The sequence below is a fragment of the Roseibium sp. AWQ4_254 genome, assembly GCF_056161025.1.
Genome location: NZ_JBSWYH010000001.1, coordinates 57,672 through 115,342 on the forward strand (window position 1 = coordinate 57,672; position 57,671 = coordinate 115,342).

At 60.3% G+C, this 57,671-nt stretch carries 44 protein-coding genes, 1 other RNA gene and 1 pseudogene (2 of these 46 cut by a window edge); 36 read left to right on the forward strand and 10 right to left on the reverse strand.

The window, feature by feature from the left end; all coding sequences use genetic code 11:
* The 22 genes from ACXAIC_RS00255 to ACXAIC_RS00360 form a co-directional block, all read left to right on the forward strand.
* On the forward strand, window positions 1–1,395 hold the end of the coding sequence (locus ACXAIC_RS00255; protein ID WP_475172324.1) for a hypothetical protein. 1,701 nt of this gene lie to the left of the window's left edge; the window shows 1,395 of its 3,096 coding nt (coding positions 1,702–3,096); its start codon lies beyond the left edge, outside the window; it ends in the stop codon at window positions 1,393–1,395.
* A 549-nt stretch (window positions 1,396–1,944) separates the two neighbouring features.
* Window positions 1,945–2,412, forward strand: coding sequence for a division/cell wall cluster transcriptional repressor MraZ (locus tag ACXAIC_RS00260; RefSeq protein WP_475172326.1), 468 nt, complete (start codon window positions 1,945–1,947; stop codon window positions 2,410–2,412).
* Window positions 2,409–3,449 (forward strand): 16S rRNA (cytosine(1402)-N(4))-methyltransferase RsmH, encoded by a 1,041-nt coding sequence (rsmH, locus tag ACXAIC_RS00265; protein ID WP_475172328.1) that lies wholly within the window; start codon window positions 2,409–2,411, stop codon window positions 3,447–3,449. Before ACXAIC_RS00260 ends, rsmH begins: the two co-directional genes overlap by 4 nt.
* Window position 3,450: 1 nt before the next feature.
* The gene (ftsL, locus tag ACXAIC_RS00270; protein WP_475172330.1) at window positions 3,451–3,807 is read left to right on the forward strand and encodes a cell division protein FtsL; all 357 of its coding nucleotides are present in this window, start codon (window positions 3,451–3,453) and stop codon (window positions 3,805–3,807) included.
* A gap of 10 nt (window positions 3,808–3,817) precedes the next feature.
* Window positions 3,818–5,539 carry a peptidoglycan D,D-transpeptidase FtsI family protein gene (locus tag ACXAIC_RS00275; RefSeq protein ID WP_475172333.1) on the forward strand — a complete coding sequence of 574 codons (1,722 nt, stop codon included), beginning with the start codon at window positions 3,818–3,820 and terminating at the stop codon, window positions 5,537–5,539.
* A 113-nt stretch (window positions 5,540–5,652) separates the two neighbouring features.
* Window positions 5,653–7,122 carry a UDP-N-acetylmuramoyl-L-alanyl-D-glutamate--2,6-diaminopimelate ligase gene (locus tag ACXAIC_RS00280; RefSeq protein WP_475172335.1) on the forward strand — a complete coding sequence of 490 codons (1,470 nt, stop codon included), beginning with the start codon at window positions 5,653–5,655 and terminating at the stop codon, window positions 7,120–7,122.
* Window positions 7,119–8,549 carry a UDP-N-acetylmuramoylalanyl-D-glutamyl-2,6-diaminopimelate--D-alanyl-D-alanine ligase gene (locus tag ACXAIC_RS00285; RefSeq protein ID WP_475172337.1) on the forward strand — a complete coding sequence of 477 codons (1,431 nt, stop codon included), beginning with the start codon at window positions 7,119–7,121 and terminating at the stop codon, window positions 8,547–8,549. The genes ACXAIC_RS00280 and ACXAIC_RS00285 overlap by 4 nt, the downstream gene beginning before the upstream one ends.
* Before the next feature lie 10 nt (window positions 8,550–8,559).
* Window positions 8,560–9,645, forward strand: coding sequence for a phospho-N-acetylmuramoyl-pentapeptide-transferase (gene mraY, locus ACXAIC_RS00290; protein WP_475172339.1), 1,086 nt, complete (start codon window positions 8,560–8,562; stop codon window positions 9,643–9,645).
* 6 nt (window positions 9,646–9,651) lie between these two features.
* Window positions 9,652–11,040 carry a UDP-N-acetylmuramoyl-L-alanine--D-glutamate ligase gene (gene murD, locus ACXAIC_RS00295; protein ID WP_475172342.1) on the forward strand — a complete coding sequence of 463 codons (1,389 nt, stop codon included), beginning with the start codon at window positions 9,652–9,654 and terminating at the stop codon, window positions 11,038–11,040.
* Window positions 11,041–12,198 carry a putative lipid II flippase FtsW gene (ftsW, locus tag ACXAIC_RS00300; RefSeq protein WP_475172345.1) on the forward strand — a complete coding sequence of 386 codons (1,158 nt, stop codon included), beginning with the start codon at window positions 11,041–11,043 and terminating at the stop codon, window positions 12,196–12,198. It abuts the gene before it with no gap.
* 25 nt (window positions 12,199–12,223) lie between these two features.
* A complete protein-coding gene (murG, locus tag ACXAIC_RS00305; protein ID WP_475172347.1) occupies window positions 12,224–13,360 on the forward strand; it encodes an undecaprenyldiphospho-muramoylpentapeptide beta-N-acetylglucosaminyltransferase in 1,137 nt (378 codons plus the stop codon).
* Entirely contained in the window at window positions 13,357–14,757 is a 1,401-nt protein-coding gene (gene murC / locus ACXAIC_RS00310; protein WP_475172350.1) for a UDP-N-acetylmuramate--L-alanine ligase, read from the forward strand. The genes murG and murC overlap by 4 nt, the downstream gene beginning before the upstream one ends.
* A gap of 13 nt (window positions 14,758–14,770) precedes the next feature.
* Window positions 14,771–15,742, forward strand: coding sequence for a UDP-N-acetylmuramate dehydrogenase (gene murB, locus ACXAIC_RS00315; RefSeq protein ID WP_475172351.1), 972 nt, complete (start codon window positions 14,771–14,773; stop codon window positions 15,740–15,742).
* A 1-nt stretch (window position 15,743) separates the two neighbouring features.
* Entirely contained in the window at window positions 15,744–16,670 is a 927-nt protein-coding gene (locus tag ACXAIC_RS00320; protein WP_475172996.1) for a D-alanine--D-alanine ligase, read from the forward strand.
* On the forward strand, window positions 16,658–17,572 hold the full coding sequence (locus tag ACXAIC_RS00325; RefSeq protein WP_475172352.1) for a cell division protein FtsQ/DivIB: 915 nt from the start codon (window positions 16,658–16,660) through the stop codon (window positions 17,570–17,572). Before ACXAIC_RS00320 ends, ACXAIC_RS00325 begins: the two co-directional genes overlap by 13 nt.
* Window positions 17,569–18,891 (forward strand): cell division protein FtsA, encoded by a 1,323-nt coding sequence (gene ftsA, locus ACXAIC_RS00330; RefSeq protein ID WP_475172355.1) that lies wholly within the window; start codon window positions 17,569–17,571, stop codon window positions 18,889–18,891. The genes ACXAIC_RS00325 and ftsA overlap by 4 nt, the downstream gene beginning before the upstream one ends.
* Window positions 18,892–19,004: 113 nt before the next feature.
* Complete coding sequence (gene ftsZ / locus ACXAIC_RS00335; RefSeq protein WP_475172997.1) at window positions 19,005–20,795, forward strand: cell division protein FtsZ; 1,791 nt, start codon at window positions 19,005–19,007, stop codon at window positions 20,793–20,795.
* A 246-nt stretch (window positions 20,796–21,041) separates the two neighbouring features.
* A complete protein-coding gene (lpxC, locus tag ACXAIC_RS00340) occupies window positions 21,042–21,986 on the forward strand; it encodes a UDP-3-O-acyl-N-acetylglucosamine deacetylase (RefSeq protein WP_475172356.1) in 945 nt (314 codons plus the stop codon).
* A 256-nt stretch (window positions 21,987–22,242) separates the two neighbouring features.
* The gene (locus tag ACXAIC_RS00345; RefSeq protein WP_475172358.1) at window positions 22,243–23,073 is read left to right on the forward strand and encodes an outer membrane protein assembly factor BamD; all 831 of its coding nucleotides are present in this window, start codon (window positions 22,243–22,245) and stop codon (window positions 23,071–23,073) included.
* 201 nt (window positions 23,074–23,274) lie between these two features.
* Window positions 23,275–24,942 (forward strand): DNA repair protein RecN, encoded by a 1,668-nt coding sequence (gene recN, locus ACXAIC_RS00350; protein WP_475172361.1) that lies wholly within the window; start codon window positions 23,275–23,277, stop codon window positions 24,940–24,942.
* A 7-nt stretch (window positions 24,943–24,949) separates the two neighbouring features.
* Complete coding sequence (gene ligA / locus ACXAIC_RS00355; protein ID WP_475172363.1) at window positions 24,950–27,163, forward strand: NAD-dependent DNA ligase LigA; 2,214 nt, start codon at window positions 24,950–24,952, stop codon at window positions 27,161–27,163.
* A gap of 385 nt (window positions 27,164–27,548) precedes the next feature.
* The gene (locus ACXAIC_RS00360; protein ID WP_475172364.1) at window positions 27,549–29,606 is read left to right on the forward strand and encodes a methyl-accepting chemotaxis protein; all 2,058 of its coding nucleotides are present in this window, start codon (window positions 27,549–27,551) and stop codon (window positions 29,604–29,606) included.
* A 491-nt stretch (window positions 29,607–30,097) separates the two neighbouring features.
* Here ACXAIC_RS00360 and ACXAIC_RS00365 read toward each other — a convergent pair.
* Window positions 30,098–30,232 (reverse strand): annotated as a pseudogene (locus ACXAIC_RS00365) (IS5/IS1182 family transposase); the annotation flags it as partial.
* Window positions 30,233–30,370: 138 nt separating this feature from the next.
* Between ACXAIC_RS00365 and ACXAIC_RS00370 the strand changes: the two are divergent.
* The 3 genes from ACXAIC_RS00370 to ACXAIC_RS00380 all read left to right on the forward strand — a co-directional run bounded on the left by ACXAIC_RS00370 (window position 30,371) and on the right by ACXAIC_RS00380 (window position 36,506).
* Window positions 30,371–31,405, forward strand: coding sequence for an MBL fold metallo-hydrolase (locus ACXAIC_RS00370; protein WP_475172366.1), 1,035 nt, complete (start codon window positions 30,371–30,373; stop codon window positions 31,403–31,405).
* Between the two features lie 152 nt (window positions 31,406–31,557).
* The gene (locus ACXAIC_RS00375; protein WP_475172369.1) at window positions 31,558–33,489 is read left to right on the forward strand and encodes a TonB-dependent receptor domain-containing protein; all 1,932 of its coding nucleotides are present in this window, start codon (window positions 31,558–31,560) and stop codon (window positions 33,487–33,489) included.
* A 581-nt stretch (window positions 33,490–34,070) separates the two neighbouring features.
* Entirely contained in the window at window positions 34,071–36,506 is a 2,436-nt protein-coding gene (locus ACXAIC_RS00380; protein WP_475172371.1) for a UvrD-helicase domain-containing protein, read from the forward strand.
* Between the two features lie 428 nt (window positions 36,507–36,934).
* On the opposite strand, the gene ACXAIC_RS00385 is transcribed toward ACXAIC_RS00380, so the two are convergent.
* Window positions 36,935–37,483, reverse strand: a complete 549-nt coding sequence (locus ACXAIC_RS00385) for a hypothetical protein (protein WP_475172373.1) — start codon at window positions 37,481–37,483, stop codon at window positions 36,935–36,937.
* Window positions 37,484–37,674: 191 nt separating this feature from the next.
* On the opposite strand from ACXAIC_RS00385, the gene ACXAIC_RS00390 reads away from it, so the two are divergent.
* Together ACXAIC_RS00390 and ACXAIC_RS00395 are read left to right on the forward strand one after the other, a co-directional pair.
* Window positions 37,675–38,412 (forward strand): response regulator, encoded by a 738-nt coding sequence (locus ACXAIC_RS00390; protein WP_475172375.1) that lies wholly within the window; start codon window positions 37,675–37,677, stop codon window positions 38,410–38,412.
* Between the two features lie 19 nt (window positions 38,413–38,431).
* Window positions 38,432–39,778 carry a HAMP domain-containing sensor histidine kinase gene (locus ACXAIC_RS00395; protein ID WP_475172378.1) on the forward strand — a complete coding sequence of 449 codons (1,347 nt, stop codon included), beginning with the start codon at window positions 38,432–38,434 and terminating at the stop codon, window positions 39,776–39,778.
* On the opposite strand, the gene ACXAIC_RS00400 is transcribed toward ACXAIC_RS00395, so the two are convergent.
* Window positions 39,773–40,402: a tetratricopeptide repeat protein gene (locus ACXAIC_RS00400; RefSeq protein WP_475172380.1), complete on the reverse strand. Its 630-nt coding sequence runs from the start codon at window positions 40,400–40,402 to the stop codon at window positions 39,773–39,775. The two genes, ACXAIC_RS00395 and ACXAIC_RS00400, sit on opposite strands and share 6 nt — an antisense overlap.
* A 299-nt stretch (window positions 40,403–40,701) precedes the next feature.
* Between ACXAIC_RS00400 and ACXAIC_RS00405 the strand changes: the two genes are divergently transcribed.
* Window positions 40,702–41,592, forward strand: coding sequence for a 50S ribosomal protein L11 methyltransferase (locus ACXAIC_RS00405; RefSeq protein WP_475172381.1), 891 nt, complete (start codon window positions 40,702–40,704; stop codon window positions 41,590–41,592).
* A 160-nt stretch (window positions 41,593–41,752) separates the two neighbouring features.
* On the opposite strand, the gene ACXAIC_RS00410 is transcribed toward ACXAIC_RS00405, so the two are convergent.
* A complete protein-coding gene (locus tag ACXAIC_RS00410) occupies window positions 41,753–41,956 on the reverse strand; it encodes a hypothetical protein (RefSeq protein WP_475172384.1) in 204 nt (67 codons plus the stop codon).
* Window positions 41,957–42,203: 247 nt separating this feature from the next.
* Here ACXAIC_RS00410 and ACXAIC_RS00415 point away from each other — a divergent pair, with 247 nt between their 5' ends.
* Complete coding sequence (locus ACXAIC_RS00415) at window positions 42,204–44,018, forward strand: aminopeptidase P family protein (RefSeq protein ID WP_475172999.1); 1,815 nt, start codon at window positions 42,204–42,206, stop codon at window positions 44,016–44,018.
* 173 nt (window positions 44,019–44,191) lie between these two features.
* On the opposite strand, the gene ACXAIC_RS00420 is transcribed toward ACXAIC_RS00415, so the two are convergent.
* Window positions 44,192–45,835: a chloride channel protein gene (locus ACXAIC_RS00420; protein WP_475172386.1), complete on the reverse strand. Its 1,644-nt coding sequence runs from the start codon at window positions 45,833–45,835 to the stop codon at window positions 44,192–44,194.
* A gap of 231 nt (window positions 45,836–46,066) precedes the next feature.
* Window positions 46,067–46,561 carry a thioesterase family protein gene (locus tag ACXAIC_RS00425; protein ID WP_475172388.1) on the reverse strand — a complete coding sequence of 165 codons (495 nt, stop codon included), beginning with the start codon at window positions 46,559–46,561 and terminating at the stop codon, window positions 46,067–46,069.
* Window positions 46,562–46,729: 168 nt separating this feature from the next.
* Between ACXAIC_RS00425 and ACXAIC_RS00430 the strand changes: the two genes are divergently transcribed.
* Window positions 46,730–48,124, forward strand: coding sequence for an FAD-binding oxidoreductase (locus ACXAIC_RS00430; protein ID WP_475172389.1), 1,395 nt, complete (start codon window positions 46,730–46,732; stop codon window positions 48,122–48,124).
* A gap of 176 nt (window positions 48,125–48,300) precedes the next feature.
* Window positions 48,301–52,089, forward strand: coding sequence for an AsmA family protein (locus ACXAIC_RS00435; RefSeq protein ID WP_475172392.1), 3,789 nt, complete (start codon window positions 48,301–48,303; stop codon window positions 52,087–52,089).
* A gap of 175 nt (window positions 52,090–52,264) precedes the next feature.
* Here ACXAIC_RS00435 and ACXAIC_RS00440 read toward each other — a convergent pair whose 3' ends face one another.
* From ACXAIC_RS00440 to ssrA, 4 genes are all read right to left on the reverse strand, one after another.
* Window positions 52,265–52,477, reverse strand: a complete 213-nt coding sequence (locus ACXAIC_RS00440; protein ID WP_475172394.1) for a ribbon-helix-helix domain-containing protein — start codon at window positions 52,475–52,477, stop codon at window positions 52,265–52,267.
* A gap of 3 nt (window positions 52,478–52,480) precedes the next feature.
* Window positions 52,481–52,690: a DUF4169 family protein gene (locus tag ACXAIC_RS00445; protein WP_475172396.1), complete on the reverse strand. Its 210-nt coding sequence runs from the start codon at window positions 52,688–52,690 to the stop codon at window positions 52,481–52,483.
* Between the two features lie 15 nt (window positions 52,691–52,705).
* Window positions 52,706–53,278, reverse strand: coding sequence for an SspB family protein (locus tag ACXAIC_RS00450; protein ID WP_475172399.1), 573 nt, complete (start codon window positions 53,276–53,278; stop codon window positions 52,706–52,708).
* A 182-nt stretch (window positions 53,279–53,460) separates the two neighbouring features.
* Window positions 53,461–53,831: a transfer-messenger RNA gene (gene ssrA / locus ACXAIC_RS00455) on the reverse strand.
* A 181-nt stretch (window positions 53,832–54,012) separates the two neighbouring features.
* On the opposite strand from ssrA, the gene ACXAIC_RS00460 reads away from it, so the two are divergent.
* The 5 genes from ACXAIC_RS00460 to hflC all read left to right on the forward strand — a co-directional run.
* On the forward strand, window positions 54,013–54,807 hold the full coding sequence (locus tag ACXAIC_RS00460) for a thymidylate synthase (RefSeq protein WP_475173002.1): 795 nt from the start codon (window positions 54,013–54,015) through the stop codon (window positions 54,805–54,807).
* 349 nt (window positions 54,808–55,156) lie between these two features.
* Window positions 55,157–55,675 carry a dihydrofolate reductase gene (locus ACXAIC_RS00465; protein WP_475173003.1) on the forward strand — a complete coding sequence of 173 codons (519 nt, stop codon included), beginning with the start codon at window positions 55,157–55,159 and terminating at the stop codon, window positions 55,673–55,675.
* Between the two features lie 3 nt (window positions 55,676–55,678).
* On the forward strand, window positions 55,679–56,155 hold the full coding sequence (locus ACXAIC_RS00470; protein ID WP_475172402.1) for a GNAT family N-acetyltransferase: 477 nt from the start codon (window positions 55,679–55,681) through the stop codon (window positions 56,153–56,155).
* Between the two features lie 221 nt (window positions 56,156–56,376).
* A complete protein-coding gene (gene hflK / locus ACXAIC_RS00475) occupies window positions 56,377–57,567 on the forward strand; it encodes an FtsH protease activity modulator HflK (RefSeq protein WP_475172404.1) in 1,191 nt (396 codons plus the stop codon).
* 2 nt (window positions 57,568–57,569) lie between these two features.
* Window positions 57,570–57,671, forward strand: the beginning of a protein-coding gene (gene hflC / locus ACXAIC_RS00480) for a protease modulator HflC (RefSeq protein WP_475172406.1). 834 nt of this gene lie beyond the right edge of the window; 102 of the gene's 936 nt are visible here — the first part of the coding sequence; it begins with the start codon at window positions 57,570–57,572; the stop codon falls past the right edge of the window.

Genomic DNA, 57,671 nt, shown 5'->3' on the forward strand with positions numbered 1-57,671 from the left:
ATGGCGGACATGATCCACCTGGAGGCCGGTGTGATTGCCGAGCGGCTGGAATTTGCCTCGGCTGCAGAAACGCTTGAGGGCGATCCGTCCGGTTTGACAATTCGACTGCTGACACCGGCCGGGGGGATAGCCCGCGAAACGGTGCTGGCCGGCGTTGAGGCGTCTGATCTGACAATGAACAATTTCATGGCCTCCGAGCAATCCGCCCTGAACGCGGTGGCAACCTTGCTGGGGCAATCGCTGGAAACGCCAGCAGCCGGAGGCTTTGACGTTACATACGACTCGGACGGATCCAATCCGCCGGTGCCTGTGGGGGCGAGCGACAAGGGCGGGGTTAAATGGGCCGCAGATTTCGGAGCGGATGATATCATCGGCTTCAATCCTCGGGCCGATGAAATCGACTTCGGCAATGCCTCGGTCCACGGTCTGATCCTGACCATGACGCCGGATGGGGAGCCGGTGATTGACAACCCCTGGGGGCCGGATATGCAGATCCTGCAGGGTGTCCAATTGTCCGACTTGTCGATTTGGAATTTCGGTGTGGTCGGCAATGAGCATCTGCGCCAGGATCTTGGTGGCATCCTCTCCTGGGAGGCCGGTATCGGCCCCCGGGCGGCGGATACGGTCTATCTGCGCTCGCATGAGTATGGTGTTTCGCAGGTGATCGACGGCTTTGATCCGGCGGTTCAGAAAATCAGTTTTCTCTATTTCGGCACCCGGGAACGGCTTAGCGTGGAAGACACGCCCGAGGGCATGGTGATCAGCTCGCTGCCAAGTGGCCAGAGCTTTGTCTTTTCAGGGGTCTCAAAGGCGGATCTCATTCCCGGCAATGTCGAGTTTCACCATGATCAGGTGATGGAGGACAATCTGGAGGCGCCATTCGGCTTTGATCAGAATGATGTCGCGCTTGTGTCGCGCGCGGAGCTTCTGACCCCGCAAGCGCCTGCAGGCGAGACGACGGACGGAGGTCAGGTGCGCGACGGGGTTGGAGCGGTGCCGGACCAACCGGAAACGCTGGAAGATCCTGACCAGCCGGACATACCTTCTGTATCTCCTGCGGACGGTGGGGAGATTGTGCTTGGGGAGGGGGGCGATACGGTTCTGGTCACTTGGGACTGGGGCCGCCAATTCGCCGTCAAGGCGTTCAATCCGCAAGAGGATGTGATCCATTTTCGTGGCCTGTCGGCGTCTGATGTGAAGATCCGGGAAGTTGGATCGAACCTGGAGGTGACGGTCGCGAACAATGGCGGGCACAGGTATGTGTTTGAGGGGCTGCAGGCGGAAGATCTGTCGTTGGCCAATCTGACCGCTGCGAAATGGAATCCTGTCGTTACGGAAGTTGGAGGGGTTGCCGAGCAGCTCGAAGCTCTTGGAAATTCCGATGTTCTGACCTGAATTTGAAGCAGTGAAACCGGCCCTTCTAACCCTCCTCCGGCCGGTTTTACCCTGACTATTTTTTCAATGGTCTTAAATTTGAGCAATTGTCCGTCAGCTCATTTTCAGTTGACGCCCTTTGGGCGCGCTACACCTGTCAGTGACGGTTTCAGTTCTCCACAACTCATTCATTTCTCTGATGGAATAGGCAAAAATTGCCGGGTGGGCGTCTGACCCATCTTGAAACCTCCGTAATCCTGCGAATCCGATTCTACAATCGTGTCAAGGCTTCATTAAGCATGTTTCGGTTAGAGTTGTCCGACGGGGTCGTGCGCGATCAAATCAGGCCGGAAACCCGGACTTTCCATTGACCGCCCATATTATCCCATGGTATCCCATAATTACCCAGAAAGGGGAGTTTGGGCCCATTTCCATCGGGGCCAGGACATCTGATCGGCAGTGTCAAGTTCAGCCGGTTTTTGCAAAATGCATGTCCCTGGTTCGATGCGGCCATCTCTTCTCAAAGGGTTTTTCGGGGTTTCGGCGGGCGGTGACTGCCTGAGGGGATAGATGGCCGGCTTTGTTTCTCATTTTACCAACCGGCTGGACGCCAAGGGTCGCGTGTCGATCCCGGCGCCCTTCCGCGCGGTATTGGCGAGAGATGGTTTTGAAGGTCTTTATTGCATCACATCTGCCCATTGCGAGGCCGTCGATGCGGGTGGGAATGAGCTGCTGGCTGAAATCAACAAGCGCTCCGAAGCGTTCTCAAAGCTCTCGCCGGATCATGATGCGCTGGCTGTGGCGTTGTTTGGGGCGAGTGAAAATCCGAAGATCGACGGGGATGGGCGCATGACCATTTCCGACATGATCCGCGAGCACACAGGCATTACCGATCAGCTCACGTTTGTTGGTATGAATTACAAGTTTCAGATCTGGGAGCCGCAGAAGTTCCGCGAGTACCGCGCAGAGGCCCAAAGGCGCGCGCTCGCGATGCTGTCGGGGCAGGTCCCCGCACCTTCACAGGGAGAGCCGGTATGATGGCGCTTGGCGACAGGGATGTTGATCCCGCCGCTGGCGGACCCGGGCGCCATGTTCCGGTTCTCCTGCGTGAGGTTCTGCAGTGGCTCGATCCGAAGCCGGGGGAAGTGATAGTTGATGGCACCTTCGGAGCTGGCGGCTATTCCAGGGCGTTTCTGGAGCGGGGCGCGCAGGTTGTCGGGATTGACAGGGATCCGGATGCAGTTTCCGCAGGGCAGGCCTTGGTGGATGAAAGTGGGGGCCGGTTGACGCTTGTACCCGGCCGGTTTGCGGATCTTGAGCAGCATGCCCGCACTGCCGGGTTTGACGCCGTGGACGGTGTGGTTCTCGATCTGGGTGTCTCATCCATGCAGCTTGATGAGGCCGGGCGGGGCTTTTCGTTCCTGCGGGACGGGCCGCTTGATATGCGTATGGAGCAGGCTGGGCCGTCGGCGGCTGATGTTGTCAATCAAATGCCCGTCCGCGACCTGATCCGTATCATTGGTCTTCTGGGCGAGGAAAAGCGGGCAACCTCCGTTGCTCATGCCATTGATGCGGCCCGTAAGGAAAAACTGTTCACTGGCACGCTGGAACTGGCCTCCCTGATCGAGAAGGTGCTTGGCCGTTCGCCCAAGAAAGCGCAGATCCATCCAGCAACCCGCACGTTTCAGGCGCTGCGGATCTATGTGAACGGCGAGCTGCATCAGGCAGCGGCAGCGCTTGGAGCAGCTGAGCGCATCTTGCGGCCGGGCGGCCGCCTTGTGCTGGTGTCGTTCCATTCCCTGGAAGACCGGATTGTGAAGCGGTTCTTCCAGGACCGCACCCGGACCCGGGGCGGCGGCTCCCGCCATATGCCGGAAGAAGATGTTCCGACAGCGACGTTCGAAGCACTGACGCGCAAGGCCGTAGAGGCGGCCCTTGAGGAAACCGGTGCCAATCCGCGCGCCCGCTCCGCAAAGTTGCGCGCAGGCAAGCGCACGCAGGCGCCGCTACGTGATCTGGATATCCATGCGGCGGGCGTGCCTCGTCTGGCCGCCTTTCATGGATTAGGGGGCTGAAATGGTTCGAACGCTCAACATCCTGTTCATTCTGGCGGTCGTGGTCGGCGCTGCAACGGTCTATGACATGAAGCTGGCTGCCACCAAATCGGCCGAGAAAGTCGCCGATCTGCACAGGCAGATCGAGGAAGAGCGCAATGCGATCCGGCATCTCAAGGCCGAATGGAGCCTTTTGAACAAGCCCGACCGGCTGCAAAACCTGGTGGAGCGCTACAATGACTATCTCCAGCTGGAAACGCTTGATGTGAAGCAGATTGTGAGTCCGGAAGATCTACCGGCCCGCCCGGTAATGCTCGAACCCATCGGCGGCTCCAACCAGATGGGTGGCTATGCCGGCTCGTCGGCGGCAATCCGGTGAGGCGGGCGGCATGACAATCGTAAGCGAACAGACAAGTTTCCTTCAGGTCCGCCAGCGCCATCCAAGATCTGTGCGCGGGGCCGTGTCTTCCAGCGCTGTGCGCTCGCGCGTCTATGTGGCCATGCTGGCCTTTGCCTGTGTTTATGCGGCCATTGGAGGCCGGCTGGTCATGCTGGCGGAGATGGAGCAGGCGCCGTCACATGCCTGGAGATCGGCGCAGGATTCCGTGTCGGCCTCGCGGCCGGATCTGATCGACCGCAATGGCGAGATCCTGGCGACGGATATCAAGACAGCATCCCTCTATGCCGAGCCGCGCCGCATTCTGGACGTGGACGAGGCGGTTGAGGGGCTGACCCGGATCCTGCCGGAGTTGGATGAAAAGCTGGTGCGGCGCCGTCTGGAAAGCGGTGCGGGATTTGTCTGGCTGAAACGGGAGCTGACCCCGCAAAAGGCAGATGAAATCCACAATCTCGGCTTGCCGGGCATCGGCTTTCTGTCTGAAAACCAGCGCTTTTACCCGGGTGGCCCGACGGCGGCCCACATTGTCGGTTCCGTGAATGTGGACAATCAGGGCCTCGCAGGGATCGAGAAATATATCGACAATGAATGGCTGGGGGATCTCCAGTCCCTGGGATTTGCTTCCGACCGGTCCATGGAGCCGGTGCGCCTTGCGGTTGACCTCAGGGTGCAGCATGTGGTGCGCGATGAGCTCGTCAAGGCGATGGAGCGCTACAAGGCCATTGCGGCCGTCGGGATCGTGCTCAATGCCAAGACCGGCGAAGTTGTCGCCATGTCATCTCTGCCGGATTATGACCCGAATGACCGGTCCCAGGCGCTGGAAAAGGACCGTTTGAACCGGGCGACCGGTGGTGTCTTCGAGATGGGGTCGGTGTTCAAGACCTTTACCACCGCCATGGCGCTCGATTCCGGCTCCGTGTCCATCAATGACAGTTTTGACGCCACCCGGCCGATCCGGGCCGGTGGCCGCAAGATTTCCGATTATCACGGCAAGAACCGCATCCTGTCCGTCCCGGAAATCTTCATCTATTCGTCCAATATCGGCACCGCCAAGATGATGCTGGCGACCGGGATCGACCATCAGAAGGAATTTCTCACACGGCTGCACTTGACCAAACGGCTGAAAACGGAACTGCCGGAAAATGCCGCGCCGCTTCTGCCGCCCAAATGGAACGAACTGGCGGCCATGACGATCTCCTTCGGTCACGGCATTTCGGTCACCCCCATGCAGACGGCGGTTGCCGCAGCTGCCCTGGTCAATGGCGGCAAGCTGCTGACACCTACCTTCCTGCCGCGCAGCAAGGAGCAGGCAAATAAGATGGCAACCCAGGTCGTTTCGCCCGAAGTCAGCCGTATGATGCGCTACCTGTTCCGTCTCAATGTCATTCCGGGCTCCGGTGGCTCCGGCAGCCGGGCGGATGTGCCGGGCTACACGGTTGGCGGCAAGACCGGAACGGCGGAAAAAATCGAAAACGGCCGCTATGTGAAGAACAAGCGCCGCAACTCGTTCCTGTCCGCGTTCCCGATGGATGATCCGCAATATGTGGTTCTGGTGGTTCTGGATGAGCCGAAACGCGAGAATGAGCGCAGCGGAACGGCCGCCGGCTGGAACACCGCACCGACCACCGGGGCGATCATTCGCAGGGCCGCGCCGATGCTTGGTGTGATGCCGCGTTTCGGCCAGGGGGATGAACCGATCGAGATTTCCTATTAAGGAGAAGAATGGGGAGCTAAAAGGGTAGGGAAGCTTTGACCTCGCGGGGTCGCAGCCGGAAACGGGATCAGGGCTTTCAGGGTGACGACGCACAAACCGATTGATCAGGTGTTATGGATCTTGATGTACTGACCGTTGGTCTGGGCCTGCCGGAGGTGGCAACTGGCCTGAAAGTCACGGGGCTTACGGCGGACAGCCGCCAGGTGGCGCCCGGGTTCCTGTTTGCAGCCTTCAAGGGTGCAAAGACAGACGGAACGCGCTTCGCCGCCAGCGCGGTGACCGCCGGAGCGGTTGCGGTCTTATGCGCTCACGACTCTGCTGATGCCGTGCGGGCGTCTGTTCCAGACACTGTTGCAGTTCTTGCGGTTCCCGAGCCCCGGCTGGTGTTTGCGAAAATGGCGGCCCGCTTCTATGGTGCTCAGCCGGACGTCATTGTCGCGGTCACCGGCACGGCGGGAAAGACTTCCGTTGCCCACTTTGCCCGTCAGATCTTTCAGGCGGCTGGTCATCCGGCTGCCAGTCTTGGAACCCTTGGAACCATCCGGCCCGACGGGTCCAGCTATGGTGGTCTCACGACGCCTGATCCGGTTGCACTGCACAAGGACCTGGCGGCGCTGGAGGCGGAGGGCGTCAATCACGCGGCTCTGGAAGCCTCTTCCCATGGTTTGGACCAATACCGCCTCGATGGCGTGCGCCTGACGGCGGCGGCCTTTACCAATCTCGGCCGTGACCATATGGACTATCACCCGACCATCGAGGACTACCTTCAGGCCAAACTGCGCCTGTTTAGGGACCTTCTGCCCGATGGCGGCACGGTTGTCGTCGACCGGGGGGAAAAATACGCGGACCGGGTTCTGGCCGTGGCGGCTGAACGGGGCCTTCCGGTCTTCACCGTGGGCGAAACAGGCGCTGATCTCAAGCTCACCGGCCTGCGTCCGAATGGAGACGGCCAGGAACTGACGCTCCAGACCGCGCGTGGGGAATATAAGATCACGCTGCCGCTGATCGGCCGGTTTCAGGTGGCTAACGCGCTGATTGCCGCAGGGCTTGCAATTGCCGCGGGCACGGATATGGGGCTGGTGCTTCGGGCGCTGGAAAACCTGAAAGGGGCTCCCGGTCGGTTGGAACTGGCCGGAAAGACCGCGCAAGGCGGTCTGGTGTTCATCGACTATGCCCACAAGCCGGATGCGCTGGACAATGCGCTTGCGGCTCTGAAGCCCTTTGCCGAAGGGGCCCTGTCGGTGGTTGTTGGGGCTGGAGGGGACCGGGATCCGGGCAAGCGGAAGCTGATGGGCGAAGCTGCGGCCCGCCATGCAGATCTGGTGATTGTGACCGATGACAATCCGCGCTCCGAAGAGCCGGCTCTGATCCGCCAGGCGGTCATGGCAGGGGCGCCGGGGGCGCTTGAAATCGGCGACCGGTTCGAGGCGATTGCCGAAGGAGTGCGGCGCCTGACTGCGGGCGATATTCTGTGTGTTGCCGGAAAAGGCCACGAAACCGGCCAGATTGTTGGCGAAACAGTGATTCCGTTTTCAGATCATGACGCAGTTGACCGCGCCATAAACCTTCAAGGAGACCTATGAGCGACCCTCTCTGGACATTGGACGCCTTTGTAGATGCTGTTGGGGGCAGCGTGAGGGGGGACGCCCGCGCGGAGATCACAGGCATTTCGATCGACAGCCGCTCGCTCGAACCGGGCGACGCGTTCATAGCCATCAAGGGAGACCGTCTCGACGGGCACGACTATGTCGCCGCTGCTTTGGAGGCGGGCGCGTCTTTTGCGCTTGTAGCTGAAGAGCGCCTGCCGGATCTTGCCGAAGACGGGCGCTATGTGGTCGTCCCCGACCCGCTTGAGGCCATGCGCAGGCTTGGCGTTGCTGCCCGGGCGCGCACGGGCGCAAAGATCATTGCGGTCACGGGGTCTGTCGGCAAGACCGGCACCAAGGAGGCCTTGCGGCTCACGCTGGAGCCTTCCGGCAAGGTTCATGCCTCCGTTGCCTCGTTCAACAATCACTGGGGCGTGCCGCTCACCCTGGCCCGGATGCCGGCGGACACGGAATTTGGTGTTTTTGAGATCGGCATGAACCATGCGGGCGAAATCACGCCGCTGGTGAAAATGGTGCGCCCGCATGTGGCCATCATCACCACCGTGCAGCCGGTTCATCTGGAGTTTTTCGACTCAGTTGAAAAGATCGCCCAGGCGAAAGCAGAGATTTTCGACGGGCTGGAACCGGGCGGGACCGCGATCCTGAACCGGGACAACCGCCAATATGACCTGCTGCGCTTCTTGAGCGCGACGGCAGGGGTTCCGGCAGTCCACACCTTCGGAGAAAACAGGACGGCCGACAGTCACGTTGAGAAAGTGGCAGGCTTTGCGGGCGGCTCCAGCGTTGAAGCGTCCATTCTGGGCACGGAAATCACCTACGAGATCGGGGCGGCCGGCACACATCATGTCAAGAACAGCCTCGCGGTTCTGACGGCAGTGAAGGTTGTTGGCGCCGATCTGGCCAAGGCCGGGCTCGCTCTGGACGGTATGCGCGCGCCGCAAGGGCGGGGGGAAGTCTCCCGCCTGTCCCTGTCCGGCGGCGTGCTGAACCTGATTGACGAGAGCTACAATGCCAATCCGGCCTCCATGCGCGCAGCCTTGAAAGTGCTGGGAGACGTGCCGGTGGCCGCCCCCGGGCGCCGGGTTGCCATTCTTGGCGATATGCGGGAGCTGGGTGCCGAGGCGGATCAGTTGCATGAAGCGCTTCTAGAGCCGGTCCTTGAGGCCAAGGTGGAGGCTGTTTATTGCGCAGGGCCGCATATGCACGGGCTTTGGAAGGCTCTGCCCCGTGAACTGCGTGCCCATTATGGCGAAGAGGCAAAAGATCTGGAAGACGCGATTTTGAAGGACGTGCGGCCCGGGGATGTCGTTATGATCAAGGGATCTCTGGGGACTCGCATGGGCCCTCTTGTCGACGCGTTGAAAAAGGAATACCCGCCTGCTGATGAATTGGCAGAGGCATAAGGGATAGCTGATGTTTTATTTTTTGGGGCAGTTTGCTGACCAGATTTCCGCGTTGAACGTGTTTCGCTACATCACGTTCCGCACGGGTGGCGCCATCATGACTGCGCTGTTTTTTGTGTTCCTCTTCGGTCCGAAGATCATTTCCAGCTTGCGGATCCGCCAGGGCCATGGCCAGCCGATCCGCGCCGACGGGCCGGAGAGCCATCTTCTGACCAAGAAAGGCACGCCCACCATGGGTGGGCTGATGATCCTGTCCGGCACGCTTGTGGCTGCGCTGCTGTGGTCGGACCTGTCCAATCCCTATGTCTGGGTGGTGATCGGGGTGACCCTCGGCTTTGGCAGCATCGGTTTTTACGATGACTATCTGAAAGTGTCGAAATCTTCTGCCAAAGGCTTTGGTGGCAAGGCGCGGCTGGGTCTGGAATTTCTGATTGCCGCCGCCGCCGCCTTTGCGGTCACGATGCTGGATACGTCCGAACATGCCGAAGCAATCACCTTTCCGTTCTTGAAAGAGTTCACACTCAATCTCGGCCTGATCTTCATTCCCTTTGCAGCCTTCGTCATGGTCGGGGCGGGCAATGCGGTCAACCTGACCGATGGCCTAGACGGTCTGGCCATCGTGCCAGTGATGATCGCCTGCGCCTCTTTCGGGCTGATCGCCTATCTGTCCGGCAATGCGGTGTTTGCCAGCTATCTTCAGATCCACCATGTGGCAGGCACCGGCGAACTGGCGGTTTTGTGCGGGGCGGTGATTGGCGCCGGTCTCGGGTTCTTGTGGTTCAATGCCCCGCCTGCGGCGATTTTCATGGGTGACACCGGATCTCTGGCCCTTGGCGGCATGATCGGGGCGATTGCCGTGGCCACCAAACACGAGATCGTTCTGGCCATCATTGGGGGCCTGTTTGTTCTGGAAGCGGTGTCGGTCATCGTGCAGGTCATCTCCTACAAGCTGACCGGCAAGCGTGTGTTCCGCATGGCGCCGATCCACCATCACTTCGAGATCATGGGCTGGACCGAAAGTCAGGTGGTGATCCGCTTCTGGATCATTGCCGTCGTTCTCGCCCTGGTCGGGCTTGCCACGTTGAAGCTGAGGTAAGCCCGGATGATCCCAGTCACCACATTTGAAGGTCAGAAAGTCGCCCTGTTCGGGCTGGGCGGATCCGGACTGGCGACGGCTCAGGCGCTGAAAAGCGGCGGGGCCGATGTGGTGTGCGCCGACGATAGCGAAGCGCGGGTCCAGCAGGCCGCTGCAGACGGGCTGGCCACGGCGGATCTGCGTAGCCTTGACTGGAGCAAGGTGGCCGCCCTGGTTCTGGCGCCCGGTGTTCCGCTGACCCATCCCGTGCCGCATTGGTCGGTCGATCTGGCGCGCGACGCAGGGGTCGGGATCATTGGCGATGTGGAGCTGTTCTGCCGGGAGCGGCGCAAGCTCTGTCCGGAGGGGCCGTTCATTGCGATCACCGGTACAAATGGCAAATCGACCACCACGGCGCTGATTGCCCATCTGCTCGGCGCACTTGGCCTTGATGTCCAGATGGGCGGTAATATCGGCACGCCGGTTTTGGCGCTGAACCGGCCGAAGCCGGGCCGCCACTATGTGATCGAGTGCTCGTCCTACCAGATTGATCTGGCGCCGACGCTGGATCCCACGGTGGGGATCCACATGAACCTCTCCGCCGATCACCTGGACCGCCACGGCAGCATGGAAAACTATGCGGCCATAAAGGAGCGGCTGGTCGCCGGTGCCCGTATCGCGGTTGTCGGGGTGGATGACCGGCTCTCCTCCGTGATTGCGGACCGGCTGGAACTGGCCCACAAGCCGGTCTTGCGGATTGCCGGGGAAAAGGAGCTGACCAGCGGCTTCTATGCCCGTCATGGACATCTGATCGAAGCCCATGACGGCAGCCAGCAAGAGGTCGCGTGCCTCGGCGGCGTGGACAGCCTGCGGGGCGATCACAATGGCCAGAATGCTGCTGCGGCCTTCGCCGCGCTGCGGGGGCTGGATCTGCCCGTAGACAAGATTGCTGCGGCGATGACCTCCTTTCCGGGGCTCCATCACCGCATGGAAGTTGTTGCGCGCAAGGGCCGGGTGCTGTTCATCAACGATTCCAAGGCAACCAATGCGGATGCAGCCGCACGGGCTCTGTCCAGTTTCGACCGGATCTATTGGATTGCGGGCGGCCGGGCCAAGGCAGGGGGCATTGCCTCGCTTGACGAGTATTTTCCGAAGATCGCCAAAGCGCTGCTGATCGGCGAGGCGGCTGAAGAGTTTGCCAAAACTCTTGAGGGCCGGGTGCCTTTCAAGATCAGCGGAACCCTGTCGCAGGCTGTCGCCGATGCGGCGGCGGAAGCGGCCGAGGATGGAGCGGACGAGATAGCCATTCTGCTGTCCCCGGCCTGTGCAAGTTTTGATCAATATCCCAATTTCGAACTACGGGGTGCTGCTTTTGTAGATGCGGTGCGTGCCTTGTCTGCCCAGGAGGTCGCCTAAATGGTTTCGCGTGCCGATCGCAGCCGGTTTGCCGAATGGCTCTGGACCGTGGATCACTATCTCCTTGCCGCCTTTGGCCTGCTGATGGTCGGCGGTGTGGTGCTGTCCTTTGCCGCCAGCCCTCCCGTTGCCGAGCGGATCGGGGTTGACACGTTCTTCTTCGTCAAGCGTCAGGCCCTGTTTCTGATCCCGGCGGTGATCATCATGCTGTCGGCGTCCTTGATGCCGCCGCGCATGGTGCGGCGCGCGGCTCTGATCCTGTTCACGATTTCGCTTGTGCTGATGATCGCGACCCTCTTCATGGGGTTTGAAGCCAAAGGCGCCCGTCGCTGGATCTATATTGCCGGATTTTCCTTGCAGCCCTCCGAGTTCCTGAAACCGGCTTTTGTGGTGCTGATTGCGTTTCTTCTGTCGGAAAGCGGACGGCGCAGGGAGGTTCCCGGGGTGCTGTTTGCCTTTGTGCTGTTCGCAGTCTGTGCGGCGCTCCTGATCGCGCAGCCGGATTTCGGCCAGACCATGCTGCTCGGTCTGGTCTGGGCCGGGTTGTTTTTCCTCAATGGCATTTCCTGGCTGATCATCATGGCGCTTGGTCTGATCGGGGTTGTCGGCCTCTTTGCAGCCTATGCCTTCCTGCCGCATGTGACCAATCGTGTGGACCGGTTTCTGGACCCGAGTTCGGGGGATACGTTCCAGGTGGATACGGCGATGGATTCGTTCCTCGCCGGTGGCTGGTTCGGCCGTGGGCCGGGGGAGGGCACGGTCAAACGCATCCTGCCGGACAGCCATACAGACTTCATCTTTGCCGTGGTGGGCGAAGAGTTCGGCGTGATTGTCTGTCTGCTGCTGGTGTCGGTTTTTGCCTTTGTGGTCTTGCGCGGGCTGAACCATGCCAGCCGCAATCAGGATGCTTTCAGCCGTCTGGCCACCGCCGGTCTTGTGGTTCTGTTCGGTCTTCAGGCCACGATCAACCTTGCTGTCAATCTTCACCTGATGCCCTCCAAGGGCATGACCTTGCCCTTTATTTCCTATGGCGGGTCCTCGTTGTTGTCGTCCGCCATGACGGCCGGGGCCATTCTGGCACTCACCCGCAGGCGGCCACAGCCCTCGCGCGGAGAGGCCGTGACCGTAAGCCGCCTGTCCCCGTCGACTTTGATGTAGTCCCAAAGAGCGTTGCTCGAGAAATATGCGCAAAACAGTTTTGCTGACGGCCGGCGGTACAGGCGGCCATTTGTTCCCCGCACAGGCGCTGGCAAGTGAGCTCGGCCGTCGCGGCTGGACCGTTGAGCTGGCAACAGATGAACGGGCCGACAAATACGGGACCGCGTTTCCGGCCCGCAAGGTCCATATCATCACCTCTGCCACCTTGCGCGGGCGCTCGCCGCTGGCCCTGGCCAAAACCGCCTTCAGCCTGTTGCGCGGCACCTGGCAGGCCCGCGCGGTGATCATGGCGCTGAAGCCGGATGTGGTTGCAGGATTTGGCGGTTATCCGACCTTTCCCCCCATGTTTGCTGCGCGCCTGACCGGAACGCCGTCCATTTTGCATGAAGCAAACGGGGTGATGGGCCGGGCCAATAAGCTGCTGGCCAAGGGCGTGACCGCCATGGCCACAAGCGTTCCATTGGACGGTCTGCCCAAAGAGCTTGCCGCCAAACTGGTGGAGACGGGCAATCCGGTGCGCGATGCGGTTCTTCAGGCCGCTGAAATTGCCTACACGCCGCCTGTTCAGGAAGGCCCGTTTCATCTTCTGGTCTTTGGGGGCTCCCAGGGGGCCCGGTTCTTTTCCGATGTGCTGCCGCTGGCCGTAGAACGGCTTCCCGAACCTTTGCGCAGCCGCCTGCACATCGTACAGCAGTGCCGGGCAGAAGACATGGAGCGGGTTCAGAAGGTCTATGACGGGCTGGGCCTGTCGGCCGAATGTGCATCGTTCTTTCAGGACATGCCCCAGCGCATCGCCCACGCGCATCTGGTGATCTGCCGCTCGGGCGCCTCTTCGGTCAGCGAACTCAGCGTGCTGGGCCGTCCGGCCATTCTGGTGCCCTTGCCCGGCGCCCTGGATCAGGACCAGGCGGCCAATGCCCGGGTTCTGGAGACTGCTGGCGGCGCCTGGCCTATCCGCCAAGCGGAGCTGACGCCGGAGCGGCTTAGCGACGAGCTTGCCCGGCTCATGCAGGCGCCGGGGGATCTGGCGCGCGCGGCGCAAAGTGCGCAGAGCGCCGCTAAACCCGACGCGGTCAAGCGGCTTGCGGACCTCGTGGAGACAATTGCAACACACAAAGGCGCAGCCCCAAAAGACGCCTTGCAGGAAGGAGCACGGCCATGAAGATGCCGCAGGATATCGGACCGGTTCATTTTGTCGGTATTGGTGGCATTGGCATGAGCGGTATTGCCGAAGTGCTCAAGACCCTCGGCTATCAGGTCCAGGGCTCGGACATGGCCGAGAATGCCAATGTGCAGCGTCTGCGGGACCATGGCATTCCAGTGGCCGTCGGACATTCCCCGGACAATCTGGGCGAGGCGGAAGTGCTGGTGGTCTCGTCCGCGATCAAAAAAGACAATCCGGAGCTGGTGGCCGCGCGCGAAAAGCTGATCCCGGTGGTACGCAGGGCGGAAATGCTGGCCGAGTTGATGCGGTTCAAACAGGCCATTGCCGTTGGCGGCACCCATGGCAAGACGACCACCACGTCGATGGTGGCGGCGCTGCTCGATGCGGGCAGCCTGGACCCGACGGTGATCAATGGCGGCATCATCAATGCCTATGGCACCAATGCCCGTATGGGCGAAGGTGACTGGATGGTGGTGGAGGCCGATGAAAGCGACGGTACCTTCGTCAAGCTGCCCGCCGATATCGCCATCGTCACCAATATCGATCCGGAACATCTTGATCACTATGGCGACTTTGACGGCGTGAAAGCAGCCTTCCGGCAATTTGTCGAAAACGTTCCCTTCTACGGCTTTGCCGTCATGTGCCTGGACCATCCCGAGGTTCAGACCATGATCGGCACCATTGAAGACCGGCGGGTGGTCACCTATGGCACCAACCCGCAGGCGGATGTGCGCTTTACGGATGTGACGATGGATGGCGGGAAATCCACCTTTTCTGTGACCATCCGCGACCGGCGCACCGGTCAGGTGGCGGAGTTGAAGGACCTGGTTCTGCCCATGCCTGGTCTGCACAATGTTTCCAACGCCACTGCGGCGATTGCCGTTGCCTCCCAGCTTGGGGTCGGTGCGGACAATCTCAAAAAAGGCATTTCCGGTTTTGGCGGTGTCAAGCGGCGCTTCACCCATACGGGCACGGTCAACGGTGTTGAGATCTTCGACGATTACGGACACCACCCGGTGGAAATCAAGGCCGTGCTGCATGCGGCCCGAGAATCGACCGGGGGCAAGGTGATCGCGGTCATGCAGCCGCACAGATATTCGCGCCTGCACAGCCTGTTCGACGATTTTTCCAACTGCTTCAACGATGCGGACACGGTGATCATCGCGCCGGTTTATGCGGCCGGAGAGCAGCCCCTGGAGGGCGCCTCCCACAAGGATCTGGTATCGGGATTGAAAACCAGAGGGCACCGGCAGGTCCAGTCCATCGACAGTCCGGACGAATTGCCAGCGCTGATCAAGGAGCTTGCCGAACCGGGGGATTTCGTGATCTGCTTGGGGGCCGGCAACATTACCCAATGGGCCTATGCCCTGCCCAAGCAGCTTGAAGCGTTGTAAGGGGCGGGTGTCGATGGCTTTTCCCGATCTTCTTGAACGCTATCCGGATCTCGCAGCTGGAGTGCGCGGGCGTTTGACCGCCGGCCAGCCGCTGTCCGCCGTGACCTGGTTCCGCACCGGCGGTCCGGCGCAGCTGATGTTTCAGCCCGCAGATGAAGACGATCTGGCCGTGTTCTTGACGAAACTGCCGCCGGAGGTGCCGGTGCTGCCGGTGGGACTCGGGTCCAATCTTCTGATCCGCGATGGCGGTCTTGAAGGGGTTGTCATCCGGCTGAGCGCCCGGGGCTTTGGCGGAATTGAAGAGCTCGGCAACAACCGCCTGCGCGCGGGGGCGGCGGTGCCCGACAAGAAACTGGCGGAAGCGGCCGCGCGGGCTGGACTTGGCGGATTTGCCTTTTACACCGGAATTCCGGGCGGCCTTGGCGGTGCCTTGCGCATGAATGCGGGCGCTCATGGCACGGAAACCTGTGAGCGCATGGTGGAGCTGACCGCCCTTGACCGGGCGGGCAACCGGCATGTGCTGAGCAACGGGCAGATGGGCTATGCCTACCGCCGGTCAACGGCCGCCCGTGATCTCATTTTCACGTCTGCCGTATTTGAGGGACCAGGAGCGGACGAGGCCGCGATCCGGCAGGAGATGGCCGATGTGGTCGCGCACCGGGAAAGGGCGCAGCCGATCCGGGAAAAGACCGGAGGCTCGACATTCAAGAACCCGCCGGGCACGTCCGCCTGGAAAGAGGTTGATGCCGCTGGCTGCCGGGGTTTGACCATCGGCGGCGCGCAAATGTCGGAGATGCACTGCAATTTCATGATCAACACGGGCACGGCCACCGGTCACGACCTGGAGCTTCTGGGCGAGACGGTGCGGGCGCGGGTTCTCCAGCACAGCGGCATCCGCCTGGAGTGGGAAATCAAGCGCCTCGGCGCATTTGGCCCTGAAGGAGCGGTCGAGCCGTTTTTGGGGCAAGCAGGGGAGGTTGCATAAGATGGGACAAAAACACGTTGCCGTTCTGATGGGCGGCTGGGTCAACGAGCGTCCGGTGAGCCTGTCCAGCGGCAAGGATTGCGCCGACGCGCTGGAGGAGGCCGGTTACAAGGTCACCCGGGTGGATGTGGACCGGAATGTTTCGGCGGTGCTGGCGGATCTGAAGCCGGATGTGGCCTTCAATGCCCTTCACGGCCCGTTCGGGGAAGATGGCTGCATTCAGGGAATTTTAGAGTTTCTTAATATCCCCTATACCCATTCCGGAGTGATGGCATCGGCCCTTGCCATGAACAAGGTGAAGGCCAAGGCGGTTCTGGCAGCGGCTGGAATTCCGGTGACCGAACATATTGTTGTGGACCGCCGGGAGATCGGCCGCGTTCATCCGATGAAGCCCCCCTATGTGCTCAAGCCAATTAATGAAGGTTCGAGCTTCGGAGTGCTGATTGTCAAGGAAGATCAAGAGTTTCCACCCCAGGAGCTGGGCCGGGACGACTGGCAGTTTCCTGATATTCTCATGTGTGAGAAGTTCATTTCCGGCCGGGAATTGACCTGTGCGGTGATGGAAGACAAGGCCCTCGGGGTCATTGATATCATTCCGCAAGGGCATGGCTTCTACGATTACGATGCAAAATATGTAGAAGGCGGTTCAAAACACGTTCTTCCTGCAAAAATTTCACCGATTGTTTACCAAAAAGTAGAGACACTAGCGGTTAAGGCGCATCAGGCCTTGGGATGCCGTGGTGTATCCCGTGCCGATTTCCGCTTTGACGAGTGCGAAGACGGGTCCGGAGACCTGATTTGTCTTGAAGTGAACACACAGCCAGGCATGACGCCAACCTCACTTGTGCCGGAAATGGCGGCGCATCAGGGGATGAGTTTCAAGGATCTGGTCGGTTGGATGGTTGAGGAAGCGAGTTGCTGTCGCTAGGTCGCAAACGGAATAGGGAAGCGTTATCCCCGCTGGAAGCCGAGCTGGCTCCGCGCGGGCGCGGCGTTTCGCGTTTGCACCGCCAGCCGGTCTGGCGGGCGGCGGGCCGTCTTGCGGATCTGCCGCGCTGGACCGGGTCTGCAGCAGCTCTCGGGTTCTTAACCTTAACAATTGGTTACGCAATAGTCATAAGCGGCAATGGCCGCATCGTGTCCGACGAATTGCTGTCGGCGGCCGGGTTCGGCATCGAAGCGGTGAAATTGTCGGGCCAGCGGGAAATCAACGAGTTTCAGGTGCTTGAAGCACTTGAGATTCATGATGGCAGCTCGCTTGCCCTGTTTGATGCGGATGCGGCTCGTGAACGGTTGAACCACATGGCCTGGGTCAAGAATGCTTCGGTCATGAAGCTGTATCCGAGCACGCTGCAAATCAAGATCGAAGAGAAAGTTCCTTATGCGCTGTGGCAGCGCGGAGACCTCGTTTCAATTATTAACAAGGCCGGGGACGTCATTACCGACGATGTCGACGGCCGATATGCAAATCTTCTTTTGGTCGTCAATCACGGTGCACAGCGCCGGGCCGGTGAAATCAACACGGCTCTTGAGACTGTACCGGAACTGCGGCCGCGTGTGCGGGCGGCTTTCCTGATCAGCGGCCGCCGTTGGGATCTTCAGTTGGAAAACGGAATTTCAATCCGCCTGCCGGAAAAGAATGTCGAAGCGGCGCTGGCCGATCTTGTGAAGATGGACGAGGACAGCGGGCTGCTGTCGCGGGATATTGTGGCTATCGACATGCGCCTTGCCGATCGCGTGACCGTACGCCTGTCGGATGAAGCCGCCGAGCGGCGCAAGGTCATGACCGGTGGCCGGAACCGGTCGGGCAAGAAGGAGCAGGACACATGAGCCGCTCCGACAAACATCTCTACCTGCCGAAAATGCGCCCGCTGCCCAGCCGACGCGCGGTCATCATGTCCGTTCTGGATGTGGGCTCCACCAAGGTGTGCTGCCTGATTGCAAAGCTGGTGCCCCAGGAGGAGCGCTCGCTTCTGTCCAGCCGCTCCCACAAGGTGGAAGTGCTCGGGTATGGCTACCAGCGTTCGCGCGGCATCAAGTCGGGTGTCGTTGTAGATATGGATGCGGCCGAACAGGCGATCCGGCTGGCCGTGGACAGCGCAGAGCGCATGGCCGGTGTGACGGTGGAATCCCTGATCGCGAATATCAGCTGCGGCCGTCTGCAGAGCGAGATCTACAGCGCAGGGGTGCCGCTGGCGGGGGAAAGCGTCAGCGAAGCGGATATCCAGCGGGTTCTGTCCGCCGGGTCCAGTCACTCGGTCACAGACGGGCGGGCGGTCACCCACGCCCTGCCAATTTCCTATTCCCTGGACGGCAGCCGGGGCATCCGCGATCCGCGCGGCATGATGGGTCACAAGCTCGGGGTGGACATGCAGGTTGTCACGGCGGAAATTCCGCCGGTGCGCAATCTGGAGCTGTGCATCAACCGGGGCCATCTGCATGTGGAAACCATGGTGGCAACGCCCTTTGCAAGTGGCCTGTCGACCATTGTGGATGATGAAGCGGAGCTTGGGGTTGCCTGTATCGATATGGGCGGCGGCACCACGACCCTGTCCGTCTTTGTCGATGGCCATATGGTGCATCTGGATGCAATTGCCGTTGGCGGCAACCATGTTACCACGGACATTGCCCGTGCTTTTGCCACGCGCCTGCAGGATGCAGAGCGCCTGAAAACCCTTTTTGGCTCTCCGCTGGCCTCCAGCTCGGACGACCGTGACCTGCTCACGGTGCCGCCGCTGGAAAGCGACAGCGAATTGCCGAACCAGATCCCGCGCTCGGCGCTGACCCGGGTCATCCGCCCGCGCGTGGAAGAAATCCTTGAACTCGTGAGGGACCGTTTGACCGCCTCCGGCTTTGCCGGCCGGGTGGGCAAGCAGATTGTTCTGACTGGGGGCGCCAGTCAGCTCACGGGTCTTGGAGAGGTTGCGCGCCACATTTTGGGACGCAACGTCCGTCTTGGCCGGCCCCTGGGCGTCGCCGGTCTTCCCGAGGCTGCCAAAGGTCCGGCATTTGCCGCCGCGGTTGGCCTCTTGATTTATCCGCAGGTCGCGCAGATCGAACAGTTCGAACACAAGAACCGTCGGTCTGGGTGGGGCGGACAATCTGGTTACCTGGCCCGCATGGGCCAGTGGATCAGGGAAAGCTTCTGACGATGAGCCAAGAAGACGAAAGCCAGGAATTGGAGCTGCCCGGCATGGCAGCGGAAGTTAGGGAAGAAGACGGGTCTCCCGCAGCGGGGGATCCATTGGGTCGCGAGGATACTATGACCATTAACCTTAAGATGCCCGACATTCAGGAGCTGAAGCCGAGGATTACGGTTTTCGGCGTCGGCGGCGCGGGCGGAAACGCCGTCAACAACATGATCACTGCCGGCCTCCAGGGCTGCGACTTCGTTGTCGCAAACACGGATGCCCAGGCCCTTGCCATGAACCATTCCGACCGGCTCGTCCAGATGGGCGTTGCGGTGACGGAAGGTCTCGGCGCCGGCTCACAGCCGGAAGTCGGATCGGCAGCGGCGGAGGAAGTGATTGACGAAATCAACGATCACCTGTCCGGATCGCACATGGTGTTCATCACCGCCGGCATGGGTGGGGGCACCGGCACCGGCGCAGCTCCGGTCATTGCCCGCGCAGCGCGCGAACAGGGCATTTTGACCGTAGGTGTGGTCACCAAGCCGTTCCAGTTCGAAGGTGCGCGGCGCATGCGCATTGCCGACAGCGGCATTGAAGAGCTGCAGCGCAGTGTGGACACTTTGATTGTCATTCCGAACCAGAACCTGTTCCGGATTGCCAATGCGCAGACCACCTTTGCCGACGCGTTCGCGATGGCCGATCAGGTGCTTTACTCTGGTGTTGCTTGCATCACCGACCTGATGGTCAAGGAAGGTCTTATCAACCTGGATTTTGCCGATGTGCGCTCCGTGATGCGGGGCATGGGCAAGGCCATGATGGGCACCGGCGAGGCCAGCGGCGAAAAACGCGCCCAGCAGGCGGCCGAAGCGGCCATTGCCAACCCGCTTCTGGACGAATCGTCCATGAAGGGCGCCAAGGGTCTTCTGATCTCGATCACGGGCGGCAACGACCTGACCCTGTTCGAAGTGGACGAAGCCGCCACACGAATCCGGGAAGAAGTGGATTCCGATGCCAACATCATCCTGGGCGCGACCTTCGATGAAACCCTTGACGGCATCATCCGCGTATCTGTTGTGGCCACGGGCATTGACAGGGAGGAGGGCCTTGAGGCTGCTCCGTTTCCAGCATCAGCTGGCCAGGCCGTGAAACAGGCCGCTGCTCCAGCTGCAATCCGCAGCCAGGAGATCGCTTCTGCAAAACCAGCCGTGGCTGCTGAGCGCGCAGGCGCAGCAGCTGCTGCGGCCCAGGCTGTTGCCAGCCTGGAAAAGGAACTTGCGATTCCCGAGCCGGCTCCGGTCGCCGTGGCCAGCGATCCGGATGTGGAAATCAAACGGGTCCAGCCTGTCAGCCGTCCGCTGGCGGAAAAGACCCCGATGATGATGGATCTGGAAGATGAAACACCGGCGGCTGTCGTCGATGAGACACCGGTCAGCCAGCCCTATATTCCGCCAGTTGCCGAAGAGCACAGCCCGGCGCCGCGCATGCCACGGGTTGAGGATTTCCCGCCGATTGCGCAGCGTGAAATCATGGCCCAGCAGGCGCCTGCCGAGCCGGCTCAGCCCCTGGCCAATGCGACTCAGGCCGCTGAGCCGGCTCAGGCACCGGCTGCTGCGGCTCCGGCTGGGCTGGAGGAATATGGCGAAGACGATGACCGCCGCCCGATGGGCCTGCTCCGGCGTCTGGCCAGTGGCCTTGGCCGCCGGGAAGACGAAGAAGAGCTGGCCGCAGAAGCACCCGTTGCCCGCAAGGCACCGCAGCTTCAGCCCGCTCCGGCGCAGCCGCGTGCTCCGCAGGCCCGGGCCTCGAACTTCGGGGCTGCGGGACAGCTTGACGAAACTGGCCGTGCCGCGCCCAAGCCGGTCAGTGCGTCAGATGACGAACAGTTGGAGATCCCGGCGTTCCTGCGCCGGCAGGCCAACTGATTCGTTCCGCGATCTGCTTCCCTGATCGTGGCAGCCCGGAGCGACCGCTCCGGGCTGTTAACGCTAGCGGAAGAAAACTTTGTTTCTTTTCAATCCTGTGAATCGTTACAAACCGTAATAAAGCTTTATTTCGTTCTGCCCGGCTTCGCGACTATCTTCGCCCCCAACACGTGATCGTTAAAAGTCCGCTTGTGCAATTTGGCAAAAGAGAGACGTTTCGGTCACCTTTCGGAAGGGCTGGGTTTTATGACCATACATGTTGACCGACAGACAACGCTTGCCGATCAGGTAACGCTGACCGGAATCGGGGTTCACTCGGGCAAACCGGCATCGATCACGCTCCTTCCTGCGGAAGCTGGCGCCGGGGTGGTGTTCACCCGGACTGATCAAGACAATGCAACAGAAATACCGGCCCTCTGGAACAAGGTCTCCGCAACGGCGCTGTGCACCGTGCTCGGGGACCCAGCCCAGGACGGCATCGCCACCGTAGAACATCTCATGGCGGCGCTGTTCGGCATGGGTGTTGACAATGTGATCGTGGAAATCGATGGCCCCGAAATGCCGATCATGGATGGCAGCAGTGCGGTTTTCGTGGAAGCGGTCGAGCAGGTCGGTCTGGCGAAGCTGGATCGGGGCCGCCGGTATCTGAAAATCAACAAGACGGTCCGGGTCGACAACGGTTCCGCATGGTGCGAGCTGCACCCCTATGACGGCACCAAGTTTGACATCACCATTGATTTCGACACTCCGGCTATCGGTTGCCAGAAATTCGTGTCTGACATGACCCCGGAGGTCTTCAGCACTGAACTTTCCCGCGCACGCACCTTCGGCAATGTCAAGGATGTGGAGCAGCTCTGGAAGATGGGCTTTGCCCTCGGCTCGTCCCTGGACAATTCGGTGGCGATCTCCGACGACAAGGTTCTGAACCCGGAAGGTACCCGCTGGCCGGATGAGTTCGCCCGGCACAAGGCGCTTGATGCGGTTGGAGATCTGGCTCTTGCTGGTCTGCCGATTCTCGGAATGTACCGGTCCTATAAGGGCGGTCACAAGATGAACCACGCCATTCTGGTGAAGCTGTTCCAGGATCCGGAGGCGTTCGAGATTGTCGAAGCCCCTGCGTTCCGTCAGGTCGGGCAGGTTGGCAAGGGCGGACTTGCCGTTGCTGCCGCCTTCGGCCCCGAGGTTTCCTGAGGCTTTCCAGAGCGGCTCGGGCATGCCCTGTGCCCGATGGCCTGCCTGATTTTTCGCAATTCACTGCTATTTGGGCATTTTGCCACAAAAATGCTCAAAAAAACCGTCAGATCGCCGATCAGGGCGTGACGGGGACAGGGGAATTCCGATAAACACTCCTGTCAAAGAAATGAACTGACCGGATTGTTTTGACGGTCGCATGGGCCGGACCCGGCTCGGGAGTATAGGCGTGAACGGAATTTTATCTGGGTCTCACATGATCGGAACCAAACGCATCAAGAGCCTGATGAGACTGGCCGTGCTGGCGGCCCCGGTTCTGCTTGTTGCCTGCAGCGGCAAGGAAGACCTCGATGAGCTGGCGCTCAATGACACGCCCCCTGAGGTCCTTTTCAATGAAGGCCTGGCCTTGCGGGCCCAGGGCAAGCTGCGCGATTCGACGCAGAAATTTGAAGAGATCGACAAGCTCTACCCCTATTCGGAATATTCGAAAAAGTCGCTGGTCAATCTGGCCTTCCTGAATTTCTCCCGGAGCAAATACACGGAAGCCATCACGGCGGCGCGCCGCTTCGTGACCCTTTATCCGGGGGACGAGGATTCGGCGTATATGCTTTATATTGCCGGTCAGAGCTATTTCCGCCAGATGCCGGACATCACCCGCGATCAGGCGGTGACCCGAAAGTCCGCCGGTGCGTTCCAGGAGCTGGTACAGCGCTTCCCCGAGTCCGAATATGCGCCGGATGCGGAAAAGAAGCTGCGAATTGTTGAGGACCAGCTTGGCGGCAAGGAAATGCAGGTCGGCCGCTACTACCTGAAGCGGCGCAACTATGTGGCGGCGATCAACCGGTTCAAGGCGGTGGTGATCGAGTTTCAGACCACACGCCACGTCGAAGAGGCACTTTTCCGTCTGACCGAAGCCTATTATGCTCTCGGGGTGATCAACGAAGCCCAGACAGCGGCGGCGGTGCTGGGGCACAATTATCCCGATACCCAGTGGTACAAGGATGCCTTCGCCCTTTTGAACAAGGGCGGGTATGAACCTTCTGAAGACAGCGGAAGCTGGATCAGCCGGGCTTTCAAGAAAATCTGATCCGGGCGGTGTGACTGCCCGAACGCCTTCAGGTTGATAGGGCGTTTGACACGCGTGCCGGGGCTGGGGCAACGCTGGTGTGGATCATTGCCCCCAGGACCGCTCAGGGTCGATTGATCCGGCTGGAGAGGATCGGCTATAGAGGGTTTGAGGCGTTCGGCTGCGTTCCGTCGAACGCACAATGCCCAGGGAGCCGCCTTCATGCTGGTCACGCTGTCTATCCGTGACATTGTTCTGATTGATCGTCTGGATCTCGACTTTTCCTCGGGAATGTCTGTCCTGACCGGGGAGACCGGTGCAGGCAAGTCGATCCTGCTCGATTCTCTGTCTCTGGCCCTTGGGGCCCGCGGCGATGCGGACCTTGTGCGCCATGGCGAAGCCCAGGGGCAGGTGACGGCGGTGTTTGATGTTCCGGCGGTGCATCCTGTCCGGGCGTTTTTGAAAGACAATGATGTCGAGGATGATGGCGACATCATCTTGCGGCGGATCCAAACGGCGGACGGGCGGACCCGCGCCTTTGTCAACGACCAGCCTGTCAGTGCGGGCCTGCTGCGGCAGGTGGGCGCGCTGCTGGTGGAAATCCACGGTCAGCATGACGACCGCGCGCTTGTGGACCCGGACAGCCATAGGGCCCTGATTGACATTTTTGGTGGTCTGACCGGCGATGCTGATAAGGTGGCGAAGGCCTATGCCGCTTTCCGGGCTGCGGAAAAGGCTGTTTCCGATCATGAAAAACGCATCGAGGCGGCCCGTCAGGAAGCTGACTATCTGCGTTCGTCCGCCGAAGAATTGTCGGTGCTGAACCCGGAAGAGGGGGAAGAGAATCGTCTGGCCGCCCGCCGTACCGACATGATGCAGATGGAAAAGATCGCCAGCGGACTGAGTGAAGCCTTCGAAACGCTGAATGGCAGCGCATCGCCGGTGCCGGAGCTGGCCAGCCTGTTGCGCCGCCTGGAGCGCAAGGCAGATCAGGTGCCCCAGCTTCTTGCTCAGCCGGTGCGCACCCTGTCCCAGGCTCTGGACCAGCTGGAAGAGACCCGCAGCGGCTTGGAGAATGCCCTGCGGCAGACGGAATTTGATCCCCGGGAGCTGGAGAGCGTTGAAGAGCGCCTGTTTGCGCTACGGGCGGCTTCACGCAAATATTCTGTGCCGGTGGATGAGCTGAACGGGCTCTGCGCGCGCATGAGTGCAGATCTGGCCGATCTGGACGCGGGAGAAGACAAGCTGGCCGCGCTTGTCGAAGCGGCAGCCTCTGCACGGACAGACTATGATGCCAAAGCTTCTGCCCTGTCCGCCCGGCGGGCCAGGACAGCACAGGCGCTGGAAAAGGCGGTCGACGGGGAATTGCCGGATCTGAAACTGGAACGGGCGAAGTTCATTGTCGAGATGGTGAGCGATCCGGACAACCGGGGCCGCTCCGGCACCGATCAGCTGGAGTTCCACGTCCAGACCAATCCGGGCACCCGTCCCGGCCCGATGATGAAGGTTGCCTCCGGCGGGGAATTGTCGCGCTTTCTTCTGGCGCTGAAAGTTTCGCTGGCCGACAAGGGCTCGGCGCCGACGCTGGTGTTTGACGAAATTGACACCGGGGTCGGTGGGGCCGTCGCCGAAGCCATTGGCGTGCGGCTGGCCCGTCTGGCCAGCACTGTCCAGGTTCTGACCGTCACCCATGCGCCGCAGGTGGCTGCACGTGCGGCGGGCCATTTCCTGATTGCCAAGGAAGCCACCCGTCCGGACCGGGTGGCCACGCGGGTGCAGCGCATCGATGCGGACCACCGCAGCGAGGAAATTGCGCGTATGCTGGCAGGCAGCGTGATTACCGAAGAAGCCCGGGCTGCTGCCCGAAGACTGTTGACCGCAGCGGAATAGGGGCGCCATGAGCGACGGTTTAAAGGGACCTGCGGAAAAAGATGTTCCAGAGAACGGGAAACCGGACACCGGGAACGCTGACACCGGCACTATCAGCGTCGAGGTGCTGACACGGGATCAGGCGCGGGCAGAACTTGCGCGGCTGGCAGCGGACATCGCTGAAAACGACCGGCTCTACCACCAGGAGGACACCCCGGTCCTGTCGGATGCGGAGTATGATGCGCTGCGCCGGCGCAATGGGGAGATTGAGGCACGGTTCCCGGATCTGGTGCTGGCGGATGGGCCTTCTGTGCAGGTGGGCGCGGCTCCGGCCTCCGGTTTCGGCAAGATCGCCCACCGGGTGCCGATGCTTTCCCTGGACAATGCCTTTACCGATGAAGATGTCCAGGACTTTGTCGGCCGGGTGCGGCGGTTCCTGAAATTCGATCCGCTGATGGGGGCGCTTGCCGTGACCGCCGAGCCAAAGATCGATGGCCTTTCCTTGTCTTTGCGTTATGAAACCGGGCAACTCGTCTACGCGGCGACCCGGGGCGACGGCACCACGGGGGAAAATGTCACGGCCAATGCCAGAACGATTGGCGACATTCCGCAGACCTTGACCGGTCCCGTGCCGGATGTGGTTGAAGTGCGCGGCGAAGTCTATATGGCGCATGGGGATTTCCGCGCGCTCAATGCGCGCATGGAAGCCAATGGCGGCAAGCCATTCGCCAATCCGCGCAATGCGGCGGCCGGGTCCTTGCGCCAGCTCAATCCGGACATCACCGCGACCCGTCCGCTGAAATTCTTCGCCTATGCCTGGGGCGAGATGAGCGCCATGAACGCAGACACTCAGACGGACATGGTGGCAGCGTTTGCGGGCTGGGGCTTCAAGATCAATTCCCTGATGGAGCGCTGCGAGACGGTCGAGGCGCTGCTGAAGGTCTATCACGGCATTGAAGAAAGCCGGGCGCAGCTCGACTATGATATTGACGGGGTGGTCTACAAGGTGGACCGGCTGGATCTGCAGGAGCGGCTCGGCTTTGTCTCCCGCTCACCCCGCTGGGCGATTGCCCACAAGTTCCCGGCCGAGCAGGCATTTACGGTTCTCAACGATATTGAAATTCAGGTCGGGCGCACCGGCGCGCTGACACCGGTGGCCAAGCTGGAGCCGATCACCGTGGGCGGGGTCGTTGTTTCCAACGCAACGCTCCACAATGAGGACTATATCAAGGCGATTGGCCAGGATGGCGAGCCGATCCGGGGCGGCAAGGATTTGCGCATTGGCGACACGGTGAAGATCCAGCGGGCGGGAGATGTCATCCCGCAGATTGTTGATATCGATCTGGACAAACGGCCGGCCGGTGCCCCGGTCTTTGTTTTTCCTGAACGGTGTCCGGCCTGTGGCAGCCATGCAGTGCGCGAGAAAAACGAAAAGACCGGCCGGGTCGACGCCATCCGGCGCTGCACGGGCGGCTTGATCTGCCCTGCCCAGGCGACGGAAAAGCTCCGCCATTTTGTCTCCCGCAACGCCTTTGACATCGAGGGCTTCGGTGACAAGCAGGTCGATGCCTTCTTTAAGGACAGCCTTGTCATGGCCCCGGCTGATATCTTTTCCCTGGAGGCACGCGACAAGCAGGCTCTGACCAAGCTCCGGAACCGGGAAGGTTGGGGGGCGGTCTCTGCCCGGAACTTGTTTGAGGCAATCAATCAGCGCCGGACCATCGAACTGCACCGGTTCATCTTTTCGCTGGGCATCCGCCATGTGGGCGAGGGCAATGCCAAATTGCTGGCTCGGGCCTATGGGTCCTGGTCTGTCTTTTATGCAGCCATGCAGGCGGCTGTGGACAGGGAAGGCGAAGCCTGGAACGAGCTCAATGACATTGACGGCATTGGCCATATTGTGGCTGAGGCACTTGTGGAATTCTTCAGAGAAGAGCACAACCGGGCGCAGCTGGATGCGCTTCTGGAAGAGGTCCGCCCGAAAGACGCTGAGAAAATCGAGGCTTCCGGCTCTCCGGTTGCTGGAAAAACGGTGGTCTTCACCGGCTCGCTGGAGCGCATGACCCGGGACGAGGCCAAGGCAATGGCTGAGCGGCTCGGCGCGAAAGTGTCGGGCTCTGTTTCCAAGAAGACCGATCTGGTTGTGGCCGGACCGAAAGCCGGCTCCAAACTGACCAAGGCCCAGGATCTCGGGATCGAGGTGATCAGCGAAGATGGCTGGTTTGATTTGGTCGGCGCCTGAGACCAATCACACACCAGACCCGAGGTCTCTTGGGGCAATGCTGCATGTTGGCGGGCCGGGTTGGTTCGGATGCGAACTGTTTTGTTTTTTGCGTTGAAATTCGAGAGGTCAGGCAGTCAATTGAAGTGCTGATTCAGCGTAATTAGATCTAATTTCAAAATTTACGCAACGTAAAATACTTGAGCTCAGGCGAAATAATCGTCACTTCTGACAATCTCAGTTTATTTTAGCGTACTACCTTAAATTGTTTTGCTTTGCATATTGCGCATTTTGTGTCGCGCAAGGCCAAATTGCCTCTTTTGTTAAGTATGAGGAAAGGCGCTCCCAGCAGGCTGAAGGAGCCGGAGGGGGTCCGGCACCGGTTGAGGTGTGAAGGAGCGTGCAGATGAAACGGATCAAGCTGCAGATCGCAGTGCTGGCGGCGGTGCCAATGCTTGCGGTCGTCGGGTTTGCGGCCTTCAGCGTGTCGGAAAAAGCTGTCGAACTCTCCCATAACGCACATATGCAGCCCATGACCAGGATTGCGGAAGACGCAGGCAACCTGGTGCATGAATTGCAAAAAGAACGGGGCATGAGCGTCAGTCTGATCAAGTCCGGTTACAATCCGGACGTTCAGGCAAAACTGATGGCGCAGCGGCCGAAGTCTGATGCGGCCCTCAAACTCTTTGATGACCATCTGGCGAGCCTTGATCTGAACGATGAAGCCTTGCTGAGCGATCTTCAGAACGTGGCCAAGGCGGTTCACCAGACCGCCAGCTTCCGGAAGGCAATTGATGCACGGACTTTTGCCGTCGCCGACGTTCTGAAATCCTACACTCACGAAGTGCACGAACTGATCCACGTGATCGGCCTGACCACGGAAGCCAGCCCGTCCCGGGAGATCACAGCCGAGCTCCTACCCTATCTGACCATTGTGGAAGCCATGGAATCCGGCGGGCTCGAGCGCGCCAATGGGGCTGCGCTGCTTAATGAATTCAATGGAACCGGCACGGTCAATCTGGCGACGTTTAAGAAGGTGATCACCCATTATGGGGGGGAGGCAGCCTTCCTGAAGGAATTTACGTCTGTCGCCACTGCCGACCAGAAAGCTATGTTCAAGAGCATGGTCAAGGGCGCAGATGTGGACCAGGCTCTGGCCTGGCGCAAGCTTATTCACGCGCTTCCTGAAACGGGAGACGCCGGAGGGATTCAGGGCAGCGACTGGTTCGCAATCGCCACCAAGCGCCTGAACCTGATGAAGCAGTTCTCAGACAAGCTGATCCACCGGGCAGAAGCGGCCGCCGATGCGGATGCAAACCGCTTGCGGACCGAAATTTTCTGGCTTTCGGCGATTGCCATCGGTCTGACACTGATTGGTGTTGCCGTTGTGGCCACTCAGGTGCTTGCCATCACCCGGACCCTGAGCCGGCAGCGTGACGCGATCACGGCGCTTGCAGAAGGTGATCTGAGGGTGAGCGTGGCCGATACGGACCGTCCGGATGAAATTGGCGATATAGCGCGTGCTGCCGAAGTCTTCCGTACCAAACTGGCGTATCAGAAAGAGCTGGAAGAGGAAGCGGAATCCGGGCGGGCCCTCCGCCGTCAGCGCCGGGCCCAGTTGGAAAACGCCATCAATCATTTCGAAACCTCGGTTTCCACGATCCAGGAGCAGTTGAACGCGGAAGCCGAAGATGTCCGTGCCAATGCGGTTGATCTGGTCAAGATCGCTCTGCATGCGGATGAAAGCGCCCAGGCGGCCAGTTCCGCCACCGAGGAAGCGACCACCAACGTGCAGATGGTCGCCTCGGCTGCAGCGGAGCTGTCGGCTTCTATCGGTGAAATTTCCCGTCAGGCCAGTTCGGCGACTGAGATCTCCGCAGTGGCAGCCGACACGGCCATGGCTGCTGACAGGGATGTGTCCATTCTGGCGGAAACTGCTGACAAGATCGGTGAAGTCGTCGAGATGATCCGGGCGATTGCCGAACAGACCAATCTGTTGGCGCTAAACGCTACCATTGAAGCCGCGCGGGCAGGGGAGGCCGGAAAGGGCTTTGCTGTCGTGGCGGCGGAGGTCAAGGAACTCTCGAACCAGACCGCCAAGGCAACGGACGAGATCTCCAGCCAGATTTCTGAGGTTCAGAGCTCGACGCAGAAATCGGTCACTGCGATCCGCTCAATCGTGGAGCGCATCGACGAGGTCCGCTCCGTCAGCGACACGATTTCCGTGTCGGTCGATGAGCAGAACGCGGCGACCGGGGAAATCACCCAGTCCATCACTTTTGCCTCCGACGGTGCGACAGCGGCGGCCACCAATGTGGCGGGTGTCTCCGGCTCCATTGACCAGACGCGCCAGAGATTGGAGGTCTTGAGCAACTCGGCCGGTCAGCTTAGCCAGGTGGCGATCAACCTCTCAGAAGCAGTCAACACCTTCCTGGAGGAAGTGCGCGATGATGAGGCGGCCTAGGGGCCGCGCTCTTCTCCTTTGACGGATGGTTCTGGCGCGGTCTGTCAAAAGTCCGTGTCAGCGTGAAGATGCCGATGGGCAACACACTGTTGCTCCAGCTCGGCAAGGCACTTGTGCCAACCTCCTGAAGTCCCCAGTTCCTGTCATACCAACCTCACCAGATAAGCCCCTGTTCGGCCGTGACATGAGAGCGTTTGGCAAGGCGCGTGTCACAGGGCGATGCGGGGCACGCGTCCAGGACGCGCGACACGGCGGAACGCTCTCATGCCGTGGCCTTCAGTGCTTTGTCAGGCCCGCAGGGCCGTGTCAGGCCGCTTGCTCATCATCTGTTCGATGCTTGCCCGCCACCGGTAGAGTGTTTTGGCGAAGTGCCTGAGAATGTCGCGCCGGTTGGATTTGTAAGAGCCCGATTCAGAATTCTATGTTAACGGACAATAGGTTACGAGTCTGCGGCATCGTCTGAACGATGCGAGTGTGCGTTCCACGGCCTATCGGCGGAGTAGGACATGGAAGCCTTTGGCGGTATCGGAGCGTTTGACGATATGAACGGTCCATTCACCGGAATCCGCCAATGCTGAACGGAGCTTATCGCCTGCGTAGCCGCCATCGGCGAAGACATGACGCAAAAGCCCGATTTAAAAGTAGTTGAGTGATATCAATGTGTTGTGATTCAGCCGTCTTTGTCTAGAAGATGAAGGACCGACTGCCCTGGGATGATATCACTCAACTATTATTAAGTTGGGCCCTAAAGAAAGGATACGGGAATGTGGAAGCTCACTCTTGCCGGTTTGGTGCTTGCAGCATGCACTTCGTCAACCCTGGCGAAGGCGGAAAATCTTCTGGCGCCGAAAGTTTACGTGGAGCGTGGCCTTGCCGCAGCAGAGGATTTCCCAGGATTTGCGTCCCTTTGCGATCTGGCCACGCGTATTCGGAACGTGAATATGCCACGCAAGAGTACCACCGGAAAGGGCGGCCGAAATTTGCGGTCCGGCGGCGGCGAGCGGAGGGGCCAACGCGGCAACCGCACTGTTCCGGAGCCGCTGCCGCCGTTGCAGGTGTTCGACAATCTCTATTTCCTGGGAACGCCTGGCGTCTCGGCCTGGCTCTACGGCACAGAGGACGGCTATATCCTTATTGACGGGCTGAACAACGATGAAGAGGCTGAAACATATATCCTTGGCGGGATGAAGACGCTGGGGTTGAACCCATCTGCGATCAAACATGTGCTGGTTACCCATGGGCATGGGGATCATTACGGCGGCGCGGACTTCATTGCAGAAACGCTTGGCATTGACGTTATGATGTCCGCGGCCGACTGGGAGCTCGTTGCGACGCTCGGAACTCACCCCCGGTTCGGCCCACCGCCGAAGCGGGGGACCACCGTGGCGGACGGACAGGTCCTTGAGTTCGGGACCTCCAGGCTCACCGTTCATCTGTCGCCCGGACATACGCCTGGAACGATTTCTCCGATTTTCGAGCTACGGGATCATGGGGTTCTTCATGTTGCCATGCTTTGGGGCGGAACCGGTTTCAACTTCGGCGCTGATGTGGACACTTTCCTGACCTACGCTGCTTCGGCGCGAAAGATGAGGGCGGCATCGGAAGCTGCGGGTGTGGATGTCTTTCTCTCCAATCATCCGGCCCGGGATGACTCGGCAGGGCTGATGGCTGCGGTTGAGCAGCGCGTCGCAGGAGAGCCCCACCCGTTTGTGCGGGGAGAGGACGGCTATCCGCTATTCACCGTGCTTGAACAATGCGCCCTTGCACAAGCGGCCCGGTTTTCCGTCGGAGCGAACTAGGGTTATGCGTGTATCGGGGTAAAACGGGATTGAGGTCTTGCGAACTTTCTAATACCTGACTATTCGGCTCCACAAACATATCGAGGCAGGTGCGTTTCCGGTGCGATACCCAGATATCCATAGTGCAAGTGTCGTATAGTCAAGGAACATTTATGAGCACCAAGTCCCTATTTGCCCTGGTGGTTTTCGTCACGTCCAGTGTTACCGGCCTTCCTCTCAACGCTTCCGCGCAGGATGAGGATGGCTTGACCATGCTGGACATCATCGTTGTGACCGCTGCCGGCGTCGGAGTCGATCCGCTGACTGCGCCTGCCAGCGTCTCGGTTGTGACTGCGGAGCAACTGGAAAAGGCTGGTGTCGTCGATCTCACTGATGCCTTGCGCACTGTGCCGGGTGTTTCAGTTGCCGGCGCGGCGGATGGCGAGAACATCTATATACGCGGACTGCCGTCTGAATACACGCTCATCCTGATCGATGGAAAACGGATCAGCACCAGCCAGTCCCGCACGAATGCAGGCGGCGGAGTGGACCAGTATTACATGCCGCCGGTCTCGGCCATCGACAGGATCGAGGTCGTGCGCGGCCCGATGTCATCTCTCTACGGATCGGATGCCATGGGTGGGGTGATCAATATCATCACGAAGCCGGTGAGTGACCGTTGGTCCGGTTCGTTCACTGTGGAGGCACGCATACCCCAGAGGTCCGAGGACTATTCCGAACGACAGGTGTCTTTTTTCGCCAACGGTCCGGTTTTTGCCGACAAGCTTGGAGTGCAGGTTTGGGGGCGCAAGCTCTATCGGGAAGCCTCGGAGCGAGACGGAGGTCCGACCGAACGCAACCTCGATGACGTTCATGGACGTCTGGTCTGGACCCCATTGGTTGACCAGAAGATCTCGGCGGAAGCAGGCTGGACGCATATCGATACAGATCCGCGGCTGAACAAGCGTCTGACCGGGGCCTTCGGCTACGAAGGTGTGATTCAGGACTGGGATGTTGCAGCCGGTATCAGCCATGAACATGCCGGGCGCGACACCACCGGTTCAACGCGTGAACCGCGTATCGACAATACCGTCCTCGATGCGAAGGCATCCCGGGAATTCGACATGCTCGGTCTGCACAGATCCACATTTGGCGGCCAATTCACGCGCTCGACGCTCAAAGACGTCAATCCGGGCGTCAGTTCGACCGAACACGACCGGTTCTCGAACAATCAATGGGCGCTGTTTACGGAGGACAACTGGGAAGTCCTTCCGGACGTTACCCTCACTCTAGGCGGCCGCTATACCGAGGACGAGCGCTTTGGCAGCAAGATGACGCAGCGCGCCTACATTGTATGGGAGTTCCACCGCGACTTTTTCCTGACGGGCGGTGTGTCGACCGGGTACCGCACACCGGAATTGCGCCAGTCGGTGGAAGGCTACTATTTGACCACAAATCGCGGCCGCGCGGTAATTGCCGGTACATCGGATCTCGAGCCGGAGGAGAGCACTAGCTACGAAGCCGGTTTGCGCTTTGAAAACGATCGCACCCGTTTCTCGCTCACTGGGTTTTACACCGACTTCAGCAACAAGATCGACAGCCGTGATACTGGCAGCACCATCACCCTGGACGGCACGACCTATGAGCTTTACGAGTACTACAATGTCGGCAAGGCGAGAGTGCAGGGCATCGAGCTGTCGGCAGGGAATTTTATCCTGCCGGATCTTGAAGTGAGCGGCAGCTATACCTTTACCCATTCCGAGCGCCGCTCCGGCGACCTGCAGGGCGAACCGCTTGCCCGCACGCCAAAGCACCAGGCGAGCCTGCGGCTGGACTGGACGACCCCGCTCGAGGGGCTGGACCTGTGGAGCAGCGTCCAATACCAGGGCGACAGCGTCAGTGTATCGAGCACGAGCCGCGGCTCGACAGCAACCGAATATGATGGGTACACGACGCTTGATATCGGGGCGAACTACCGCCTCAATGAGCACGTGGCCCTGAAAGGTGCAGTCTATAATCTCAGCGATGTGGCGATCAACGAGGATGACTATGGCACGGTGGAAAGCGGCCGGACGTTCTGGCTGGGGATGACTGCCGAGTTCTGAAGGGCGCGCGGGGCCTCTGTCTGCAATGCCGGAACCCTGGCTTTTTGAGGCGGTGTTGCAGGTCTCAATCTGTCAGAAAACCCGCTTTTCGGCACCAGCCTTGCCGTTCTTGCCTTTTGCGAGTCTCACCAAACAAGACCCTATTGGGCCGTGGCATGAGCGCGTTTAGCAAGGCGCGTGTCACAGGGCGATGCGGGGCACCGTCCAGGACGCGCGACACGGCGGAACGCTCTCATGCCGTGGCCTTTGGTGCTTTGTCAGGCCCGCCGGGCCGTGTCTGGCCGCTTGCCCGGCCAGCCAGACCGGCTTGCGCTCCTTTTCTTGCTAGCGAACCTGAGAACCCCGTCCACTAGGGTCATCTTTGGCGCGGTGGGCAAAAAGGGGCGCGGGGTTCAAGGAGGCGCCGGCCTTCACATCTGTGTGTGGTGCTGTCTGCCTGGCCGCCCTTGGGGAAGAAAGGCACGTTCATCCCGGTTTGAGACGTCTTGTCCCCACCATTTGCCTGTGCGCGCTCTCGCCACAGCCGGTTTGTTGCTATATTGTTCTCCTGATTTAAAGTTACGTTACTGGACTTTCACGCCATGGCAGACCCGGACGGGTATGATGATCCCTTTGACGATCCCTTCCAGCCTGTGGGCACCCGGCGGGACCCGGCGCTTGCGCCTGCGCGCCCGGAAGGTGGGATCGCAGCCCGGGCCATGGCAGCCCGGCGCGCGCCGGACTATCTGACCGGCCTTAATCCGGAACAGCGCCTGGCGGTGGAGACGACCGAAGGCCCGGTCCTGGTTCTGGCCGGGGCAGGCACCGGCAAGACCCGGGTTCTGACCACACGCATTGCACATATTCTTGCCAGCGGGCTTGCGTGGCCCTCCGGCATTCTTGCCGTTACCTTCACCAACAAGGCGGCGCGGGAGATGAAGGAACGGATTGCGGGCTTTGTCGGCGGCAATGTGGAGGGCATGGCCTGGCTTGGCACGTTCCACTCCATCTGTGTCAAAATTCTGCGCAAACATGCCGAACTGGTTGGCCTCAAATCCAGTTTTTCCATTCTGGACACGGATGACCAGATTCGTTTGCTCAAGCAGATCATCCAGGCGGAAGGGCTCGACGACAAGCGCTGGACCGCAAAGACCTTTGCCGGGATTCTGGACGGCTGGAAGAACCGGGCCCTGACGCCCGATCAGGTGCCCGAGGGCGAAGCGCGGGCCTTTGGCAATGGCAAGGGGCGACGGCTTTATCAGGAATATCAGGAGCGCCTGTCGATCCTGAATGCGGCCGATTTCGGCGATCTGCTGCTCCATGTGATCACTCTGTTCAAGTCCCGCCCTGATGTTCTGGCCGACTATCAGAGCCGCTTCCGCTACATGCTGGTGGATGAGTATCAGGACACCAATATTGCGCAGTATCTGTGGCTGCGGCTTTTGGCCCAGGGCAATCCGAATGTCTGCTGTGTGGGCGATGACGACCAGTCGATTTATGGTTGGCGCGGGGCGGAAGTCGACAACATCCTGCGCTTTGAGCACGACTTCAAAGGCGCAACTGTCATCCGTCTGGAGCGGAACTACCGCTCCACCAGTCATATTCTGGCCGCGGCTTCTCATTTGATTTCCTTCAATGAGGGCCGCTTGGGCAAAACGCTGTTCACGGATTTTGAAGAGCCTGATCACGATCTTGTCTCCGTTGCCTCCGTTTGGGACTCCGAAGAGGAGGCCCGTATGATCGGCGATGAGATCGAGGCGCAGCAGACCCATGGTCATACGCTCAATGAGATGGCGGTGCTTGTGCGCGCGTCGTTCCAGATGCGCGAATTTGAAGAGCGTTTCATCACGCTCGGGCTGAATTACCGGGTGATTGGCGGACCGCGCTTTTATGAACGGATGGAGATCCGGGATGCGCTGGCCTATTTCAGATGTGTCTGCCAGCCGGCCGATGATCTGGCCTTTGAGCGGATTGTGAACACGCCGAAACGGGGCCTGGGGGATGCCACGCTGAAACTGGTTCATGGTCTGGCCCGGGCGGAGCGTATTCCCCTCATGCAGGCGGCCCAGCAGCTGGTTGATACGGAAGAACTGAAGCCGAAACCACGGAATTCACTGAAAACGGTTCTGGACAATTTTTCCCGCTGGCGGCGCCAGCTGGAGCAACTCAAACACACCGAGCTCGCCGAAATCATTCTGGATGAAAGCGGCTATACGGAAATGTGGCGGCTGGACCGGTCCGCAGAAGCGCCGGGCCGTCTGGACAACCTGAAGGAACTGATCCGCTCCATGGAGGACTTTGAATCCATGGCCGGTTTCCTGGAGCACATCGCCCTGGTGATGGACCGGGACAGCGCGGATGCCAGCGATGCAGTGTCGATCATGACCCTTCATTCGGCCAAGGGGCTGGAATTTGACACGGTGTTTCTGCCTGGCTGGGAAGAGGGGCTGTTCCCCCATCAAAGATCGCTGGATGAAAGCGGCCGGGCCGGGTTGGAGGAGGAGCGCAGGCTTGCCTATGTGGGCATCACCCGGGCCAAGAAACGGGCCAAGCTCTATTTTGCCTCCAACAGGCGTATTCATGGCCTGTGGCAATCAACAGTGCCGTCCAGATTTCTGGATGAATTGCCGCCCGATCACGTGGAAATCGCCGAGCCCTCTTCGAATTACGGGGGGTATGGCGGCGGCGGCTACGGGCCGTCGCGCTTTGACAGCAATGATCCGTTTGAACGAGGCAGCTATTCAACGCCGGGCTGGCAACGGGCACAGCGGGCCCGTCAGTCATCCGGCGGGTTTTCTGAAAGCGGGCAGGGCTACCAGTCCGCCCGCATGAAACGCCAGGGACCACTCACCATCGAAGGGGAACTGGTGGCCAAGTCGGTTAGCGAAACCCCGTCAGAATTTGCGCTTGGCGAGCGGGTGTTCCACATCAAGTTCGGCTATGGCTCGGTCACATCGATTGAAGGCAACAAGCTGACCGTTGATTTTGAAAAAGCCGGGGTCAAGAAGGTGATCGACAGCTTTGTTGAGCGGCACTGACGGTCTGCGCGGCCTGATCATCTGCCCTGCCTGTTCGTCTGGCCTGTCTGAAATGCTGCTTGTCTGAAGGCCGCCCTTCGGGCCGGGTGCTTTATACCTACCGCACCAAATAAGACCCCTTTGGATGGGTTTTCAGGTTTGCCGGTAAGGAATGGGGCCCAGGTTGGCCTTGGGTAGCCGGGCAAGCGGCGTGACAACGCCCGGCGGGTTTGAAAAAACCACCGAAGGCCACGACATGAGAGCGTTCCACTGTGTCGCGTGTCTTGGACGATGTCCGGCATCGCCCCGTGATACGCTCTTTGCACATCGCTTTCGTGTCACGCTCAAATTGAGCAGGCTTATTGCCCGATACTCTTGCATCCGAAGTATAAGGCGCAGATCGTCTGACCCGGCCTTGACGGGCAATCAGCCAGGTGTTCGCAAAAGGGTCAGACCAGAAAATCCGCAAAAACGGAATCGGTTGAGGACGATGCCGTGCTTCCGGAATTGTCGTAGCCCGAGCTGTTCTTGAGCTGTTCCAAAAGCGCGCTCATCAGGTCTTCTGTCGTCAGTTCGCTGCTCGTGCTGGAGGAGGTGCTTGTTGTGGTGTCCTCATCGCTGCTGGAGTCGGTCTCCGTGCTCGAAGAGGCGTCTGCGGGTGGTGGCGGCGGAGGCGGCGGAGCAAGTTCACCGCTTTCAAATAGTGCGCTCAGCTCATCTGCCTGATCTTCCGTAAGGGTGCCTGCCTCGACCTGCTCCGAAAGCATGCTTTCGAAATTGGACTGCATTTCGTCTTCCGACGGCGGTCCCGAATTTTCGTCCGATTCTCCGGCCGCCATCCGCGCTTCATGCATGGAGTCCAGTGCGGCGAGCATGGCATCGGAATCTTCCGAAGTGATCTCACCGGATTCAACCTGTTCCTCAAGCGTGCTTACAATCTGGTCCCGCGGGGAGGATCCGGTGGCCGGAGTCACCGGCATCGAGCCAATTGACATCATGAGATTTGCTCCTGAAATGGGTCTCTGCAACTGTCTTGAAATCAGGAATGCGCCCTGTAGGTTAATAGCGTGTTAACCTGTGAGGAGTGGTGATTTCGCTTCGTTTCCATTCAGGAATTTAGAAGTACACAGAAACGATCCATGTAAATTTCTTGATGAAATTTTCCCAAGATCTCGGATAAGGTCCGCCCATGCTTAGACCCTCCCATATTCTTGTCGTCGAAGACGATCCTGAGATCGGGATGCTGATCAAGCGGCATCTCGTCTCGAATGACTTCAAGGTTACCATTGCGTGCGATGCGTCCGAAATGGACCGGCTTCTCGCGAGTAACCGGGTCGACCTTATTGTGCTGGATCTGATGTTGCCCGGGGAGGATGGCATCAGCATCTGCCGCCGCCTGCGGGCGAACAGCCCGGTGCCGATTATCATCGTGTCTGCGAAAAACGAGGATATCGACCGGGTGGTCGGACTGGAAGTTGGCGCGGATGACTATCTGCCGAAACCCTTCAACCCCCGGGAGCTGATTGCGCGGGTGCGGGCCCTGTTCCGCCGGGTGGAACTGGCGGGCAATGTGGCGCCCGTATCTGGCGGCAAACTGTGTTTCGAGGGCTGGGAAATGGACTGCCGGGCCCGAACCCTTCTCAACACCCAATACGCTCTGATTTCCCTGACGCCGGCTGAATTCAACCTGCTTCAGGTTCTGGCTGAGCGCAGTGGCCGGGTGCTGAGCCGGGACCAGCTGATTGAGCTGACCATGGGCCAGATCGGGGCGTCCAACGGCCGCAACATCGACATTCTGATCAGCCGGTTGCGCTCAAAACTGGAGGCGGGCGGGGCTCTCTATCAGTTCATTCGGACCGTGCGCTCCGGCGGATACGAGTTTGTTGCGCCTGTTCACCGTGATGGCCACGAAAGGGCGCATGCTTAGGCGTTTTTGGCCAGACACCATGTTGCGCCAGGTTATGGTACTCATGGTTCTTGCCGGTATCATCATGATGATCTCGAGCGCCGTCGCCATGCATTTCGTTCGGCTTGCGCTCGAAAATAATCTGTCGGTGATGAACAGTCACCTGGTCAGCATTGCGGTGACCAAGCTCAATGAGACGCCTGCAGACCAGCGGGCGGCTGTTTTGGAAGAACTGCGCAAGGAAGATCCGTTTCTCAAGATCAGCTTTGTTGACGAATCCGATTTGAAAAAGGCTGTTGATGAGAAAGGTCCCCGGGAAACCGGCCCGTTCCGCTTGGGGGATACGTTGCTGGGCATGCGGGTCGAGCATATCCAATTCTACCGGGAACTGGGCAATTGGGCTCCACCGGAACTCTATATCCGGCTGAGGGATGGCAACCTTATTCTGACACAATGGGGCTTTCGCGGCCCACCGCCACCCGTCTTCGGCATTTCCTTTTATCTCTTCACCGGATTTCTTGTACTTTCTGTCATTGCGTTGATGGTCTGGGCGGCCCGCTCTGTCGCAGCACCGATTGCAGATCTGGCCAGTTCGGCGTCGAAATTCGGGGAAACCTCAACAGACCCGGTTCTGGTCAAGGAAAAGGGGCCAAAGGAAGTGCGTATTGCGGCGCAGGCCTTTAACCGCATGCAATTGCGCATTCACGAGTTTCTGGAACGGCGCACCCGCACGCTGGCTGCCATAAGTCATGATCTGCGAACACCTCTGACACGGCTGCGTTTGCGCCTTGATCTTTTGGAAGACGGTGACATTCGCGACCGCAGCCTGGAAGACCTGAAAGTCATGGACCGGCAAATCACGGCCGCCCTGACCTTCTTGAGGGATGGGGGCAGCTCCGAACCGGTCTTGCGGATCGATGTGCCCAGCTTGCTGCAGTCCCTGGTGGATCAGTACCAGGATCTGGGATTTTCCATTGAACTGCGCTGTCGGGGCCGGTTCTCCGTGCGGGCGCGCAAGGGGGAGTTTGAGCGGGCCCTCTCCAATCTGATCGAGAATGCCAATCAATATGCAAATGGGGTGGAAATCGAGGCGGCGGCCGGAAACGGGCGGATCCGTATCGATGTCATCGACCATGGACCGGGCATTCCGGCGCCGGACCGCAGCCGGTTGCTGGAACCCTTTGAACGTGGGGATGATGCGCGGCAGATCCGCAAGGACACCGGGTTCGGACTGGGGCTGGCCACGACAAAGGCCATTGTGGAAGCAGCAGGTGGTACGCTGTTGCTTCTGGAAACCCCCGGGGGCGGCCTGACCGTGCGCCTGGCCTTTCCGGTCGCCTCCAAGTCGGCAGAGAAGGGTATCTTTTCCGGGAGCGGAGCCCTATAGCTCCTGTCCCTTCGGCTTGATGAGCAGGAACCTCTCCTTCAGATAGGGGTGAATGCTGACGGCGCGGCGGAGCGTATCTTGTGCCAGTTTTGCCCGTCCCTGGGCCATGAAAATCATGGCCTTGCCGGACAGAGCGCCGAAATGCCGGGGTTCAAGCTCCAGAACCTTGTCAATATCGGCCAGACTGTCCTCATAATTTCCTTGCAGAAACAAAACAAACGCCCGCTGGTTCCAGCCTTCCGCATAGCCGGGCGCCTCGCGTGTGATGGCATCAAGAAGGTCCTTGGCACCGGCAAAGTCATACTGGCTGCGCAGAGTCATGGCGGCCTCCAGCCGTGTCTTGAGTTCCGGTGCCGGGGCCGCGTCAATCCAGGTGGCCCAGATCTGCCTTTCAATTGCACGGGCTGTCGTTTCATTGGGCGCGTTTTTCAAGGCCGTGAACAAATCCTCTTCAACGGCAGAGGCTGAGGCTGCAGTGGTGTTTGGGGCCGCGATCAGGCTCACCGCGCCAACGCAAACGCAAAGACAGAACGCGAGTGCCCCGGCAAGTGCAAAACCGGTCTGCGACAAAGGGGGCCTTGCCCCCCTTGTCCGGGCTTCTCCCCGGTTCTGGCCATTCAGCATTGGCGTGCGCTCCCCCTTGTCTGCTCCCTGACCTTTGATCAGAAATGGCGCAGCGGCAGGGTTTGGCCAGTGGTATTGCCAACCTCACTTGCTAAAGACCAAGCGGACCGGCTTTGGAGGTCTCCGGTGGCGTTTTCCAACCTGCCGCGCGGCGCTGCGCTGGTGGAACGGCCCAGCATGCCATCCTGTGCACCGGGCCTTGTCTGCAAACTGGAAAAAGCGATCAGACAGGTTTCTATCAATAGAGATTGGTATTATACCGCTCGCTCTGAACCGACATAGTCAAGGCGGGCACGGGCATGAAGACCATCCGGGTGCGAATCGTAGCCGAAGAACTGGAAGCAAAACGGATCGCGGATATTCTGGAACGGGCCTTCGAAGAGGACGGCAACCCGATTTCCATTTTCGAGTTGGTGGAAGACGGCTCGTTGTGGTCTGCGGAAATTCTGCTGTTCGGCATGGAGCCGGAAGACGCGGCCGCCCTTGTGCGCGACCGGACCGGAACGGATGCCTTTGCAGCGCCGCTGGAGGCGGAAGAATTGCCCGATCTCAACTGGGTGGAGAAAAGCCTTGAAGGTCTGAAACCGGTTCGGGCTGGCCGGTTTCTGGTTCATGGCAAGCATGACCGGGGCAAGGTGCCGCCCGGAGCCATCGGCCTTGAAATCGAGGCGGCACTTGCCTTTGGAACCGGACACCATGGCACCACGGCGGGCTGCCTTGAGGAAATCGACCGTTTGTTATCTTTACGCGAATATGCCAGCATCCTGGATCTGGGCACGGGCACCGGCGTCCTGGCCATTGCCGCTGCCCTGAAGGCCCGGCAGCCGGTTCTGGCAACCGATATCGACCCGGTGGCAACCCGCACGGCGCTGGACAATGCCCGGCTCAATGGTGCAGGGCATCTTGTGCGTGGTTTTACGGCCAACGGGGTGGAGGACCGCCGCTTTTCGCTCTACGGGCCATTTGATCTTGTGATTGCCAATATTCTTGCCCGGCCGCTGATGAAAATGGCCCGGTCCATCGGTGAGAACATGTCCGGGACTGCGACGCTGGTTCTGTCCGGCCTGCGGGTGGAAGATGGCCCGCGCATCCTTTTTGCGTATCGCTGCCAGGGATTTGTGCTGGACCGGCGGCGCGAGAAAAACGGCTGGCTGACGCTGACCCTCGTCAGGGGCCGCTCTTGGGCATGATCCGCCCGCAGGTGCTTCTCTCTTCCGGTACGGGCCTGACGGCGCGGGTCGAATCCGCGGGCGGCTGTGCTGCAAAGCAGTGCGCTGCAACGAGAAAGGCCCACCGAAAATATCGGTAGGCCTTTTTGCGTGCACAGTACGTTGGTCGCGCCTGAGCCCCTTAGAAAGGGTTGGTGACTGCGCCTTCCCGTTCCAGCTGGTCACGGTCATAGCCGTGCGCTGCGAGAGTCGCGTCATCAAGTGACAGAAGATATCCGTTCACATACCGGCGGGCCTGCTGAGAGCGGGCTTCAATCATGCGGTCAAAAGCGCGGCGCACAAAGCCGTTGCCCGTGCGAGTCGAAGTGGTCGTAGCGATGGTCATAATGGTTAGTCCCATTTGAAGGTTAAGAGCTTCCCTAGGGAGAAACATCTTTGTTTTTGTTGATTTATATATGCAGGGTTTCTAGGGCCTTAGGTAGGGGGGCAGCTGCATGTCAGCTCTGCATATTTCGCATATGCGAAAAGAATGCTGCATTGCAAAATGTGACTCTGGCTATCCTGCACAGGCAACGCGGCCGCAGTGAGAATCTGGCTTGATCCGGGCTCTTGAGCAAATTACCGTGCCGCCCATGTTCCAATCCTTCGATGATCTCAGTGATCCCTCCTGCGGGGCGCCGCATGCAGCGCTTCTCAGGGCCGAACTTTCCCGCCGCGGTCTCGACGGCTTCCTGATCCCGCGTGCGGATGCCCATCAGGGGGAATATGTGCCGCCCCATGATTGCCGCCTGCAATGGCTGACCGGCTTTACCGGATCGGCAGGGGCCGCTGCCGTGTTGGGGGACAAGGCCGCAGTCTTTGTAGACGGGCGCTACACGATCCAGGTGCGCGAACAGGTGGACATGGAGGTGTTTCCCGCCCGGCACCTGGTCAAGGAGCCGCTGACCGAGTGGCTGGAGACCCACCTGAAACCGGGGCAGAAGCTTGGGGCGGATGCGATGCTGCACACCGTGCGCGAGGTGCGGCAGCTGCGCAAGATCTGTGCGGAGGCCGGTGCGGAACTGGTGCTGCTTGAAGAGAATCCCGTGGACAGTGTCTGGGAGCATCAGCCCGAACCGCCGCTTGGGGATGTCGTTCTTTATCCCGAGGCGCTTGCCGGACAGCCGGCGGCCGCCAAGATTGCAGAAATTCAGTCTGTTCTGGCAGACAAAAAGGCGGATGCCTGTGTACTGACCCAGCCCGATTCCATTGCCTGGCTCTTGAATATCCGCGGTTCTGATGTCACCCACACGCCGCTGCCCCTATCCTTTGCGACGGTTCCGGCGGCGGGTAAACCATCGCTTTATATAGACGGCCGGAAACTCTCCAATTCCGTGCGCGATGCCTTGAGCGGGCTGGCCGATCTGGCTGAACCGGGAGAGTTTATGTCCGGGCTGAAATCCCTTGGCGCGGCGGGACAGAGTGTGATGATCGATCCGACGCTGGCCGGGATCGGCATTGCCGACGCCATCACGAAGGCCGGTGGCACGCTGGTGGAGGCGCAGGACCCGGTTCTGCTGCCCAAAGCGGTCAAGAATGAAACAGAGCTGAAAGGCGCGCGGGACGCCCATCTCAGGGATGCGGCCGCTTATGTGCGCTTCCTGTGCTGGTTCGATGAGGAAGCGCCCAAAGGCGGCCTGGACGAGATTGCGGTGGCGGAAAAGCTGGAAGACTTCCGGCGGGAAACCGGGCTGCTAAAGGATATTTCCTTCGATACCATTTCCGGGGCGGGCCCCAATGGGGCTATCTGCCACTACCGGGTCAGCCGGTCCAGCAACCTGCCGGTGCCGGCCGGCAAGCCGTTCCTGATCGATTCCGGCGGCCAGTATGAAGACGGAACCACCGACATCACCCGCACGCTGGCGGTCGGTACCATGAGCGCACAGATGAAGCGCAATTTCACGCTCGTCCTGAAAGGCCATATCGCCATCTCCACGGCGAAGTTTCCCGAAGGCACCACCGGCGCCCAACTGGACACGCTGGCCCGGATCGATCTTTGGAAGGCCGGGCTTGATTTCGACCATGGCACGGGACATGGGGTTGGCGCCTATCTGGGCGTCCATGAAGGGCCGCAGCGCATTGCCAAGACCGGCACGGTGCCGCTCAAATCCGGCATGATCCTGTCCAACGAGCCGGGTTATTATCCGGCCGGGGACTACGGCATCCGGATCGAGAATCTTGAAATCGTTACCGAAGCGCGGGAGATCGCCGGTGGAGAGCGCCCGATGCTCGGCTTTGAAACCATCACCCTGGTACCAATGGATCTGCGCCTGATCGAACCGGCTTTGCTGACAGAGGCCGAACGGGCGTGGTTGAACGCCTATCACGCGCGGGTGCGCGCGGAAGTCGGCCCGCTTGTTGGTGACAAGGAACGGATCTGGCTGGAACAGGCCACGAAGGAGATCTGAGCCCGGAGGTTACGGAATACACCGTCTGCCGCGTGGAGACATCGCCGTCTTCATGCGGTTTTCGTTTGTGGTGCTTCTGTTAGAGTATCCGTTATGACCAAGCTGCAATTTTGGTCCACTTCCGGTCTTGCCTGACATCAGAGATTTGCAACCGGATCAACGCGATAGTCACTTTAGTGATGTTCTTCCTTGGTCGCCTTGATCATGGCGGCGTTGAAGTAGCGCAGGCCGCGGACATGGCGGGCCACGCCGATAATCTGCGTGGCATCTCCCTTGCGCACCACGGGAAGACTGGCCTTGCCGCAGGAATCGAAGCTTTTCAGCGCGCTTTCCAGCGTGTCCGTGTCATGAAGATAGGGGCCGTCTTCCCCCGGATTGAACCGGCACTCTTCTTCGCTCTCCGGTGGCGGGTCCATGAAATCACGCACTTTCACCGTTTCGCTCAGGAACTGGTGCACGCCTTCATTGACAAAGCAGCCGCGCATGCCGAGCTGCCAGTGGAAATAGGATTTTCCATGCACGGCCTGGGTCAGGCCTGTTGCGATGGACACGGCCAGCAGCAGCGCAATGGACAGGGCATAGCCGCCGGTCAGCTCGAACACGATCACCGTTGTCGAAAAAGGGGCGCCAAGCACGGCGGCTGCCACCGCGCCCATGCCCAGGATCGCGTAAAGGCCGTGGCTGGACGCCATTTCCGGAAAAACGGAGGCGGCGATCAGGCCGAAGGTGCCGCCCGTCATCGCTCCGATATAGAGGGACGGCGAGAAGATCCCGCCGCCGAACCGGGAGGCGAGGGTGATGGAGGTGGCCGCCGTCTTCACCACCAGAAGCGTGACCATGGTCGTGATGGTCAGCTCGTGTTTCAGGGCCAGATCCGTTGCCTCATAGCCAACCCCCAAAATGGCGGGAAAGAAGATGCCGAGCGCGCCGACCGCCAGCCCGCCGATGACCGGCCGCAGCCAGAGCGGCATGGTGATGTTGCGTGCGGTCCAGTCCGTGCCGATCAGGGCAAACTGGAAAATGATGGCAACAGCCGCACAGGTCAGGCCGAGCAGGGCAAAAGCCGGAATCTCCAGATAGGAGGTGATTTCATACTGGGGGATCTCGAAGGCGGCGACATCGCCAAACCAGAGCCGGGAGAGCAGGGTGCCGCCGACGGAGGCCAGCACGATCGGCACAAAGGCGGAGACCGCATAGTGGCCGAGCACGACCTCATGGGCAAACAGCACCCCTGCAATCGGCGCATTAAAGGAGGCGGACACCCCGCTGGCAACCGCACAGGCCAGCAACATGCGGCGGGCGGGATCGGGCAATTGGAAAAACTGGCAAACCGCCGTGCCCAGTGTCGCGCCCAGATGCACGACGGGGCCTTCCCGGCCCGCACTGGCGCCGCCGCCCAGGGAAATCACGGTGACAAGCGCAGACCAGAGCCCTGCTTTCAAGGGTAGGCCGCGCCCGCCATAAGCGCGGGCCTCGATCACATCGGCAACTCCGCCCGCGCGCTGATAGGGGTGAAAACTGTGCAGGATCCAGCCGACGATCAGTCCGGCGGCGGCTGGGGCCAGCAGGATGACCCACCAGGGCTGCCGCGTGGCGGCCACGATGGTCAATTCCGTGGCGGTGCCGAGCCAGGGCAGTTGCACAAGGCCGATGGCGGTGCGGAACAGGATGGCCGCACAGGCAACCAGAAGGCCGACCACAATCGCGAGCAGCCACACAAGGGGCAGCTTACTGGCCCGGAACTGGCGGATATTCGGCGTGATCCAGCTGATCAGGATGTCGGGCAAATGACCGGCGGTTTCAATGATTTTGCGCATCAGTCGGGCCGGGTTGGGGACAGCGTTGAACCTCTGGAACAAATCGCGTTTGACTGAATTTGTCTTTCGCTGCCTTTCATCAGAGATTCCAGCACAAAAGACAAAACAGGTTCACTCCGGATGAACGCGACACGCTCCAATGTCCCATTTTGCCCGAGTCGGCGGGAAAGAACAGGTCTTCCAGGGGGCGAAACGGTCCAAATCACTGCAAAGTGTTGCTGTTTTCCCTGTTTAGCTGGGCTTTGAGGGGATTTGAATGCGCCGTCCGGCCCGCTCCGGCACTGACAGCCCGGAATGGGCTGTTTCTAGTGTCTTGAGATTGGCCAGGATATCCTGGGGCCACGGGGTCACCTTGCGGGCCGCCATGTCCACATGCAGGCTGAGCTGTTCGCAGGTCGCCGACAGCCAGCCCTCTTCTGCATGGCGTAGCTCCTGAAAGAAATGCGCCCGTTTTTCATCCAGCCCAATCAGTTGAAACGTGGCTACCACAGGCGTCCCGGCGGCCAGTTCCCGCACATAGCAGACATGGGCTTCTGCGGTGAAGAAGGAGGCGCTGCGGGCCTTCACATAGCTGGGGCCAAGACCGATCCGGTCAAACACCGCATCCACGGCCATGTCGAACAGGACGTTGTAATAGGCCATGTTCAAGTGGCCATTATAGTCGATCCATTCCTGCCGCAGGGTCATGACTTCGCTTGCCACCGGCGCGCTGTCCCATTCGCTCATCTTCCGCTTCCCCCTTTTGGATATTTTCGTGCAAAGCGCTGCCGGAAAAGCCGGATTTGGCTTTGACCTTTTTGTCTCCGGCTAACATATTCCTTTTTGAGATACGGAGCCATGATCAGGCTCCGGGAGGAAGGAACGCAGCCCGGCATGGCAAGTGAAGCGCAAGCAATGGGGACACCTGTCCCGAGTGAAATGATATCTGCTGTTATTGAAACTTTGAAAGAGCGGTTCGGGGAGCGCTGTGCCACGTCGCAGGCTCTGCGCGAACAGCATGGCCACACCACGACCTGGTTGACGAATCAGCCGCCTGATGCGGTTTTTTTTGCCGAGACCACGGACGAAGTTGCCGAAACCGTCAAAGTGTGCGCCGCGTCGAATGTGCCTGTGATCGCCTTTGGCACGGGCACGTCGCTGGAGGGGCATGTGAATGCCCCCAAAGGTGGAATTTGCATAGATCTCAGCCGGATGAATAAGATCCTAGAGGTCAATTCCGAGGATCTGGACTGCCGGGTCGAAGCGGGAGTGACCCGCAAGCAGCTCAACAGCTTCATCCGGGACACTGGCCTGTTTTTCCCGATTGATCCGGGCGCGGATGCGAGCCTGGGTGGCATGGCCGCCACCCGGGCCTCCGGCACCAATGCGGTCCGATACGGAACCATGAAGGATGCGGTTCTGGGGCTGACGGTGGTCACCGCCGACGGCCGGATCGTCAAGACAGGCGGGAGGGCACGCAAATCCTCGGCCGGATATGATCTGACCCGGCTGTTTGTCGGTTCAGAAGGCACGCTCGGGATCATCACCGAGCTGACTGTCCGCCTCCATGGCCAGCCGGAAGCCATTTCCGGAGGGGTCTGCCCGTTCCCGGATGTGCAATCGGCCTGTCAGGCGGTCATCATGACCATCCAGATGGGCCTGCCTGTGGCCCGGATCGAATTGCTGGACACGCTGCAGGTCAAGGCCTGCAATGCCTATTCGAAGCTGGATCTGGAGGAAACCCCGACGCTTTTTCTGGAGTTTCACGGGTCTGATGCCGGGGTTCAGGAGCAATCGGAGATGTTTTCGGCCATTGCTGAGGAACTCGGCGGGGGAAGCTTCAAATGGGCAACGGCCGCAGAGGAGCGCACAAAGCTTTGGAGCGCCCGCCATGATGCCTATTGGGCGGGCAAGGGCCTGAAGCCGGACGCGCAAATCGTGGCCACGGATGTGTGCGTGCCGATCTCGCGGCTGGCGGACTGTGTCAGCGAGACCGCCGCCGATATCGAGCGGGAAGGCCTGCTGGCGCCAATTGTCGGCCATGTGGGCGATGGAAATTTCCATGTGCAGATCCTGGTGGACCTGGAAGACCCGGCGCAGCGCCGGAAAGCGGAGAGCTTTACCGAACGTCTGGCCCTGCGGGCCATCGGGATGGAGGGCACCTGTACTGGTGAGCACGGGATCGGCCAGGGCAAGCAGAAATACATGCGCCGGGAACATGGCGATGCGCTGGATCTCATGGTAGCCGTCAAGCAGGCTATTGACCCGCAGAATTTGATGAATCCGGGCAAGATCCTGCCGCAGTCATGATATTGTATCGAATCAGATCAATAAGCTCGTAGAGCGTGTGGAAACTCCCGTCTTCGGGACGGGGGTTTGGCGCGGTCCTCGAGGCTGTTTCGAAGAGCTGATGTGTTGGGCCCGGGGGCAAGACCGGTGATGTTGGAGAACCAAGGAGATACGGCCTGAACTCCGTTTATATCACAGTGGGACTGACGGTCGTTCTGGTGCTGGTGGCAGCGCTGGTCGGGCCGTTTTTTGTCGACTGGACGGTCTACCGTTCCACATTTGAACGATACGCGGAACGCGCGCTTGGCCACAAAGTGACCGTGTTGGGGGAGGCGGATCTGCGTCTGTTGCCAGCCCCGTCCATCAGCTTTTCCGACGTTCGGGTGGGCGAAGCGGAAGATCCGCTTCTTGTTGTCTCCCGGTTCAAGGTGCGGATCGAGCTGCCGCCGCTCCTAAAAGGTGAGATTCATGTCACAGACATGGAGCTGGACCGGCCCCATCTGTCGCTGGCTCTGGATGAGGACGGACGGCTTGACTGGCTGACGGCGCGCACGGCCGATGGCGCGCTTGCCAATCTGCCGCCGGAAGACGTTGCCTTTGACAAGGTGACCATCCATGATGGCGCTCTGACCGTGGTCGATGCCCGCTCCGGCGAAACCCATCATATTGACAATGGCAACCTGTCAGTCAGCGCCCGGTCGCTGGCAGGGCCCTTCAAGGCGGCGGGCAGCCTGACCATTGACAACACCCCCTACAGCCTTTCGGTGGCTACCGGCCGCGCCCAGCAGGGCCAGGGCCTGAGGGTCAAGGGGGAGCTGACGCCGACCGACTGGGCCGTCAATTTCGCCTTTGACGGCATGTTGAGCCAGGCCGATGCAGCCCCGTCCTTTGATGGGCAGTTCAACATTGCCTCGATCCCGCTGGATGACGAGGATACGAACATCTGGTCCTCCGAAGGTCATTTCACGGCGGACAGCGCCGAAGTGGCGGTGCCTGATTTTGTCTTCCGCTATGGTCCGGGCGACAAGCGCCTCAGCCTGACCGGCAGCGCGGATCTGATCTATGCGGGCGACAAGCATTTCGACATCCGGGCGAAGTCGAAACAGGTGGATCTGGACCGTCTGCTGGGCGGCGGGCCGAAGGCGCCGGTTGCCATCGAAGCGGCTGGAAGCCAGTTGGTGGCGGCCTTGAAAGCAGTGCCGCTGCCGCCGGTGGACGGCACGGTGTCCCTGGATGTTCCCGCCCTTGTGGCCGGCGGAGGCATCATTCAGAATGTGCGGCTTGATCTGGAAACCATGCTGGGCGGCTGGCGGGTGGCGCGCCTGTCCGGGCGGCTTCCCGGCCGCACGACGGTTGCAACCCAGGGGGATCTGGGGCTGGCGCCAAGCGTGAGCTACCGCGGGGCGCTGTCCGTGAAATCCGACCAGCCGGGTTCCTTTTTCGGCTGGTGGCGGCAAAAAGACACCGGCGCTTCGGCTATGGAGCCGGTCGTGCTGGAAGGCCGGCTGGATCTGCGCCCAGATGGGGCCGCACTGGAAAATCTCCGTCTTAGCCTTGCCGGATCAGACGCCCGGGGCGGGTTGGCCTATAGCCACCCGCAAAGCGGCAATGGCACGTTCTCTCTGGACCTGGATGCGGACCGGCTCAATCTGGATGCGGTTGAAAAGCTGGCGGCCCTGATCCGCCCCAAAGCGGCGGACGAGAAGGCGGCCCAGGCTCACAAGGATCTGAACGTCTCCCTCCGGCTACGGGCCAGCGAGGTTTCTGCCCGCGGCGTCGACGGCAAGGGGCTGACCCTGGAAGCCGAATATGCCGATGGCGGTGTGCGGATCGACCGGCTTTTTGCCGCCGATCTGGCCGGAGCGCGGATTGATGTCAATGGTGAGATCCGCGATCTGTTCTCCGCACCGGAAGGGGCGGTGTCCGGAGCCCTTGAGGCCAGTGATCTTTCAGGCCTTGTGGCCCTGACCGGGAGCCTGTTTCCCGGCTCCGTCTTTGCCGAACGCTTTGAAAAAGCTGCCCCAAGCCTCGTTCCGGCCAATTTCAACGGAGAATTGAGAGCCTCCTCCCTCGGGGATGGCACGGACATGTCCCTGCGGCTTGACGGGGTCGCAGGCGGGGCGGATGCGTCGATCAATGCCGGGCTGAAAGGCCGTGTTGATGCCTGGCAGCAGTCGGATATTGACGTCTCCGTCGGCTTGAAAGGCCCGGATGGGCCAAGGCTGCTGCAGCAGCTGGGCCTGGATGTTCTGCCAGTCGATAGCGGCGGCGGGGGGCGTCTTTATGCGATTGTCTCCGGGGTTCCGGCCAATGGCCTTTCTGTTGAACTCTCCGGCACGTTTGGGGCAACCGAGTTGACGGCCAATGGCAGTCTTGTGCTGCAAAAGACGGCAGAGCCGGAATTCAGTGCCACTGTCTCCGCCAAGACGGAGGATCTCGGGCCTCTGGCTCTGATGGCCGGCAAGATCCTGCCCGTCATGAGCGGCACCCTTCCGGCTAACCTGACCTTTGACCTGAAGGGCAAGGGCAGCGAACTGGAAATTGACAATCTTGCAGGCACTGTGGGCACGACGGACTTTAAAGGTGGTCTCGAGGGGGATCTGGAACCGGCGCCAGGGGAGCAGAACCGGCGCTTCAGCGGCACGCTTAACACCAGCCGTGTGGATTTGCGCGATCTGAGCGAAATGGTCCTGGGGCCGGATCAGTGGTTTTCCGCTGGTGATGGTAGCAGTATCTGGCCGACAGCTTCTTTTGGGGCCCCGCTTCTGGACGGGATCAACCTGACACTTCAGGTGTCCGCCGACCGGCTGTTTCTGGAAGATGATTTGGAGATTGCCACTCCCAAGGCCGAGCTGCGCCTGTCGCCGACCCTCATGCGACTGGACGGCCTGTCGGGCACATTTGCGGGCGGCCGGCTGGCAGCAAGCCTTTCCCTGCAACGCTCGGGGGCCGAGGCCGCCCTCTCCGGGCGGGTGAAACTGGACGGGGCCGATCTGCGCCAGCTGGTCTGGCGCCCGGCTGGCCGGGCGGTTGCCTCAGGGGGACTTGATCTCTTCCTGGAATTTGACAGCATGGGCCGGTCAATCTCTGCCCTTGTTGCGGGCCTGAATGGGGGCGGCACTTTCTCTATGGCAGACGGCGCGTTCCAGGGTCTCAACCCGCAGGCTTTTTCCCAGGTGACGCGGGCGGCCGATGCGGGGCTTGAACTTGAAGACGCCAAGATCCGTAGCGTGTTTGAAAATCACATGGCGGCTGGCAGCCTGCCGTTCAACCGGGTGGACGGAACGTTGTCTCTGGCGGGCGGTCAGTTGAGCGCGCGCAATGTGGTGGTGGATTCCGCCCGGGCGGAGATTTTCGGGTCCGGGGAGCTGGATCTGCGGACCCTGGATCTGGATGCGGATTTTTCTGTCAAAATCGATCCGGGCGAGGATGCGGTGACCGGTGCCGATCCACAGGTAGGCTTGCTGTTCAAAGGACCGCTTGAGCAGCCGGAACGGTCCGTCGACATTTCCCCATTCACGGCCTACCTGACCCTTCGGGCGTTTGAGCAGGAAGTCGAGCGGGTCGAGACGTTGCAGGCGGAGATCTTGGAACGGGACCGGTTTTTCCGCGAATTGAAGCATCAACGGGAAGCCAGGGTCCGGCGCGATCAGGCGGTGGTCCGGGCGGCTGAAGAGGACCGGCTGCGCCAGGAGCAGCTTGAAGCTGGAGACGGCCCGGCGGCGGCCCCTGCAGACCAGAAAAACGGGCCTGCGCCCGCCGGAGCTGCTGGCAATGGCGATCAGGCCGCTGTGCAGCCCTTGACCGAAAAGATCCGGGCGCTGCTTGCCAATGACACTGACCCGCAAACCACGCAATCCGTGCCACCGCCTTCAACCGGCGCGGGGGCAGCTGGCAGTTTGCCGCCACTTGATCCGCCCATCACCATTGAAGGCCTGATCACCCGTGATGTGGGCGGGGCCTTGGGTCTGCCGGGGGTTCGGTAACCTTCCCTCGGGCTCTTGCCTGGGAGGACGTATCTGGCTCCCATTGTCGGCACCCTGAGGGGTGTGTACCTTACCGATAGACCTTGCTGAACGCTCTCTTGGTCACGGCCCAATAGGGCTTTTTTTTGTGAGGCGGGAACAGGTCCGTCAGCGATGCTGCGGCTGCATGATCGTTTCAGCCTTGCTTTACCTGACGCAGCGCCCAGACCCTGACGGCGGAGGACAGGGGATCGTCATGATCCCGTGTATCGTCTATTTTGGCGATCAGGCTGGCAAGCGAGCGGTTCTCCGCCTCCACATAGTCATCGACCACTGCCCAGAAATCCGGTTCCAGGGCGAGGCTTGTGCGGTGCCCATGCAGGGAGAGAGAGCGTTTGACGAGCGCCACGGTTTAATCTGTGCCGCTGTCAGACGGCGTGCCAGCGCTGTCCAGCTGATGTCCGTCGACTTGTGTTTCAAGGGATTCACGGCGCTTGCGTGCTTCTTCGCGTTCAGCCTTTGTGCGGCCGAATTTGCGCCGGTTGTTGTCCGCCTGTTTCTCCTTGCCTTCCCGTTGTTTCTGTTTACGGGCATGACGCAGATTGATGATTTCGGCGCTCACAGGAGCTCTCCGCCGTCAGGTCTTCTTGCGGAAGGCGTCAAGGGAAACGACCTCCCCGCCACCGTCATTCTCAGATGGTTTTGAGACCACGGCCGGGCTGGATTTTTTGCCCGGGGCCGGAGCCTCGGTGGGGCCGTTGGACTGCGTTGTGTCCTTGTCGGCATGGTCCTGTTCGGCCTTGGCCAGCTCTTCAACCGCTTCCAGAAGCTCTTCTGGCAGCTCTTCTGCGGTCTTGCCCGGGTCGAATTCCAGCGCGAATTGCACGGAGGGATCAAAGAAGCCCTTAATGGCGGAAAACGGCACCAGCAGTTTTTCCGGAACGCCGCCAAAGGACAGCCCCACTTCAAAAGCGTGCTCGCCTATGGCCAGATCCCAGAACTGGTGCTGGAGCACAATGGTCATTTCCTGCGGGTAGCGTTCTTTGAGCCTTTGGGAAATGCGCACGCCGGGCGCGTTGGTGTCAAAGGCAATATAGAAATGATGATCGCCGGGCAGGCCGGTGCGGCCGACTTCGGCAAGGATCTTCTTGACCGCGCCCCGCAGCGCGTCCTGGATCAGGATATCGTATCGCAGAAGGTCTTCAGACATCAGTTCTCGTCGAATCTTGATTGGGATCTGTTAATCTCGGCACACATTGACGTTCCGGCGCGGAAAAGAAAAGTCAATTTTCGAAGTGATACAGGATTAATGCGGCCTTGCCGAGGCAGTAACTCTGCCGGGACTTTTTCCACTGGTTCAAAGAATGTTTGGGAAGACGCAAGAAAAGGCAAGGTGAAGGCTTCTGTTGCCAGGTGCCTTCGGACCCCGCCTGCCGGTGCTAATCCAGCAGGGCTTTAAAGGACTACCGGCACTGCATTACGCAGCGACAGCGTTGTCCATAGCATAGTTGTCGTTTGCAACTATTAAAACAGCCCGATAACGGTGGTACAATGCCGAGCAAAAGCACAGTCTTTACGCCCTCGTCGATCCTATTTCGCCCCCGCCGAAACCCGTGAACCATCAAGATCCTGGCTCACGGGTTTGGGTGGAGGCGCCGGGTACCGCCCCCGGGTCCGATAGGTTTATTGCACTGACAATTTATTGCCATAGCTGGCGAACCAGCATGCCTGATATAAGCGTTTCAGAGCGGAATGGAAAGGGGCCTTGCGGCCGGAGCAATGCTTAGCCGGCTGGCTGGAGCCGTATACGGCCCGCTTTGGCGGATGTCATCCACAGGCCGGGCAGCGGGATCTGGGGAAAGTGCGGGCAGGGGGCTGCGTTTTCGGCGGAATCTGCGAAGTTACTGGACCGTGCTCCCACTCTTTGACCCAAGGGCCTTTGCCGTGCAGCAATATCTCGATCTTCTGGCAACAATTCTGGCAACCGGTGTGGACCGCAGCGACCGTACCGGCACCGGCACCCGGTCGATCTTCGGCCACCAGATGCGCTTTGACCTGTCAGAGGGGTTTCCGCTGGTGACGACCAAGAAGCTGCATCTCAGATCGATCATCCATGAATTGCTCTGGTTCCTGGCGGGGGATACCAACATCCGTTATCTGAAGGAAAACGGGGTCAAGATCTGGGACGACTGGGCGGATGAAAACGGCGACCTCGGCCCGGTCTACGGCTACCAGTGGCGCTCCTGGCCGGCGCCGGATGGCCGGTCCATTGACCAGATCGCCAGGCTGCTCGAGATGATCCGGACCAGCCCGGACAGCCGGCGGCTGATCGTCTCGGCCTGGAACCCGGCTTTGGTGGACGACATGGCGCTGCCGCCCTGCCATTCCCTGTTTCAGTTCTATGTGGCTGAAGGCAAGCTCTCCTGCCAGCTCTACCAGCGCTCCGCCGATGTCTTTCTGGGCGTGCCCTTCAACATTGCCTCCTATGCGCTGCTGACCATGATGGCCGCACAGGTCACCGGCCTCAAGCCGGGCGACTTTGTGCATACTTTTGGCGATGCTCATCTTTACAGCAACCATTTCGACCAAGCTCGCGAGCAGCTCACCCGCGCCCCGCGCGCTTTGCCGGAAATGAAGATCAATCCTGACGTTACGGACCTCTTTGCCTTCACATATGAAGATTTCGAGCTGACCGGCTATGACCCCCATCCGCATATCGCAGCGCCGATTGCCGTTTAGGCTGCCTGTCGTGGCGCCTTTTTTGGGGTGAGGTCTTTGACGACCCTTTAGACGGAAGCTGTTCAAACTTCTGGCCGTGCCGGCCTTGAAGCCGGAGCGCTTTGTGTCCGCGGATATCGGCCGCAGTGCAGGGCCGGGGCCGCATTGAGCGGGAATTGCAGCTACAAAAGGTTTCGCGGTTATATGGCGTCACACCGGTTTGCCTTGTGCCTTGAAATCTCTGTCTTCGGGCGGCGACTTGTGATTCCGATGAAACGGGACTTGATTTGCGCTCATCCTATTCGGTGCCTTCTCCCGTCCGCAAAAACCATGCTAGGAGACGGGCTTAACAGTTTTCCCGGATTCGGAGATCATTTTGCCGGACCTCGTTCTGATCGCCGCCGTCGCCCGCAACGGGATTATCGGCTCGGACAATGACATGCCCTGGCGCCTGCCGACCGATTTGAAGCGGTTCAAGCGCCTGACGCTGGGCTCTCCTTTGGTCCTGGGCCGGAAGACCTTTTTGTCCTTCGGCGGGCGGCCCTTGCCCGGACGGCCCCATGTGGTGATCTCCCGCGATTCTGCCTATGGGGCAGAGGGGGTTGAGACAGCGGCTTCGCTTGAAGCGGCTCTGCAGCGGGCCCGTCAATTGGCTGAAGCGAGCGATGCGGCAGACATCTTCTGCGTTGGGGGCGGTCAGGTCTATGCCCAGGCAATCAGTCAGGCGGACCGCCTTGAAATCACGGAAGTGGACGCGGCGCCGGACGGGGATACGCGCTTCCCGGAAATCGATCCGCTCGTCTGGGAAGAGACCGCCCGCGAGCAGGGCGTGCGCACTGGCAAGGACAGCGCAGATTTCACCTATGTGACCTACCGGCGGAAGGCCTGAGCCGTGACAGAGTTTGAGATGGCTGAGGGGCTGATGGCCCGCTGGGTTCGGCTGGAGGCGCTTGGGCCTCTGGAGGTTTATGCGCTTTTGAAACTGCGGCAGGATGTCTTCATTCTGGAACAGGCCTCACTCTATGGAGATATTGACGGCAAGGACCCGGAAGCGCTGCATCTGCTGGTGAAAGAGCTGAAGACAGGCGAACTGGCCGGTGTCCTGCGCCTGATGGCCGATGACGCCAGGGGCAGGGTCAGGATCGGCCGGGTGGTGATTGCCAAGGCCGCAAGGGGCACCGGTCTCGGCCGCAAACTGATGCAGGCGGCCATGGCCAGGGCAGGGGATCTGGTTCCCGGCGGCGCCATTGATCTATCGGCTCAGGCCCATCTGGAAGCCTTTTATCAATCCCTTGGATTTGAGACCGTCTCGGACGTCTATATCGAGGATGGCATCCCCCATATGGACATGGTGCGTCCGGGCATGTGAGGTCCGTTAACCCCTGCGGGCAAACTTTCGCGCCAATCGACTTGACATAACGGAAGTTGGTCCCCACCTGCGGCCCGGGAAAACGCAATGGTTTGCGGCAGGGGCACAACCGGGCTTTTGATTGAAAGCATCGGGTAACCTCCCTATAACCAACGATGAGTCAGAACGGGCGCAAGCCCATTCCCGGCGGGAGACGCCGGGGTTCATAGAAGGAAGTCTTGATGCCTTGGAGCAATCAGTCAGGTGGCGGTGGCCCCTGGAAGGGTGGCGGAAACAATGGCGGCCCATGGGGCGGCGGAGGAAACAACAACGGCCCTTGGGGCGGCGGCCCGAACCGGGGCGGCGGCGGCGGGGGCAACCCGCCTGATCTGGAAGAGCTCCTCAAACGCACCCAGGACCGCATGAAAACCGTCCTTCCCGGCGGTGGTGGCGGCGGCCTTGGGATTGCCGGCATTCTGATTGTCGTCGGTGTCGTGGTGGTCGGCTGGCTTCTGACCGGTCTTTACACCGTTGATTCCCGCGAGCGTGGTGTGGAGCTCGTGCTCGGTAAGGTTGTGGGTCTGACATCTCCGGGCCTGAACTACAATTTACCCTATCCGATCGGTGAAGTTTACAAGCCCGCGGTGGAGCTTCAGCGCGAAACCACCGTTGGGGTCGATGAAACCTACTCCAGTTCCGGTTCGGTGCGCTCCCGGGATATCCCGGAAGAAAGCCTGATGCTGACCGGTGATGAGAACATTGTCGATGTCGGGTTCAAGGTTCTGTGGCGGATCAAGAGCACGACCGATGGCATCACAGACTATCTGTTCAACATTCAAGACCCGGACGGAACCGTGAAAGCGGTGGCGGAAAGCGCCATGCGCGAGGTTGTCGGCGGCTCGAACATCGATGCGATCCTGACGGAAAACCGAGTGTCTATTCAGAACGACGTTGCGTCGCTGATGCAGAAAACGCTGGATTCCTATAATGCCGGTGTCGAGATCTCCGAAGTGCAGATGCAGCGGGTGGACCCGCCCGCACAGGTGATCGATGCCTTCCGGGATGTCCAGGCCGCCCGTGCCGACCAGGAACGGATCCGCAACGAAGCGGAAGCCTATGCCAACAAGGTGGTTCCCGAAGCCCGCGGCCAGGCCGCCCGTATTCTGGAAAAAGCCAACGGTTACAAGGACCAGACAATTGCCGAAGCAACCGGTCAGTCCCAGCGTTTCACCAAGATCTACGAACAGTACAAGGACGCGCCTGACGTGACCCGTGAACGTCTCTATCTTGAGACGCTGGAAAAGGTTCTGGGCTCCAACAACAAGATCATCATCGACAGCGACACTTCCGGTTCGGGCGTTTTGCCTTATCTGCCGCTGAACGATTTGAACGGACGCGGCTCAGCGCCGTCCGCACGGACGGGAGGAAATTGATCATGCGCAGCGGTATTCTCGCAATTCTCCTACTTGTCGTTGTCATTGTCGGCTATCTGTCGGTCTTTGTGGTCAATCCGACCCAGCAGGCCCTGGTCCTGCGC

Bases quoted from the DNA above. Each gene is read 5' to 3' on its own strand.
- ACXAIC_RS00425 (WP_475172388.1), bottom strand. From the start codon at position 46,561: ATGAGCGAATGGGACAGCGCGCCGGTGGCAAGCGAAGTCATGACCCTG.
- lpxC (WP_475172356.1), top strand. From the start codon at position 21,042: ATGACCATACATGTTGACCGACAGACAACGCTTGCCGATCAGGTAACG.
- ACXAIC_RS00390 (WP_475172375.1), top strand. From the start codon at position 37,675: ATGCTTAGACCCTCCCATATTCTTGTCGTCGAAGACGATCCTGAGATC.
- ftsZ (WP_475172997.1), top strand. From the start codon at position 19,005: ATGACCATTAACCTTAAGATGCCCGACATTCAGGAGCTGAAGCCGAGG.
- ACXAIC_RS00345 (WP_475172358.1), top strand. From the start codon at position 22,243: ATGATCGGAACCAAACGCATCAAGAGCCTGATGAGACTGGCCGTGCTG.
- ACXAIC_RS00260 (WP_475172326.1), top strand. From the start codon at position 1,945: ATGGCCGGCTTTGTTTCTCATTTTACCAACCGGCTGGACGCCAAGGGT.
- ACXAIC_RS00360 (WP_475172364.1), top strand. From the start codon at position 27,549: ATGAAACGGATCAAGCTGCAGATCGCAGTGCTGGCGGCGGTGCCAATG.
- ACXAIC_RS00420 (WP_475172386.1), bottom strand. From the start codon at position 45,835: ATGCGCAAAATCATTGAAACCGCCGGTCATTTGCCCGACATCCTGATC.
- ftsL (WP_475172330.1), top strand. From the start codon at position 3,451: ATGGTTCGAACGCTCAACATCCTGTTCATTCTGGCGGTCGTGGTCGGC.
- ACXAIC_RS00380 (WP_475172371.1), top strand. From the start codon at position 34,071: ATGGCAGACCCGGACGGGTATGATGATCCCTTTGACGATCCCTTCCAG.
- ACXAIC_RS00370 (WP_475172366.1), top strand. From the start codon at position 30,371: ATGTGGAAGCTCACTCTTGCCGGTTTGGTGCTTGCAGCATGCACTTCG.
- hflK (WP_475172404.1), top strand. From the start codon at position 56,377: ATGCCTTGGAGCAATCAGTCAGGTGGCGGTGGCCCCTGGAAGGGTGGC.
- rsmH (WP_475172328.1), top strand. From the start codon at position 2,409: ATGATGGCGCTTGGCGACAGGGATGTTGATCCCGCCGCTGGCGGACCC.
- murB (WP_475172351.1), top strand. From the start codon at position 14,771: ATGGCTTTTCCCGATCTTCTTGAACGCTATCCGGATCTCGCAGCTGGA.
- ACXAIC_RS00285 (WP_475172337.1), top strand. From the start codon at position 7,119: ATGAGCGACCCTCTCTGGACATTGGACGCCTTTGTAGATGCTGTTGGG.
- ACXAIC_RS00275 (WP_475172333.1), top strand. From the start codon at position 3,818: ATGACAATCGTAAGCGAACAGACAAGTTTCCTTCAGGTCCGCCAGCGC.
- ACXAIC_RS00415 (WP_475172999.1), top strand. From the start codon at position 42,204: ATGTTCCAATCCTTCGATGATCTCAGTGATCCCTCCTGCGGGGCGCCG.
- ACXAIC_RS00450 (WP_475172399.1), bottom strand. From the start codon at position 53,278: ATGTCTGAAGACCTTCTGCGATACGATATCCTGATCCAGGACGCGCTG.
- ftsA (WP_475172355.1), top strand. From the start codon at position 17,569: ATGAGCCGCTCCGACAAACATCTCTACCTGCCGAAAATGCGCCCGCTG.
- ACXAIC_RS00320 (WP_475172996.1), top strand. From the start codon at position 15,744: ATGGGACAAAAACACGTTGCCGTTCTGATGGGCGGCTGGGTCAACGAG.
- ACXAIC_RS00410 (WP_475172384.1), bottom strand. From the start codon at position 41,956: ATGACCATCGCTACGACCACTTCGACTCGCACGGGCAACGGCTTTGTG.
- murC (WP_475172350.1), top strand. From the start codon at position 13,357: ATGAAGATGCCGCAGGATATCGGACCGGTTCATTTTGTCGGTATTGGT.
- ligA (WP_475172363.1), top strand. From the start codon at position 24,950: ATGAGCGACGGTTTAAAGGGACCTGCGGAAAAAGATGTTCCAGAGAAC.
- ACXAIC_RS00405 (WP_475172381.1), top strand. From the start codon at position 40,702: ATGAAGACCATCCGGGTGCGAATCGTAGCCGAAGAACTGGAAGCAAAA.
- ACXAIC_RS00395 (WP_475172378.1), top strand. From the start codon at position 38,432: ATGTTGCGCCAGGTTATGGTACTCATGGTTCTTGCCGGTATCATCATG.
- murG (WP_475172347.1), top strand. From the start codon at position 12,224: ATGCGCAAAACAGTTTTGCTGACGGCCGGCGGTACAGGCGGCCATTTG.
- ACXAIC_RS00280 (WP_475172335.1), top strand. From the start codon at position 5,653: ATGGATCTTGATGTACTGACCGTTGGTCTGGGCCTGCCGGAGGTGGCA.
- ACXAIC_RS00430 (WP_475172389.1), top strand. From the start codon at position 46,730: ATGGGGACACCTGTCCCGAGTGAAATGATATCTGCTGTTATTGAAACT.
- mraY (WP_475172339.1), top strand. From the start codon at position 8,560: ATGTTTTATTTTTTGGGGCAGTTTGCTGACCAGATTTCCGCGTTGAAC.
- murD (WP_475172342.1), top strand. From the start codon at position 9,652: ATGATCCCAGTCACCACATTTGAAGGTCAGAAAGTCGCCCTGTTCGGG.
- ftsW (WP_475172345.1), top strand. From the start codon at position 11,041: ATGGTTTCGCGTGCCGATCGCAGCCGGTTTGCCGAATGGCTCTGGACC.
- ACXAIC_RS00400 (WP_475172380.1), bottom strand. From the start codon at position 40,402: ATGCTGAATGGCCAGAACCGGGGAGAAGCCCGGACAAGGGGGGCAAGG.
- recN (WP_475172361.1), top strand. From the start codon at position 23,275: ATGCTGGTCACGCTGTCTATCCGTGACATTGTTCTGATTGATCGTCTG.
- ACXAIC_RS00385 (WP_475172373.1), bottom strand. From the start codon at position 37,483: ATGATGTCAATTGGCTCGATGCCGGTGACTCCGGCCACCGGATCCTCC.
- ACXAIC_RS00375 (WP_475172369.1), top strand. From the start codon at position 31,558: ATGAGCACCAAGTCCCTATTTGCCCTGGTGGTTTTCGTCACGTCCAGT.